General features: G+C 56.8%; 57 protein-coding genes (2 of these 57 running past the window's edge). 16 read left to right on the top strand and 41 right to left on the bottom strand.

The genetic code is table 11. The features are described 5' to 3' along the window. From glpD to C7H09_RS18415, 5 genes are all read right to left on the bottom strand, one after another. Positions 1-7: the beginning of a glycerol-3-phosphate dehydrogenase gene (gene glpD / locus C7H09_RS18435; RefSeq protein WP_420844203.1), read on the bottom strand. Its footprint begins 1,547 nt before the window's first position; only the first 7 of its 1,554 coding nucleotides appear in the window; it begins with the start codon at positions 5-7; its stop codon lies off the left edge, out of view. Positions 8-92: 85 nt separating this feature from the next. Next, positions 93-1,343, bottom strand: coding sequence for a substrate-binding protein (locus C7H09_RS18430; RefSeq protein WP_106765510.1), 1,251 nt, complete (start codon positions 1,341-1,343; stop codon positions 93-95). A 149-nt stretch (positions 1,344-1,492) separates the two neighbouring features. Continuing rightward, entirely contained in the window at positions 1,493-3,250 is a 1,758-nt protein-coding gene (locus C7H09_RS18425; protein WP_106765508.1) for a diguanylate cyclase domain-containing protein, read from the bottom strand. A 78-nt stretch (positions 3,251-3,328) separates the two neighbouring features. Beyond that, entirely contained in the window at positions 3,329-5,128 is a 1,800-nt protein-coding gene (locus tag C7H09_RS18420; RefSeq protein ID WP_106765505.1) for a PHA/PHB synthase family protein, read from the bottom strand. Positions 5,129-5,201: 73 nt separating this feature from the next. After that, on the bottom strand, positions 5,202-5,558 hold the full coding sequence (locus C7H09_RS18415) for a phasin family protein (protein ID WP_106765503.1): 357 nt from the start codon (positions 5,556-5,558) through the stop codon (positions 5,202-5,204). 389 nt (positions 5,559-5,947) lie between these two features. On the opposite strand from C7H09_RS18415, the gene C7H09_RS18410 reads away from it, so the two are divergent. Genes C7H09_RS18410 through C7H09_RS18395 form a run of 4 tightly spaced genes read left to right on the top strand, consistent with a single transcriptional unit; the run spans position 5,948 to position 10,529 of the window. Further along, positions 5,948-6,748, top strand: coding sequence for a C39 family peptidase (locus C7H09_RS18410; protein ID WP_106765501.1), 801 nt, complete (start codon positions 5,948-5,950; stop codon positions 6,746-6,748). Between the two features lie 56 nt (positions 6,749-6,804). Next, entirely contained in the window at positions 6,805-7,815 is a 1,011-nt protein-coding gene (locus C7H09_RS18405; protein ID WP_106765499.1) for a flagellar protein FilC, read from the top strand. A gap of 39 nt (positions 7,816-7,854) precedes the next feature. Further along, on the top strand, positions 7,855-9,480 hold the full coding sequence (locus C7H09_RS18400; RefSeq protein ID WP_106765497.1) for an OmpP1/FadL family transporter: 1,626 nt from the start codon (positions 7,855-7,857) through the stop codon (positions 9,478-9,480). A gap of 17 nt (positions 9,481-9,497) precedes the next feature. After that, positions 9,498-10,529 (top strand): MalM family protein, encoded by a 1,032-nt coding sequence (locus C7H09_RS18395; RefSeq protein ID WP_106765495.1) that lies wholly within the window; start codon positions 9,498-9,500, stop codon positions 10,527-10,529. On the opposite strand, the gene C7H09_RS18390 is transcribed toward C7H09_RS18395, so the two are convergent. After that, the gene (locus tag C7H09_RS18390; RefSeq protein ID WP_106765493.1) at positions 10,504-11,538 is read right to left on the bottom strand and encodes a polysaccharide deacetylase family protein; all 1,035 of its coding nucleotides are present in this window, start codon (positions 11,536-11,538) and stop codon (positions 10,504-10,506) included. The genes C7H09_RS18395 and C7H09_RS18390 overlap by 26 nt on opposite strands. A 34-nt stretch (positions 11,539-11,572) precedes the next feature. Next, on the bottom strand, positions 11,573-12,223 hold the full coding sequence (locus C7H09_RS18385) for a DNA-J related domain-containing protein (protein ID WP_106765491.1): 651 nt from the start codon (positions 12,221-12,223) through the stop codon (positions 11,573-11,575). 132 nt (positions 12,224-12,355) lie between these two features. Here C7H09_RS18385 and ttcA point away from each other — a divergent pair, with 132 nt between their 5' ends. After that, a complete protein-coding gene (gene ttcA, locus C7H09_RS18380) occupies positions 12,356-13,267 on the top strand; it encodes a tRNA 2-thiocytidine(32) synthetase TtcA (RefSeq protein WP_106765489.1) in 912 nt (303 codons plus the stop codon). Between the two features lie 43 nt (positions 13,268-13,310). Here the strand turns inward: ttcA and C7H09_RS18375 are convergent, their stop codons facing one another. From C7H09_RS18375 to ccoN, 9 genes are all read right to left on the bottom strand, one after another. Then, entirely contained in the window at positions 13,311-14,000 is a 690-nt protein-coding gene (locus C7H09_RS18375) for a sulfite exporter TauE/SafE family protein (RefSeq protein WP_106765487.1), read from the bottom strand. A gap of 5 nt (positions 14,001-14,005) precedes the next feature. Continuing rightward, on the bottom strand, positions 14,006-14,242 hold the full coding sequence (gene ccoS, locus C7H09_RS20365; RefSeq protein WP_240616652.1) for a cbb3-type cytochrome oxidase assembly protein CcoS: 237 nt from the start codon (positions 14,240-14,242) through the stop codon (positions 14,006-14,008). A gap of 9 nt (positions 14,243-14,251) precedes the next feature. Continuing rightward, positions 14,252-16,675, bottom strand: a complete 2,424-nt coding sequence (locus tag C7H09_RS18365) for a heavy metal translocating P-type ATPase (protein ID WP_106765484.1) — start codon at positions 16,673-16,675, stop codon at positions 14,252-14,254. Next, complete coding sequence (locus C7H09_RS18360; protein WP_106765536.1) at positions 16,672-17,187, bottom strand: FixH family protein; 516 nt, start codon at positions 17,185-17,187, stop codon at positions 16,672-16,674. Before C7H09_RS18360 ends, C7H09_RS18365 begins: the two co-directional genes overlap by 4 nt. A gap of 49 nt (positions 17,188-17,236) precedes the next feature. After that, a complete protein-coding gene (gene ccoG, locus C7H09_RS18355; protein ID WP_106765482.1) occupies positions 17,237-18,670 on the bottom strand; it encodes a cytochrome c oxidase accessory protein CcoG in 1,434 nt (477 codons plus the stop codon). Between the two features lie 131 nt (positions 18,671-18,801). Continuing rightward, positions 18,802-19,692 carry a cytochrome-c oxidase, cbb3-type subunit III gene (gene ccoP / locus C7H09_RS18350; RefSeq protein WP_106765480.1) on the bottom strand — a complete coding sequence of 297 codons (891 nt, stop codon included), beginning with the start codon at positions 19,690-19,692 and terminating at the stop codon, positions 18,802-18,804. Beyond that, positions 19,689-19,874, bottom strand: coding sequence for a cbb3-type cytochrome oxidase subunit 3 (locus C7H09_RS18345; RefSeq protein WP_106765477.1), 186 nt, complete (start codon positions 19,872-19,874; stop codon positions 19,689-19,691). Before C7H09_RS18345 ends, ccoP begins: the two co-directional genes overlap by 4 nt. A 4-nt stretch (positions 19,875-19,878) precedes the next feature. Further along, positions 19,879-20,487, bottom strand: a complete 609-nt coding sequence (gene ccoO / locus C7H09_RS18340) for a cytochrome-c oxidase, cbb3-type subunit II (protein ID WP_106765474.1) — start codon at positions 20,485-20,487, stop codon at positions 19,879-19,881. Between the two features lie 12 nt (positions 20,488-20,499). Continuing rightward, complete coding sequence (gene ccoN / locus C7H09_RS18335; RefSeq protein WP_106765472.1) at positions 20,500-21,930, bottom strand: cytochrome-c oxidase, cbb3-type subunit I; 1,431 nt, start codon at positions 21,928-21,930, stop codon at positions 20,500-20,502. A gap of 221 nt (positions 21,931-22,151) precedes the next feature. Between ccoN and C7H09_RS18325 the strand changes: the two genes are divergently transcribed. After that, positions 22,152-22,799 (top strand): alpha/beta fold hydrolase, encoded by a 648-nt coding sequence (locus C7H09_RS18325; RefSeq protein WP_106765468.1) that lies wholly within the window; start codon positions 22,152-22,154, stop codon positions 22,797-22,799. Here C7H09_RS18325 and C7H09_RS18320 read toward each other — a convergent pair. Continuing rightward, positions 22,777-24,642: a sensor domain-containing diguanylate cyclase gene (locus C7H09_RS18320; RefSeq protein WP_106765465.1), complete on the bottom strand. Its 1,866-nt coding sequence runs from the start codon at positions 24,640-24,642 to the stop codon at positions 22,777-22,779. The genes C7H09_RS18325 and C7H09_RS18320 overlap by 23 nt on opposite strands. A gap of 130 nt (positions 24,643-24,772) precedes the next feature. Between C7H09_RS18320 and rlmM the strand changes: the two genes are divergently transcribed. Next, positions 24,773-25,849 (top strand): 23S rRNA (cytidine(2498)-2'-O)-methyltransferase RlmM, encoded by a 1,077-nt coding sequence (gene rlmM, locus C7H09_RS18315; protein WP_106765462.1) that lies wholly within the window; start codon positions 24,773-24,775, stop codon positions 25,847-25,849. Between the two features lie 10 nt (positions 25,850-25,859). On the opposite strand, the gene C7H09_RS18310 is transcribed toward rlmM, so the two are convergent. Next, positions 25,860-26,153: an antibiotic biosynthesis monooxygenase family protein gene (locus C7H09_RS18310; protein WP_106765460.1), complete on the bottom strand. Its 294-nt coding sequence runs from the start codon at positions 26,151-26,153 to the stop codon at positions 25,860-25,862. An 82-nt stretch (positions 26,154-26,235) separates the two neighbouring features. Here C7H09_RS18310 and tusA point away from each other — a divergent pair, with 82 nt between their 5' ends. Further along, positions 26,236-26,478, top strand: a complete 243-nt coding sequence (gene tusA / locus C7H09_RS18305) for a sulfurtransferase TusA (protein ID WP_165794847.1) — start codon at positions 26,236-26,238, stop codon at positions 26,476-26,478. Positions 26,479-26,493: 15 nt separating this feature from the next. Here the strand turns inward: tusA and dsbD are convergent, their stop codons facing one another. Next, positions 26,494-28,371, bottom strand: coding sequence for a protein-disulfide reductase DsbD (gene dsbD / locus C7H09_RS18300; RefSeq protein ID WP_106765458.1), 1,878 nt, complete (start codon positions 28,369-28,371; stop codon positions 26,494-26,496). 120 nt (positions 28,372-28,491) lie between these two features. Between dsbD and C7H09_RS18295 the strand changes: the two genes are divergently transcribed. Genes C7H09_RS18295 through pdxB form a run of 3 tightly spaced genes read left to right on the top strand, consistent with a single transcriptional unit; the run spans position 28,492 to position 31,530 of the window. Continuing rightward, a complete protein-coding gene (locus C7H09_RS18295) occupies positions 28,492-29,082 on the top strand; it encodes an elongation factor P hydroxylase (protein ID WP_106765456.1) in 591 nt (196 codons plus the stop codon). Next, positions 29,079-30,353, top strand: coding sequence for a DEAD/DEAH box helicase (locus tag C7H09_RS18290; RefSeq protein ID WP_106765454.1), 1,275 nt, complete (start codon positions 29,079-29,081; stop codon positions 30,351-30,353). The genes C7H09_RS18295 and C7H09_RS18290 overlap by 4 nt, the downstream gene beginning before the upstream one ends. A gap of 22 nt (positions 30,354-30,375) precedes the next feature. Next, on the top strand, positions 30,376-31,530 hold the full coding sequence (gene pdxB / locus C7H09_RS18285; RefSeq protein ID WP_106765451.1) for a 4-phosphoerythronate dehydrogenase PdxB: 1,155 nt from the start codon (positions 30,376-30,378) through the stop codon (positions 31,528-31,530). Between the two features lie 76 nt (positions 31,531-31,606). Here the strand turns inward: pdxB and htpX are convergent, their stop codons facing one another. From htpX to C7H09_RS18270, 3 genes are all read right to left on the bottom strand, one after another. Next, positions 31,607-32,491, bottom strand: a complete 885-nt coding sequence (gene htpX, locus C7H09_RS18280) for a protease HtpX (RefSeq protein ID WP_206074360.1) — start codon at positions 32,489-32,491, stop codon at positions 31,607-31,609. Between the two features lie 96 nt (positions 32,492-32,587). Beyond that, the gene (locus C7H09_RS18275) at positions 32,588-33,043 is read right to left on the bottom strand and encodes a hypothetical protein (protein WP_106765447.1); all 456 of its coding nucleotides are present in this window, start codon (positions 33,041-33,043) and stop codon (positions 32,588-32,590) included. Positions 33,044-33,054: 11 nt separating this feature from the next. Next, a complete protein-coding gene (locus C7H09_RS18270; protein ID WP_106765445.1) occupies positions 33,055-34,269 on the bottom strand; it encodes a pyridoxal phosphate-dependent aminotransferase in 1,215 nt (404 codons plus the stop codon). A 218-nt stretch (positions 34,270-34,487) separates the two neighbouring features. Here C7H09_RS18270 and C7H09_RS18265 point away from each other — a divergent pair, with 218 nt between their 5' ends. Continuing rightward, positions 34,488-34,973 (top strand): glutathione peroxidase, encoded by a 486-nt coding sequence (locus C7H09_RS18265; RefSeq protein WP_106765442.1) that lies wholly within the window; start codon positions 34,488-34,490, stop codon positions 34,971-34,973. A gap of 9 nt (positions 34,974-34,982) precedes the next feature. Here the strand turns inward: C7H09_RS18265 and C7H09_RS18260 are convergent, their stop codons facing one another. After that, complete coding sequence (locus C7H09_RS18260; protein WP_106765440.1) at positions 34,983-36,989, bottom strand: ATP-binding protein; 2,007 nt, start codon at positions 36,987-36,989, stop codon at positions 34,983-34,985. A 47-nt stretch (positions 36,990-37,036) separates the two neighbouring features. Continuing rightward, the gene (locus C7H09_RS18255; protein ID WP_106765438.1) at positions 37,037-37,807 is read right to left on the bottom strand and encodes a hypothetical protein; all 771 of its coding nucleotides are present in this window, start codon (positions 37,805-37,807) and stop codon (positions 37,037-37,039) included. A 231-nt stretch (positions 37,808-38,038) separates the two neighbouring features. Here C7H09_RS18255 and C7H09_RS18250 point away from each other — a divergent pair, with 231 nt between their 5' ends. Further along, positions 38,039-39,049 carry a LysR family transcriptional regulator gene (locus C7H09_RS18250; protein ID WP_106765534.1) on the top strand — a complete coding sequence of 337 codons (1,011 nt, stop codon included), beginning with the start codon at positions 38,039-38,041 and terminating at the stop codon, positions 39,047-39,049. Here the strand turns inward: C7H09_RS18250 and C7H09_RS18245 are convergent. The 8 genes from C7H09_RS18245 to C7H09_RS20460 form a co-directional block, all read right to left on the bottom strand. Further along, on the bottom strand, positions 39,038-40,006 hold the full coding sequence (locus tag C7H09_RS18245; RefSeq protein ID WP_106765533.1) for a GNAT family N-acetyltransferase: 969 nt from the start codon (positions 40,004-40,006) through the stop codon (positions 39,038-39,040). The two genes, C7H09_RS18250 and C7H09_RS18245, sit on opposite strands and share 12 nt — an antisense overlap. Before the next feature lie 3 nt (positions 40,007-40,009). Next, positions 40,010-41,161, bottom strand: a complete 1,152-nt coding sequence (locus C7H09_RS18240; RefSeq protein ID WP_106765435.1) for a cupin domain-containing protein — start codon at positions 41,159-41,161, stop codon at positions 40,010-40,012. 14 nt (positions 41,162-41,175) lie between these two features. Beyond that, positions 41,176-42,543, bottom strand: a complete 1,368-nt coding sequence (gene purB, locus C7H09_RS18235; protein ID WP_106765433.1) for an adenylosuccinate lyase — start codon at positions 42,541-42,543, stop codon at positions 41,176-41,178. A 79-nt stretch (positions 42,544-42,622) separates the two neighbouring features. Then, a complete protein-coding gene (gene hflD, locus C7H09_RS18230) occupies positions 42,623-43,243 on the bottom strand; it encodes a high frequency lysogenization protein HflD (RefSeq protein WP_106765431.1) in 621 nt (206 codons plus the stop codon). Continuing rightward, on the bottom strand, positions 43,240-44,418 hold the full coding sequence (gene mnmA, locus C7H09_RS18225) for a tRNA 2-thiouridine(34) synthase MnmA (protein ID WP_420844201.1): 1,179 nt from the start codon (positions 44,416-44,418) through the stop codon (positions 43,240-43,242). Before mnmA ends, hflD begins: the two co-directional genes overlap by 4 nt. Positions 44,419-44,466: 48 nt before the next feature. Beyond that, complete coding sequence (locus C7H09_RS18220; RefSeq protein ID WP_106765427.1) at positions 44,467-44,916, bottom strand: NUDIX hydrolase; 450 nt, start codon at positions 44,914-44,916, stop codon at positions 44,467-44,469. Then, positions 44,913-45,521, bottom strand: a complete 609-nt coding sequence (locus tag C7H09_RS18215; RefSeq protein WP_106765424.1) for a pseudouridine synthase — start codon at positions 45,519-45,521, stop codon at positions 44,913-44,915. The genes C7H09_RS18220 and C7H09_RS18215 overlap by 4 nt, the downstream gene beginning before the upstream one ends. Before the next feature lie 144 nt (positions 45,522-45,665). Next, positions 45,666-45,971 carry a cold shock domain-containing protein gene (locus C7H09_RS20460; RefSeq protein ID WP_106765421.1) on the bottom strand — a complete coding sequence of 102 codons (306 nt, stop codon included), beginning with the start codon at positions 45,969-45,971 and terminating at the stop codon, positions 45,666-45,668. A 423-nt stretch (positions 45,972-46,394) separates the two neighbouring features. Here C7H09_RS20460 and clpS point away from each other — a divergent pair, with 423 nt between their 5' ends. Together clpS and clpA are read left to right on the top strand one after the other, a co-directional pair. Next, a complete protein-coding gene (gene clpS, locus C7H09_RS18205) occupies positions 46,395-46,754 on the top strand; it encodes an ATP-dependent Clp protease adapter ClpS (protein ID WP_106765419.1) in 360 nt (119 codons plus the stop codon). Between the two features lie 18 nt (positions 46,755-46,772). After that, positions 46,773-49,043 carry an ATP-dependent Clp protease ATP-binding subunit ClpA gene (gene clpA, locus C7H09_RS18200; RefSeq protein ID WP_106765417.1) on the top strand — a complete coding sequence of 757 codons (2,271 nt, stop codon included), beginning with the start codon at positions 46,773-46,775 and terminating at the stop codon, positions 49,041-49,043. Positions 49,044-49,092: 49 nt separating this feature from the next. Here clpA and infA read toward each other — a convergent pair whose 3' ends face one another. The 9 genes from infA to C7H09_RS18155 form a co-directional block, all read right to left on the bottom strand. Beyond that, on the bottom strand, positions 49,093-49,311 hold the full coding sequence (gene infA / locus C7H09_RS18195) for a translation initiation factor IF-1 (RefSeq protein ID WP_014421226.1): 219 nt from the start codon (positions 49,309-49,311) through the stop codon (positions 49,093-49,095). Positions 49,312-49,392: 81 nt separating this feature from the next. After that, positions 49,393-50,106 (bottom strand): arginyltransferase, encoded by a 714-nt coding sequence (locus C7H09_RS18190; protein ID WP_106765414.1) that lies wholly within the window; start codon positions 50,104-50,106, stop codon positions 49,393-49,395. Further along, positions 50,107-50,817, bottom strand: coding sequence for a leucyl/phenylalanyl-tRNA--protein transferase (gene aat / locus C7H09_RS18185; RefSeq protein ID WP_106765412.1), 711 nt, complete (start codon positions 50,815-50,817; stop codon positions 50,107-50,109). It abuts the gene before it with no gap. Between the two features lie 15 nt (positions 50,818-50,832). Next, entirely contained in the window at positions 50,833-51,786 is a 954-nt protein-coding gene (trxB, locus tag C7H09_RS18180) for a thioredoxin-disulfide reductase (protein WP_106765410.1), read from the bottom strand. A 62-nt stretch (positions 51,787-51,848) separates the two neighbouring features. Continuing rightward, entirely contained in the window at positions 51,849-52,760 is a 912-nt protein-coding gene (locus tag C7H09_RS18175; protein WP_106765407.1) for an AAA family ATPase, read from the bottom strand. Positions 52,761-52,767: 7 nt separating this feature from the next. Next, on the bottom strand, positions 52,768-53,688 hold the full coding sequence (locus C7H09_RS18170) for a carbon-nitrogen hydrolase (RefSeq protein ID WP_106765404.1): 921 nt from the start codon (positions 53,686-53,688) through the stop codon (positions 52,768-52,770). Continuing rightward, a complete protein-coding gene (locus tag C7H09_RS18165) occupies positions 53,685-54,737 on the bottom strand; it encodes an agmatine deiminase family protein (protein WP_106765402.1) in 1,053 nt (350 codons plus the stop codon). The genes C7H09_RS18170 and C7H09_RS18165 overlap by 4 nt, the downstream gene beginning before the upstream one ends. A 118-nt stretch (positions 54,738-54,855) precedes the next feature. Then, positions 54,856-55,173, bottom strand: coding sequence for a hypothetical protein (locus tag C7H09_RS18160; protein WP_106765399.1), 318 nt, complete (start codon positions 55,171-55,173; stop codon positions 54,856-54,858). A gap of 108 nt (positions 55,174-55,281) precedes the next feature. Further along, positions 55,282-55,875 carry a PilZ domain-containing protein gene (locus C7H09_RS18155; RefSeq protein ID WP_106765396.1) on the bottom strand — a complete coding sequence of 198 codons (594 nt, stop codon included), beginning with the start codon at positions 55,873-55,875 and terminating at the stop codon, positions 55,282-55,284. A gap of 94 nt (positions 55,876-55,969) precedes the next feature. Between C7H09_RS18155 and C7H09_RS18150 the strand changes: the two genes are divergently transcribed. Continuing rightward, on the top strand, positions 55,970-56,878 hold the 5' portion of the coding sequence (locus tag C7H09_RS18150) for a lipoprotein-releasing ABC transporter permease subunit (RefSeq protein WP_106765394.1). It continues 336 nt past the right edge of the window; 909 of the gene's 1,245 nt are visible here — the first part of the coding sequence; its start codon is at positions 55,970-55,972; its stop codon lies off the right edge, out of view.

Below are 56,878 nucleotides of genomic sequence, written 5' to 3'. Positions count from 1 at the left end.
TCGTCACGGGCCTGGCGCTCCTGATAACCGTCCATGTGTTCTGGGTATGGCTCAATTATCAGGAAAAGCCCGGTTGGGGTAAAGTGGCGGGTTTACAGACGGGCGGGTTTGCCCGCGGCTTCACGGCGCTGGTTCCACTCTTCCCGGGTTTGTGCCGCCTCGTCGCCAGCCAGAGAATCCAGGATTTCGAAAAAGTCGGATCCCAGCGGGTCTGCCAGTACCTGATCACGGGGTTTACTGCGAACGACATAAACTGTCTGCACGTTCTGGTGATCAAATTCACGCCAGTACTGTTCATCTTTCAGGAAGTTGTAGCGATGTCCTTCCAGAGCACGGATAACGTCTGCCGTGCGGGTGCTGCCAGCCCTTTCTACGGCGTCTTTGTATTGATAAACGATGCTGTAGGCGGATGCTGCCGAGGATGACGGGCGCATGTCGTACTGGCTGGAAAAGGCTTCAACAAAGGCCTGGCCGCGCTCGTAGCCATGTTCGTAGGGCAGGTTCCATACCCAGGGCGCGCCGCCGATGATGCCTTCCATAATGGCTGGCCCCACCTGTTTTGCCATGCCCAGTGTCAGGTTGGGCACGACAATCTGCATTGTTTTGGTCAGCCCCATATCGTGTGCTACGCGCAGGGCACGAACCATGTCGTCGCCAAACAGTACCAGCATCAGGACGTCTGCCTGGCTGTTCGCTGCCTGCTCAAGGGCACCTCTGAAGTCACTGATTAAAGCTCTGGGGAAGGGGGTTTTGACACCCGGGTGTTGTTCCGTATTCTCGGTTCCGGAGAATTTCCGCATCGACTCTTCAACCGAGTGGCCCCAGGTGTAGTCTGCGGTGATGTAGAAATAGTTTTGGTTATCGTGGTTATTGACCAGATACTGGCTGAGGGCTCTGGCAGCCATCCAGGCATTGTAGGGTTCCCGGAACATGTGTCGATGGCCTTCGCTGCCCGTGGTTTCATTCGCATAGGTCAGGGTACCGAAATAGATGCGGTCACGCTCTGCCGCTGCTTTGCCCGAGGCAATCGCAACGGAGCTGGAAACGCCGCCAAACACCATGGCAGCGTTTTCACGGTCGATCAGTTCTGAAGTATTTTTTGCACCGAGTTCGGGTTCACCACGGGTGTCACGGATAATCAGCTCAAGCGGTTTTCCGAGTACGCCGCCTGCCCGGTTGATTTCCTCCGTCGCGAGGAATGCTCCCAGCCTTTGTTGCAGGCCCTGATCTTTGTAGCGGCCGGTTTGTGGATAGTTCAGGCCAATCTTTAGTGTGTCAGCAGCCAGTAAAGAGCTGCCGGTAAGCAGCATCATCGCTGCCAGCAGGTAGTGTCTGATCGTCATCAGGTTTAGCCTCCGGGAAGTTGGAAACCGGTTTTATCGTGTGGTTTTTGTAGGTACCGGAAATTACGCAAGTTTCCCGAGGCAGATCGACAAGCGCAATAGGACAATGGTGCGGAATAGCGTGCTATTCCATTTGGAATTGATATATGTCAGTTCGTGATTTTGCCATCAATCACCGGGGCAGCCGCTATCTGCCGTGCGCCGGGATTGAACAGGTAGTAGCGGTTTCGCCCGTCTTGCTTGGCCTGATACATGGCAACATCGGCACCGTGAATAAGCTCCTGAACCGTCTGGCCATCGTCCGGGTAAAGGCTGATGCCGATGCTGGAGCCGAGGGTAATTCTGTGATCCTGAATCAGGTAGGGCGCCTGGTTGATGGCGACCAGCCGCTCCGCAACCTTCAGGACGTCCGACAGGCGTTCCATTTCCGGTAGCAACACAATAAATTCGTCACCACCCAAACGGGCGAGTGTATCGTCTTCCCGCAAACATTCTTTTACCCGATCCGCGAACTGCAGCAGCAGTTCATCGCCCGCAGAATGACCCAGCGAGTCGTTAACCTGCTTGAATCGGTCGAGGTCCATAAACATCACGGCCAGTCGCATCTCTGTGCGGTGAGCGTGGCGGATCGCATGCTCTAGCCGGTCTTCAAGCAACCGCCGGTTGGGCACCTTGGTCAGGGGGGCGTAATAGGCCAGTTGCCGGATCTGTTCTTCGTTTTTCCGGTTTTGGGTTATGTCGGTAAACAGCCCTGCGTAATGGGTGGTTTTGCCCTCATTATCGGTGATAGCGGTCACCGTCAGCAGTTCCAGATAGAGCTCTCCGGTTTTGCGTCTGTTCCAGATTTCTCCGCGCCAGTAGCCGTGGTGTTCAAGAGCCTGCCACATGCGGGTGTAGAACTCGGCGTCGTGTCGGCCGGATGACAGAATATCGGGCTTGTGACCGATGACTTCTTCGGCGGTGTAGCCGGTCAGCTGTGTGAAGGCGGGGTTCACAAATTCAATACGGGCCTTCCCGTCGGTCACCATGATGCCTTCGAGGGATGATTCGATCACCCGCTCTGCCAGTTGAAGGCTTCGGCGAGACCTGGCCAGTGCCTTGTCGCGCTGTTCCAGCGCATCCCGCAAATCGTTCAGATACATCTGCTCGGCGCCCGCGAGCATGTCATGAAAGCCAATCAGGCCGGTGACTTCTGCAGCATCATTTACTACCGCCAGATGCCTTATGCGCTTTTCTATCAGTAAATCCCGGGCGTGGATAAGCGGGTCATTTTCATTAACCGTTAGTAGCGGGCGGGTCGCCAGATCCGTCACCCGGGTATTTTCGGTGCTGCGAGCCACCAGGCGAACGATGTCTCTTTCTGTCAGTATGCCAAGGCCTTTGGCTGGGCACTGGACAACCACGGCATCGGCATGGTGCCGGTGCATTTGCCGGGCAACATCGCCCAGCGAGCGATCACCGGCAACGGAGAGCGGTGGCCTGGCAATGGCGGCACGGACTTCGCGCAAACGAAGGTAGGGCTCCAAACCCTGATTTCGGGCCAGATCAGTCTGGGACAGAATGCCGGTGGGCTGCCCGTTGCTGTCGGTAATCAGAAAGTGGCGTTTGCCGGTTTCACGGAGCCGGATGGCGGCTTCGCCTGCATCCAGTGTATCGGGCATGGACAATACCGGCGAGCTCATGACCGCGCTCACTGGTTGCCGGAACTGCCGGGGATCGGAAAAGTCGACGGCCAGTGCGTCGTGCTCTGTCCAGATGCCGATAATGTTTTGGTTTTCTGAAACCAGAATGCAGCTGACCTGATATTCAGCCATTCTGGCGGCCGCTTCGGCGACGGTAGTCTCGGGTATGCACTGAAGCAGCGGGCCAGTGTGCATGATTCGGGAAATCGGAAGCGGCTGGCCCATGGTGCTCCTGTCTCGGGAAGAAAAAAATAAAAGGTCGCGAACAGCATGATCGTTCGCGACCATTTTGATTGCAAGCGTTTAGCGGCCAGCCTCTCCGGCTTTCACCTTAACGTAACTTCCCGGTGCATCTTCGATGACCTCGAGTTTGCCGTCACCGGGTTGGCGGGCCGGGATCTGCTCGCCTTCATAACCGGCCAGCCATTGGCGCCAGTAAGGCCACCAGGAGCCCGGATGATGTTCGGCACTGTCGAGCCAGTCATCGGGATTGCTGGCCAGCTGGTCGTTTGTCCAAAAGCCGTACTTCTCTTTATAGGGCGGGTTGATGACTCCGGCAATATGGCCGGACCCGGACAACACAAAGCGTACGTCACCGCCGTATACCCTGGCGCCCTTGTAGGTAGCTTTCCATTTGGCAATGTGATCCTGCCGGGCCGAGAGGAAAAACGAGGGTGTTTTGATATTGCCCAGATCCATACTTTCACCGGCCAGGGTGAGTGCGTTGGGCTGCACCAGGCGGTTGTGCAGGTACATCTCCCGCAGGTAATAGCTGTGCATGCGCGCTGGCAGGTTGGTGCCGTCTGTGTTCCAGTACAGCAGATCGAATGCTTTGGGCTTCAGACCTTTCAGGTAGTTGTTGGTCCAGTAGGACCAGAACAGATCGTTTTCCCGTAACAGGTTAAACGTCAGCGCCATGGCGCGGCCGTCCAGATAGCCTTTTCGGTTCATGCTGCGCTCAAGCGCCCGCAGCGAGTGTTCGTTCACGAACACGCCAACCTGGCCGGGATCCGAGAAGTCGAGCAATGTGGTGAAGTAGGTGGTACTGACAATCGGGTTGCGTTTTTTCGCGGCAAGCCAGGCCATGGTGGTGCCCAGCAGAGTGCCGCCGATGCAATAACCGATGGCGTTGATTTTTTTCTCGCCAGTGGCCTCGGTAATGGCGTCGATTGCCGCCAGTGGCCCCAGAGTGATGTAGTCGTCCCAGCTGGTGTCCTTCTGGTCTGCGCCCGGGTTGCGCCAGGAAATGATAAACACGGTCTGACCCTGATCCACCAGCCAGCGGATAAAGGAGTTGCGCTCGGTCAGGTCCAGAATGTAGTACTTGTTGATCCATGGCGGCACGATCAGCACCGGGCGTTTGGCGACGGTTTCCGTGGTGGGTGAATACTGGATCAGCTGCATCAGTTCGTTCTGATACACCACCTTGCCGGGAGTGGTCGCCAGATTGCCTCCGATTTCAAAGGCAGAGCGGTCTGTCATCCCTACGTTGAACAGGTTGGGGTTCTGCCGAATATCCTCCGCAAGGTTGCGGGCGCCGTCCACAAAGTTCATACCCTTGCGTTCCCAGGTGATACGTAATACCTCGGGGTTGGTGAGCGGGTAGTTGGAGGGGGACAGGGCGCTGGTCAACTGCCGGGCGTAGAACAGCATCTGGTCGCGGGCCGGGCCGGGCAGGCTTTCCATTCCCTCAACCCAGTCCAGAAAGGCTTTGGAGTTGATCAGGTAGGCCTGCTGGAGTACGTCGAACGGTACATGCTTGCGCCAGTCATCTGCCATGAAGCGGCGATCGTCCGGCTCAGGGTTGGCGACCGGTTCTGGTTGTTTACCGGTCAGCCGGTTAAGGGTGTAACGAGCCAGGCCCATGTGTTTTTTTGCCAGATCCAGTTCGGCACTGGCAAAGCGCAGGGGGTGAAGAATCAAGTCTTCGGCCATGGTGCGATAGGCGTCGGACATTTCGCTGATGGTGGAGAGCTTTGTTTCATCCACCATGCCACTTTCGCCCAGCCAGCTTTCAAGCTGCTGTTGCCCCTGCTTGACGTTGTCGCCAAAGGTTTTCACCAGATTGCTGGCGGTTTTACTTACTCGATCCAGACCAAACATACTGTGCTCCTGCCGCTGGATAAAAAAACGGCCGGGACGGTGCTTCCGTTCCGGCCGATTTCTGCCATGTTGATCAGGCAGTGGCTTTGCTACTGCCGGCTTTGGCGGCCGGAGCCTTGGGCTGGGCCGGTTCAGCGACGTCTTGCTGGAAGATGCCCTGAACCTGGTCGCGGGCCTCGGCGAAGTACTCCTGCCACGCTTTCCAGTCGCTGGTGAATTGATCGTTCAGGGACTTCAGGGTATCGACCTGCTCTGAGGTCAACTGTTTAAAGCCATCGATGTCGCGGACTTCCGAGATTTTCTTGGCCTGATCCATCGCCAGATCAGCGTAACGGCGGAATGCGTCCATCTGCATTTCAGCGGCTTTGCTGAACTGGCCAAGCAGGGTTTCGTTCAGACGGCTGGCTTTGTCGATCAGTTCTTGATTCATTTGTAAGGCTCCTTTCCTTTGCATTCGTGTCATTTAAGTATGGAGGTTTTGGTGGAGGTGATCTTGACGGACGTCAAGCTTTACCCTCCCTTCTCGTTTTAATGTATATAGTATGACAAAAGATTGCGGGATACATCTATGGCCAGCCGAAAGTATGAGCTTGAAACCTTTAAGGCCGACCTGGCTGCGAACCGGGCCGTGCTCGAAACCACCACATTGGTAGCAAGGCACGTCGTTCCTGTTCGCGATGCGCGACCCACTCAGACGATCTTTCACGGCGCCAGATTTGAGGCACAGTTATCTTTAAGCCCTCCCTGATTTCGGTATCGTACGGTAACAACTTGTAACCCGATACGTTGTACCTCTAATAAAAACAGGGATCTTCACAGATGTTGCTGGTGCTCGCCGGATCACTTCTTACTTTCACCATCGTTCAGGAAGCAACGGAAGCTGACCCGTTCGAACCGGGTACGGTTGTTGTTGAACAACGCGTGGATGCCAGTGACATTGAGCTGCGCTGGGACACGCGTATCGAGCCTCTGGTCGAGCAGAAATTCCGCAACATTGTGCGTCAGGCCTACGACTACAGCTGTGGCAGTGCCGCGCTGACTACGGTGCTCAACTTCTACGTGGGCCGCTCCCTGACAGAGCGCCAGGTGATGGAGGGGCTCCTGCATTACGGAGAGAGTGAGCGAATTGTCCAGCGGAGGGCTTTCTCTATGCTGGATATGAAGCGTCTGGTGACTGCGCTCGGTTATCCCTCGGGCGGCTTCAAGGCTGAAATCGAGGATTTGATGGAGCTGGATCATCCTGCGATCGTTCCTATTGATCACGCTGGATTCAAGCACTTTGTTGTGCTGCGCACCATTCGCGATGGCCGTGTTTATCTGGCCGACCCCTCTGTCGGCAATATTTCCTTCACCGTCGCGCAGTTCCAGGAAAAGTGGGATGACAATGTCCTGTTCATCGTTTTTCCCGGCAGTGACAAGCCTCTCGATAACCTGGAACTGAAAGAGGAAGACCTGCGCTTTGTTGACGATCAGACCATGACATTGCTCGCACTCGAGCGCATTCCCCGCTTCCATGAGGCAACGGAGCGGCGCATCCAGAATTTGCTTGAACGGCAGAAGAATAATCCGGACGGCTCGGTAGAGAATACCCGCAAGCAGCTTCATTACCGTAGACACTAAATTTCCGGAGCTTGTTGCCCGGCCAGGAATACAACAAATAAAAGTAGGGAGTCAGGATGAATCGTTGGATTGTGCGAGGTTTTGTCCTTGTGTGTGTGGCCGGGGTGCTCCCGGGTACTGTCAGCGCCCAGGATGGCAGTGTGGATCAGGCGCGGGATGCATTGGCGCGTCAGGATGGTGATGAAGACTCCACCAAGCAGCTTGAGGAAGTCTTCCAGGCCGCAGAGAAGAATTACTCTCTGCAGCGCAAAGGCACTCATTCTCTGAGCTATTCCTTTGATTATTCCTACACCGGAGATCAGCGACTGGATCTGGCCATTACCGATGGCTCGGTACGCAACCTCGATGTGGTGCCCTCGGCAACACACAATTTCACCAATGCGTTTTCCTACGACTACGGGTTGCTGGATAACCTGACGGTGGGCACGCGCATCCCACTGGTGGTGAAGTATGACACCCAGGATGAACTCAACGTTTACGATTTCGGTGATGTATCACTGACAGCGCGCTGGCAGCCATTTGCCTACGTGCCGGGGAAGGTGTCGACGACGTTTTTCGGTACCCTGAGCAGCAAAACCGGCGTCAGCCCTTACGAAATCGATATCAACGAGCAATTGTCTACTGGTAGCGGCTATTACTCGGTTGGTGGCGGGCTGAGTATGTCGAAGGTGCTCGATCCTGTTGTGGTATTCGGCTCCGTGAGTGCCACCTATAATCTGGCGGTGGACGGCCTGGAGCAGGTGCGGGGAGCCCGCCTGCTGAAGGAAGTAGAGCCCGGTTTCGGCCTGTCCGGCTCTGCCGGATTTGCCTATTCGCTGTCCTACGACATTTCTCTCAGTATTTCGGCCCAGCTTAGCTATAGCGATGAGACGGTTCTGAGCTTCTCCAATGGTGAGCAGGCCGTCGCCCAAGATCAGATGACCGGGTTTCTCAGCCTGTCTCTGGGTACCCGCGTGAGTGATACCACCATCGTGAACACCAGCCTTGGTATGGGGCTGACCGAAGATGCTCCCGACTTTTCGCTGGGTGTCTCCCTGCCTATTAACTTCTCGGGGCTGAAAGAGTGACCGGGTTCGGAGATAACGCAGGGCAGGGGGAAGAACTTCATGGCACAAGTTAGTCGCAAACGTCAGCTGTTGGCAGCCTGTATCGCCGGAGCCCTTTCCGCAGGGGCGCAGGCGCAGATGACCCAGAACCTGACGTTGCATCCGAAAGCACTGGCACTGGGTAACGCGGTAACGGCAGACCCTCCCGGAATAATGTCGATCCATTACAACCCGGCAGGTTTGACCCGGCTGGACGGCCGTCAGCTGGAAGTCAGCCTGCTCAGTATCTATCTGGACATAGACGCGGACTTCAATGCCGATGATGACTATGAAATTTTTGGCATCAATGGTCTGGAAGAGGATCCCTTAACCGGTAAACAACGGGATCCGGTGGCGAATACCCACAGTCACACCAACAACGTTGCGCTCTTCGTGCCAGGCTATGGCATTTTACGGCTACCGCCGGGGCCGGCAGTGGCGCCTTCCGCCGGGATCAGCATCAACTCTCCGGGCTCCAAGCTCACCTTCGCCAATGCCTTTTACCTGCCCATGGCGGCGGGCTTCTATCGCGAAAAGAATGATCCCGGCCGCTATCAGCCCCAGGCTGCCGCATTGCAGCGCACCACCTATCTGTCGCCCACCGTTGGTTACGAGATTAATGACGAGTGGTCCGTGGGTGCCGGTATTCATCTTTCCCATTTTGGTTTTGCTGCTGACCAGTATATGCGTGCCCCGAACATGCTGATGGGTGTTGCGGAAGTTCTGCAGGATGCCTTCAACTGTGAAAGCGGCGACGAACCTCTGCAGCCCTGGCTTGCGTTATGCGGTGGAAACATCGGTCCATGGGATGATATTGGTGCCATGAGCCTGAAACTGCAGGAGACCATCTCCCCCACCTATGCGCTGGGCGTAATGTGGGAACCGACCGACTGGTTTGCCTGGGGGGCCAGTTACACCTCGGAAGCCGACATGAACCTCAAGGGTCAGTTCGAGATCCAGTATACCGACGACTGGTCGGGCTTCTGGCAGGGGCTGAACGGCTCGGTACTTGGTGCCATCACTTCGGCCATTCTGAGCTTGCCTTCCGGAGCGCCCAGAGAGGCCGGAAACGTGAGCATGGATCTGGTGTACCCCCAGCATTTCCAGACGGGTATCAGTGTGGATGTTCACCCGAGGCTGACTCTGAATGCGGATGTTGGCTGGACGGATTTTGCCCAGTGGGATGCTTTCAACTTCCGCTTCGACCGGAACCTGGAGTTTCTGAACGCTGCGCGGATTCTGTCTCCGGACAATGCGACCTCCAACACCCTCAAGTTGCCTCTTGGTTTCACCAGCCAGTGGAACTGGGCGTTTGGCATGGAGTTTCACGCCTCTTCGCGGCTGGACCTGAGAGCCGGAGTCGAGATCCGGGATTCGGTGATTCCTGACGACCAGCGCTCGATTATGGCGCCGTTCGGTGGTGCCAACCTGTACAGCATTGGTATGGGCTACCAGTGGGATAAAGATACGGAAATCGATATGAATCTGTCTTATCTGCACTCGGTGGAGACAATTCCGGCGGACACCAGCTGTAACGTAAACTGCGATAATATTACTAACATTATCTATAACCCCTACGCGAACCTGAACATCAAGACGTCGCTTCGGGTTGTTATGGCGGGCCTGAGTTTCCGCACCAAATTCTGATACAGCCGAGGTAGTGGATGGGCAGTCCTTTTAAATGCTGGACGGCACTGGTTGTTTGCGCGAGCCTTCTGGGCTGTCAGACCACACCATCCGGGCCGGAAGCCCGGGAAGGCTATTTTACCTGGGTAGATGAGCAAGGCCAGGTGCGTTATTCCCGAATCCCTGATAAAGACGCCCGGCAGGGGGGGGTAATGCCTGACAAAGCATCTTCGGCAGGCAGCATGTCCGGAAGCGGCAAGGGTGAGGCGGAATTTACCCCCGAAAACTATCCAGACGGCAACGAGTTGGCGGAACGCAGGTTTGTGCGGGAGGGGCAGCGACCACCTTATTTCACCTGGCGTGATGCGCAGGGCAATGTCCGGGTCAGCTACTACACTCCGGAACTCACGCCGGGTAACCTGGGTTCAGTCGAACCAGACACGGCTACACTGACGGAAGCCAGCGTTCACCTGCCCGGAGAACCCCCCGTTTCGGAGCCGGTATCCGGCTATGATCCCGATGCCTTCGAAGTGCTTGGCATAGAACCCTCAAGCACTTTTTTCGAACGCTTCTCCCAAACTTGCTGTGCTGATATTCCGCTGGGTGATGCCGTAGAGTGGCAAACGGGCCGGGAGTTTGGCGTGGCCGTGCATGCTGAGAGTGGCACAATCTATCCGTTCAGTACGGGCGGTTCAGCCTATCGAGTGGTGGCTCTGCCCGGAAAGCACGCAGGTACCGGCATGGTTATTCGGCTTCGCTCCTATGTGCGGGACGGAGTATTTGTGCCCAGCGTTGTTTTTCTGGATGACGACCGGAAGCCGGTGCGCATTGTCACCGACATGGTCATGACGTTTGAGCCTGAAACCTGGAGCCGCCGGGGCTACCTCGAGGCCCGGTTACCTGTATTCCCGGGGAGGGATGAACGCTGGATGGTACTGTTCTCCCGGAGCGAGGATTTACGCGCCCAGACCGTTATCGATGAAGAGGGAAGCCCCAGGGTTATCCGCCACCGTGCCGAGGGCGAAATCGGGTTGAAAGCTGATGCTAATCTTCCGGGGCCTGAAGATTGAGCCATTGCTGGGATAGCCAGTAATAACTGCCATTGCCCGCGGGATGGGTGCAGTTGTAGCGGAACCGGCGACTGTTGATAGCTTTCGGGGCCTGCACCGAGACTTCATCGCCGTTCACGGTTGCCCTGATTTGGCCGAGGCCGGAGGCAAAGCAACTCAACCTGTCTGTATTAATTTCCGGGCCATAAGCAAAAACAAGTACCGGAGGATTCTGCTCCACGATGCCATCGGGTAACTTGCCTGCATCGGTGGGGAAGGCTTTGCTCAGCAGTTTGTCTTTCAGGCTTCCCAATTGCCCATAGGTGTTGGCCATGGGAAAGCGCGGCAATCGGGTCGACGCCGAGTAGCGCCCAATGGCACCGGACTGTTGCCCGAACCCGTACCAGCCGCGTTGCCGAACTTTGTCTTCCAGAGCCTGATCAAACTCGCCGTAAGGGTAGGCAAACATCGGCTCGGCTACGCCCAGCTTTTGCTGCAAGAATTTTTGGGCAAGGTCGAGGCTACGGTCAGTACGCTGATGCCATGCCTGCTTTTTCTCGCCCGGTTTGCGGGCCAGGTGGCCGTGCCCGTTGCTGTGGTTGGCGATGGTTGCCAGGCGGCTGCCAGTCATCATCCGAAGCTGTTCCCAGGTCATGTAGCCGGGGCTTCCTATGGCCTCCGGGTTCACAAAAACGGTATAGGGCATTTGCTGCTGCTCGAGCAGCGGAGCCGCGTAGCTGTGCACCGACTCGTAGGCATCGTCAAAGGTAATGGCAATGGTGTTGGTGGCCGGGTCGCGGCCTGCCAGCGCTGCTTTGGTTCCCTGTCGCAGTGGCACGACCTCCAGTTGCAACTGCGTGATCATGTCGAGTTGCTGGCGGAACAGGGCCGGGGAGGTGCTTGTAGAGCCGGGTGTATCATCGGCTATGTGATGATACTGGAGCACCACAAGATCCGCCTCTGCGCTTTGCATCATTAGTGAAAGGCTGGCGAGCAGTGCGAGCAGGATGGGTGTTCTGATGCCTTGCATGGGTGAATCCTGTGTTCGGAGCGGGTAAGTCTGTTCAGGCGTAATGTTGTTTCAGTACCGAGAAGGCCAGGTTCAGTTGCTGGATATCGTTGGTGCAGCCACCCCGGTCCGGGTGGGCGCGCATGACCAGCCTGCGAAATCTCTGTTTCACCGTGATGAATTGCTCGGGCAGAGCCTCAAACCCGAACACCCGCGCTGCCGACTCGACACTCTCTGGCGCAGGCTTTCGGGCGCCGGTGCCAGCCCAGAAGCTGTTGAGCATGTCTTCAATGTCGGCGTTTGCCATGAAGTATTGCGTCAGATCCAGGTAGAAGTCCTTTAACGGGTCGGCACTATCCGGTAGCAAGGCTTCATTCTCGCTCCTGAGTGTTCGGATGGCGAGGCGCAAAGGCGATATGTCTAGGCCTTCACCCTCCCGGGCCATCTGATCCTGCAGCCTGTAGAGTGCGTGGAAAACAAGAAAGTGTACAGGGTAGAGCCGGGAGGGCTGGTGGAAATCGACCGGCCCTATCAACTGCCAGCGCTCGCCCTGGAGCACCCGGATGAGCTCCAGCTCAGATATGCCGACCGGGCCCGCCAGCCGCAGTTCGTGTTCAATAGCCACCTGGAGGTGCTGCACGTGTTGCGCCAGCCAGTGGTGTTCCTCCGGCGTCATGTCTGCCTCGCTTTTTTGAAAGGTTATCATCAGAATCCTGGTATTTGTGCCATCTGACAATCGCGTACTTTCGGATTACCGCATATCTGCAGTCCCGTTCTGTTACTGATGGATTGAGGCGCGTATAATCGCCGCACATTTTCCTTGCAAGCGTAGAACAGAATGTCTGAAGCCATCACCGCCCGTTCCGAACTCCAGCCGGTTTCCGATCAGGAGCGTCGCCAGAAGCTCGAGCTTAACAAATTGCAGAAGCGTCTGCGCCGTGAAGCGGGCCAGGCGATTGCCGATTTTTCGATGATCGAGGCCGGAGACAAGGTGATGTGCTGCTTGTCCGGTGGTAAGGACTCTTACGCCATGCTCGACATTCTGCTTAACCTTCAGAAGAGTGCGCCGGTGAGGTTCGAGATCATTGCGGTGAACCTGGATCAGAAGCAGCCGGGGTTTCCCGAGCATGTCCTGCCTGCCTATCTGGAGTCTCTGGGTATTGAATACCATATCATCGAAAAAGACACCTACAGCATTGTCAAAGAGAAGGTGCCGGAAGGCAAAACCACCTGTGGCCTTTGCTCCAGACTGCGACGCGGGATTCTCTACAACTTTGCCGAGGCCCATGGTGTGACCAAGATTGCCCTTGGGCACCACCGCGATGATCTGCTGGAGACCCTGTTTCTGAATATGTTCTACGGCGGCAAACTGAAATCCATGCCGCCGGTGCTGCACAGTGACGATGGCCGTAATACCGTCATCCGGCCGTTGGCCTATGCCCGCGAAAAGGACATAGCCCGTTACGCCTCGCTTCGTGGTTATCCGATCATTCCCTGTAACCTGTGCGGTTCTCAGGAGAACCTGCAGCGCCAGGTGATCAAGGAGATGTTCCAGACCTGGGACAAACAGCACCCTGGCCGCCTGGAGACCATGTTCCGCGCGATCTGTAACGTGGAACCCTCGCACTTGGCAGACCCCGAACTCTACGACTTCAAGGAAGGTAAGCGCCTGGGCGGCAAACGGCAGGCGGTGGTGCAGAGCGCAGAGCCGGCACAGGATTTCGGGCGTCTGGATGTGCTCAATATCTGATGCCCGTGAGTCTGCGGCTTTGCGGTAGGCAGGTTTCCGGATATTAGTGCTGGAGCAGCAACTGGAAGGGCAGCGTCCATAGCCCGAACAGGATCAACAGGGCACCGCTGAGTTTGCGAAAGCCCTGATGGCCTTTCAGGTCGCGTATCCAGGTTGCGGCATAGCCGGTAGCCAGCATCGAGGGCAGAGTGCCCAGCCCGAAGAAAGTCATGGTGAGTGCTGCACTGGTGACCGTTGGCTGCAGCGCTGCCCAGCCCAGAGTACTGTATACCAGCCCACAGGGCAGCCAGCCCCATAGCCCACCCAAAGCCAGAGCCTGGCCGACGTTGTTCACCGGTAGAAAGCGGCGTGTCAGTGGCGACAAAAACCGCCACGCCGGGGCACCAACCCGCTCGACAAACCGGATACCCTGCCACCACTGGCCCATTGATAAACCCATCATAATCAGCAGCAGACCGGCCAATGTCATCAGCGCCAGGCCGACTCCTTGCCATTGGTTGGCCGCTCGGGTACTGAGCAGGGCTATCAAGGTGGCTATCAGGGTATAACTGGCGATTCGCCCACCATTAAACGCCAGCAGCATCAGGCTCTGGCGAAACCTGAACCCCTTGCCAACCGGCAGTGCCATCGACAACGAAGCACTGATGCCGCCGCACATACCAAGACAGTGGGTGCTGCCAAGCAATCCGATGAGGAACGCACTGGGGTAGCTCAGGTAAAGTTCCGGTTGCACGGGTTTCAGCTCTCCGGCTTGTTGCTGTCTTCTTCAGTGCTGTTGTCCGGCTGTCGGGTGGAGGCCGGAGCCTTGTCATTTTTGTGGGTGGGGATCATGTCTTTGTCGTCATCATACAAGATGCGATGGGCTGGACCGTCCAGGTCATCATACTGACCGTTTTTCACCGCCCAGGAAAACAACAAAACGCCCAGAGCCACGAGAAGCAGCATCAGGGGCACAAGAATTATGACAATTTGCATAGCTGCCTCCTATCGGAGTGTGTGGTTCACGGTATCAGGGCGTTTACTCAGCCTCAATGCATTGAGCACCACCACCAGAGAACTGAGCGACATTCCGATGGCTGCCAGCCATGGTGCCACCAGCCCGGCGGCGGCCAGGGGCAAAGCGCTGACATTGTAACCGAAGGCCCAGATCATGTTTTGCCGGATAACCTTACGGGTCTGGTGGCTGGTTTCCAGCGCCCGCACCAGTTGCGCGAGTTGCCCGTTCAGCAACACGGCATCCGCCTGCAACTGCGTGAGGTCGGCGGCGGTACCCATGGCAACGGAAATACCCGCACCTGCCATCGAGGGCAGGTCGTTCAGCCCGTCGCCCACCATCATTACTTGATGGCCCTCGGCTCTGAGCTGCTCAAGCACCTGCAGCTTCTGCTCGGGTGAGGCTTCACCAATGGCTCGGTCGATCTTCAGAGCCTTTGCAACCTGCTGAACATGGCCTGAACGATCCCCGCTCAGCAACAACGCCTGGATACCGGCACGATGCAGGGCCTCTATGGTAAATGCTGCGTCATCACGGATCTGATCATCCAACTGGAATCGGGCAAGCCAGGCGCGGTCTGTCGCCAGCCAGATTTCCATGCCGCCGCTTTCGTCACTTTCCGGCGGAATCATTGAGGTCTGTTCCTGCACAAAGCTTTTATGGCCAATGTACACGGGGTGACCCTGATAGACTCCAGACAAGCCTCCGCCCAGATGGTTCACCACCTGGCTTACCGCAACCGATGGCTGGTCGTGAAACACCCGGGCAATCGGGTGTTCTGAATGCTTTTCGAGCCCGGCGGCAAGGCGCAGGCATTCATCAAGTGCCAGATGGCCGAAAGCGGTTTGTCCGGTGAGCGTGAGCTCCCCACGGGTCAGGGTGCCGGTTTTGTCGAATACCACTGTATCGATGCTGTTCATGGATTCCAGGGTGTGGCCCCGGGTTGGCAGAAAGCCGAGTTTCCTGAGCCGGACGGTGGCCGCGGTAATGGCAGTGGGTGTTGCCAGCGACAGCGCACAGGGACAGGTAACCACCAGTACCGAGAGCGTGATGTCGAAGGCGTTGTCTGCGCCTGCCAGCCACCAGCCGAGCCAGACAACGGGCGCAAGAATCAGTACCCGCCCGACAAACTTGCCGGCAATCCTGTCTGCCATACGGGCCACCGGTGGCTTTTCTGATTGCACCCGGTCAAGAACACGCATGATGCCGGACAGCCGGGTTTGTGCGCCGGACCGAATCACCAGGATATCGAGCGGGTTTTCACCATTCACACTACCGGCATGAACGGTATCGCCGGGCCGGCGGGTTTCCGGAAGATATTCGCCGGTCAGGGCAGCTTCGTTCAGAGTGGATTCGCCGGAAACAATTTCGCCATCAACCGGAAGGGTTTCACCCGGGCGAACTCTGACAATATTGCCCGGCTTAACGTCGTGAAGGGCAACGATTCTGGCTTCGCCCTGCTCAACCAGCGCCGCGACCGACGGCTGGAATCCGGCCAGCGCATTGCCGCTGAGCCCGGCCCGATAGCGGGCCTGAACTTCGATATAACGGCCCAGCAGCAGGAAAAAGGTGAACATGCACACGGACTCGAAATAGACTTCACCACCACCAAAAACCGTAATCCAGGCGCTGGCGCCGAAAGCCAGGCCGATGGCGATGGCAACCGGCACATCCATGGTCAGATGGCGGGACAGAATGTCTCTGCGGGCATTGGTAAAGAATGAGCGAGCACTGTAAAACACCACCGGTGTTGCTACCAGCAGGCTGAACCAACGGAAGAAGCTGACAAACTCCGGCGATAGGTCGCTGATCAGTTCGAAATACAGCGGAAACGCCAGCATCATGCTCTGGAACATGCCAATACCGGCCACGGCCAGGCGTATCAGCATGGAGCGGTGTTCGGCTTTCAGTGCCAGCTCGGCTTCATCGGCCTGATAGGGGCGGGCGCTGTAGCCGAGTTCGTGAATGGCAATGAGCAGGTCGCTCAGGCGAGCTTTATCCGAAGACCATACCAGCCTGGCTCGCTGGGTGGTGTGGTTTACGGTAAAGCTCTGAACTCCCGGCTGCTGCTTCATGTGGTTCTCGAGCAGCCATATGCAGGCGGCGCAGGTAATGCCACCGATAAGCAGTTGTGCCTCCTGACCAGCTTTGACGGGCGCCACAAAGGCCTGCTGAACCAGAGGGTGATCCAGTTCCCGGATTCGCTCAACTTCCGGGCGTGTCAGTTCACGTGGCGTCACCGCAGGCTCGGTGCGCAAATCGTAGAAGCCGGTCAGACCTTCCTGGTAGATGGTCTGGCAAACAGCTTTGCAGCCCTGGCAGCAAAAGTGGCGGTGCTCGCCCTCAAGCTCCAGGGTAATGGGCGGATGCCCCTCCGCGGGTTCTCCGCAGTGAAAGCAACTGACGCTGGTCAATCTTTCGATTCACTCCCGGCGCTCAGAATAACGGCCTGGGTGGCGGGCAGCCGGATTTCGCCTTTCACACGCCAGTCGTTTTCCGGGCTCTGCAGGTCGTAATACCAGCGGCCACTGAGGTCTTCCAGCAGACGGCCGGAATACTCCCCGTTGGCCAGGCGCTGGAACTGGATAACCCGGTCATTTTCCGAGAGTGTCGGGTGATACAGGTTCAGAATAACGTAGGGATAATCGGCCGCACCGTTACGGGTTGTCAGCGCGAGCTCTGCTTTGCGGCCTTCGAACGACAGCTCGCCCTCAATGCCCATCTCGGCGGCTTTATGATCCCGGGCGATGGCCATATTGATGCCGCGGCCTTCCTTGGAATAGTCATCGCTGACCATAGAGGTGTCCAGGCTGGCAGAAATGATCAGCATGGTTACGCCCCAGAGAATAGATGCCAGGGGGAAAATTGTCAGAAACCAGAACCAGGGCTGGCGATACCAGGGTGCAACAGGTGCCTTATCAGTCATTACATTCATATCTCGGGTCTATGGCTTGGGGCCAGCTGGCCCCGTGTACTTAACGGGGCCGCGGGCCAACAAAGCGGCTTTCAGTCTCCAGGCGGATGGCTTCGCCGCCGCCGGATTCCGCATGGAAGCGGATCTCGTTGTTGGTATCCTCCAACGATTCAGGCGGAACATCCACCACCGTTGGCAACGACAGGTTTTCTCCGCTGCTGACATTCACCGTAGTGGTGGTCAGAATCCGGATGTCATCCAACCCCTCCACAGAAAGCGTGAAGGTTTGCGGGACTTCCGACATGTTCTGAATCTTGACGGTGTACGAGTTCTCTACGCGGCCCTCACCGTTGAAGCTGAACAGGGCACCACGATCCCTGAGTACGTCCATCTTGGCAGGTACCCGGGTTGCGATCGTGAAAATAACGGCTCCGATCATCAGTGCCAGTACCGCACCGTAGCCAAACGTACGGGGGCGTAAGAGTTTGGAGGTTTTGCCTTCCAGCTCGTTTTCTGTGGTGTAGCGGATCAGCCCTTTGGGATAATCCATTTTCTCCATGACTTCGTCACAGGCATCGATACAGAGCGCACAACCGATGCACTCGTACTGCAGGCCGTCTCGAATATCGATACCGGTAGGGCAGACCTGAACACACTGCCCACAGTCAATGCAGTCACCCAAGCCAATTTCGCTGGGTTTTGCACTTTTCTTACGGCTGCCCCGGGGCTCGCCACGGTTGGGATCGTACGAAACGATGCGGGTGTTCGGATCAAACATGACCGACTGGAACCGGGCATAGGGGCACATGTACAGGCACACCTGCTCCCGCAGCCAGCCCGCGTTCAGGTAGGTGGCAACGGTGAAGAAACCTACCCAGAAATAGGCCCAGCCGTTGGCATTGAGCGTGAAAATGTCAGCGATCAGCTCACGGATAGGGTAGAAATAGCCAACGAAGGTGAGGCCGGTGGCCAAAGCCACAAACAACCACAAGGCATGCTTGATGGACTTCTTGGCCAGCTTGGCCGAAGAGTTGGGCGCCTTGTCGAGTTTGATTCGCTTGTTCCGGTTGCCCTCAACCTTCTCTTCGATCCACATGAAGATGAATGTCCAAACCGTTTGGGGGCAGGTGTATCCGCACCAGACCCGGCCAAACAAGGTCGTGATAAAGAACAGGCCGAAGGCACAGATGATCAGCATCCCGGACAGCAAAAAGAAGTCCTTCGGGAAGAAAGTCATGCCGTAGAGGTGGAATTCCCGGGCGGGCAAATCAAAATGAATCAGGGGCTGGCCGTCCAGTGTCAGCCAGACGAACAGAAAGTACATGCCCATCAGCAGGGTGAGGCTGACATTCCGGATCCGCTGGAAAAAGCCTTTGATTTCTTTTACGTAAATCTTTTGTCGACTCTCATACAAGTCGACAGTTTCTGACTTTTTCTTGTTATTGGAAGGGTCGGAGTTCGGGTCGACCTGATGGACCGGAATTTCTTTACTCATGGGTAACCTCCCGGGGAGTGATATATCTGGGAGCGGGCCTCAGTGGGTCTGCTGATCTTCTCAAGCCTGTACCCGCAACGCAGATACAGGGTTGAGAAGACCTGGCCAGGGCAAGCCTGGCCGGGTCTGACTCAGTTGGACAGGCTGTAGACGTAGGCGGCCAGAATCTGGATCTGGTCAGCGGTCAAACGACCTTCCTGCTTGGGCATCTGGTTCTGGCGACCGTTGACAACGGTCTCCTTGATCCACTCGTAGGTGGAGCCATAAAGCCAGACATTGTCAGTCAGGTTCGGTGCGCCCATGGCGGCCATACCGGTGCCGTCGGCACCGTGACACGCGGTACAGGCCTGGGCGAACACAGCGGCACCGGCTTCTGCAGCGGCAGCGTCTTTTTCGCGGCCACTGAAACTCAGTACGTAGTTCACCACCTGGTCTACCTGCTCGTTGCTCATGTTCGGCATAACGCCTTTGGCGGGCATATTGCCGTTGCGACCCTGTGCAATGCTGTGCAGGATCTGCTCAGGCTCGCCGCCCCACAACCAGTCGTCGTCGGTCAGGTTGGGGAAGCCCACCTGGCCACGAGCTGCAGTGCCATGGCATACCGAGCAGTTGTTGGCAAACAGCCGCTGGCCGATTTTCATCGCATCCTGATTCTGCGCCAGTTCGGGGATGGCCGTCTGGCCGTACTGGGCGTAGATTTCACCGTACTTCTCGTCGGCAGCCTCTACTTCCGCTTCCCACTGGTTAGCGGATGTCCAACCCAGCAGGCCTTTGTAATTGCCCAGGCCAGGGTAGAGTGCCAGGTAACCCAAGGCGAATACGCAGGTTGCTATGAACAAATAGAACCACCACTTGGGCAGAGGGTTATCGTATTCCTCAATGCCGTCAAAGGAATGCCCCATGGTCCGATCGGTCTCTGTGTCGCTGGTCTGGCTCTTACGAGTTGCCCAGAGCAGCCACCAGCATCCGAAGACGGTACCGAGCACGATCACGCTGATCCAGATGCTCCAAAAGGTACTCATTGTTTTTTCTCCATTTTTTCCTGTTCGAGAGTACGCTTTTCCACTTCCTCGTCATCGAAGGGAAGTTGAGCTGCCTCGTCGTTCGCCTTCTTCCGATGGGCGCTGTAGGCCCACCAGATGATGCCCAGGAATACTGCCATTACCAGCAGCGAGTGAATTCCACGTAACTCGTTGATATCCATCGGATCACCGTTTCTCTGAAATCACGGTACCCAGCTGTTGCAGGTACGCGACCAGAGCTTCGATTTCGAATTTGCCTTCAATCTCGCCGGCGGCACTGGCTACTTGCTCATCGGTGTAAGGTACACCCAGCGTTTGCAGTGTTTTCATCCGCGCCTCGATAGAGCCGTGGTCTACACGGTTTTCGAACAGCCAGGGGAAAGCAGGCATGTTGGATTCAGGAACCACGCTGCGGGGATCGTACAGGTGCTGGCGTTGCCAGGCATCTGAGTAACGACCGCCTACGCGGGCGAGGTCTGGTCCGGTACGCTTGGAGCCCCACAGGAAGGGACGGTCGTATACAAACTCACCGGCAACGGAGTAGTGGCCATAACGCTCGGTCTCGGCCCGGAAGGGACGGATCTGCTGGGTATGGCACACGTGACAGCCCTCGCGAATGTAGATGTCGCGGCCTTCCAACTCCAACGCCGACAGAGGCTCAAGGCCTTCTACCGGCTCGTTCACACTCTTCTGGAAGAACAGCGGCACAACTTCGGCCAGAAAGCCGCCACTGATGGTCAGGATGATCAGAACAATCATCAGGCCCAGGTTTTTTTCGACTATTTCGTGTCTCATCTGGTCTCTCCCTTACGCCGCCTGGATAGCTGCGTTGTCTTCTGCTGCAGCTTCCTTCTGGCGAACGGTCATGTAGACGTTGTAAGCCATGATGACCATACCGGCCAGGAAGAGCACGCCGCCCAGGAAGCGGACAAAGTAGCCCGGATAAGAAGCTTCAAGAGCTTCAACAAAGCTGTAGGTCAGGGTGCCGTCGGCGTTGACTGCGCGCCACATCAGGCCCTGCATAATGCCGTTGACCCACATGGCGGCGATGTAAAGCACAGTACCAACAGTGGCCAGCCAGAAGTGCACGTTAACCAGCGGAGTACTGAACATTTCCTTCATGCCCCAGAGCTTGGGAATCAGATGGTAAATTGCACCGATACTGATCATGGCAACCCAGCCCAGCGCGCCGGCATGAACGTGACCAATGGTCCAGTCTGTGTTGTGGGAAAGGGCGTTAACGGTCTTGATAGACATCATCGGGCCTTCAAAGGTGGACATGCCGTAGAACGACAGGGAAACCACCAGGAAGCGCAGGATCGGGTCTGTGCGCAGTTTGTGCCAGGCGCCAGACAGCGTCATCATACCGTTAATCATGCCGCCCCAGGACGGAGCCAGCAGAATCAGTGACATGACCATGCCAGCCGTCTGCGCCCAGTCTGGCAGTGCAGAGTAGTGCAGGTGGTGGCCACCGGCCCAAACGTAAGTGGCAATCAGCGCCCAGAAGTGAACAATGGACAGGCGGTAAGAGTAAACCGGACGGTTGGCCTGCTTGGGAACGAAGTAATACATCATACCCAGGAAGCCCGCAGTCAGGAAGAATCCAACCGCGTTGTGCCCGTACCACCACTGGATCATGGCGTCGGTAACACCGGCATAGGCGGAGTAGGACTTGAAGGCGGTGGCAGGCAGCGCCATGTTGTTACCGATATGCAGAACGGCAATGGTGAGGATAAACCCGCCATAGAACCAGTTGGCCACATAGATGTGCGGCGTGCTGCGCTTGGTGATGGTGCCAAAGAAGACCAGAGCGTAGGTTACCCACACAATCGCGATCGCGATGTCGATGGGCCATTCCAGCTCGGCGTATTCCTTGGAGGACGTCAGGCCCATTGGCAGAGTAATGGCAGCCGCCAGAATAATGGCTTGCCAGCCCCAGAAGGTGAACGCGGCCAGGCCGTCCGAAATCAGGCGAGCCTGACAGGTACGCTGTACAACGTAATAGGACGTTGCAAACAGGGCACTACCACCAAAACCGAATATTACGGCGTTGGTGTGCAGCGGCCGTAAACGGCCGAAATGGGTAAACGGCAGGTCGAGGTTGAGGGATGGCCACACCAGCTGTGCTGCAATCAACACACCCAGAGCCATACCTACAATACCCCACACCACTGTCATGATGGCGAACTGTCTCACCACCTTGTAGTTGTATGTCAGGTTTGTATTTGCTGTGCTCATAGCCTTACCAATGGGTTCAGAAAGGGGAATTATGCGGGCGCAAGTATGGAGAAACGGTCATTCCTTTGCAATGATCAAGATCAAGTAATGACATTCGTCAAATCCCCTGGAATAGGCCGGTTTGCCAGTAAGTTGCGGGGATTTCAGAAGGTATTTGAGGCATCCCTGAGCGGAATTGGTGCAGATGCTGTATACAAATTGACAACCAGAAGGATTGAAGAGTGACGCGTATTACCAGTGAAGGCTTCGGTAAAGGCTGTGAAAAGGTAATCATTCTCGCCCATGGCGCGGGTGCGCCGATGGATTCACCTTTTATGACGATGTTGGCGCAGTCTTTGGCAGGCGAAGGCATTGAGTCGCTGCGTTTCGAGTTTCCTTACATGGCACAGCGCCGCGCAGACGGGCGAAAAAGGCCACCCAATCGCCAGCCAGTGCTTCTGGACGCGTTTCGGGAGCAGGTGGCAGGCGTAAGGGCCGAGTTGGGTGACGGTTGTGAGGTCTGGATTGGCGGCAAATCCATGGGTGGGCGTATGGCATCGATACTGGCCAGCGAGTCGCCCGAGCTTGTTTCAGGTGTGGTTTGCTTCGGCTATCCGTTCCATCCACCGGGCAAGCCAGATAAATGGCGGACAGAGCACTTTGCTTCGCTCAGCCCGCCCACCGCGATTATTCAGGGCAGCCGGGATCCTTTCGGAAAGCAGCTAGAGGTTCAGGCGCGGGCACCACTGCCAGGTAATATTCGGCTCTGCTGGCTGGAGGGTGGTGATCATGACTTCAGACCTCTGGCCCGCCAACCACAAACCCAGCCGGATCTGATTGTTCAGGCAGCCCGTTATGCGGGGGAGTTTATGCTTCAGGCTTCCGGGTGAGTGCTTTGTCCCCGTCGCGCCAGATCATCACCTGGTCCCGGCCGGAGTGTTTGGCGTCATAAAGGGCGGCGTCGGCCCGATTGAAGAGTGCCTGGGCATCTTCATTCCGCCGGAGTTGCGCAATACCCGCGCTGAGTGTAGGGGCTACGTACTTGTGATCCGGTGTTGCGACGGGTGTTTGCCGAGTGGCCTGGAGTATTGCCTGGCATACAGTCAGAGCGCCTTGAGTGTCTGTATCTGGCAGTATCAGGGCGAACTCTTCGCCACCGAACCGGAAGGCGGCGTCTCTGGGGCGCTTAAGTTGCGTGCGCAGGGTGTCTGCAATCTGCCGCAGGCACTGGTCGCCAAAATCATGGCCCCAGGTGTCGTTAATGCGTTTGAAATGATCGGCGTCCAGTAAAGCAAGTGTAAGCGGCGCACCGGAGCGGCTTGCTTCACGGCAACGTTGTGAAAGCTGGTTGTCCATGTGGCGTCGGTTGAACAACCCGGTCAGCGCATCATTCAGGCTGAGCGCGGCCAGTTGGCGGTTAGCTTGCTCCAGCTCTTTCATGGCATGGCGCAATTGGGCCGTTCGCTCGTTCACCTTGAGCTCAAGGCCGGTGCGGGCCTCGTGTTCAACGTCGAAAAGCTTCTGGTTTAGCAGCCGCCAGCGTTGTACCAGTGCGTAGTTCAGCAAAATAACCTGGGTGCCGACCACGGCCTGCATCATCACTTCGCGGGCCTGGTAGTCCCCAAGATATCCGAACGCGGCCAGCGCGTACACCATGGCGCCGGTTACCATTACGCCCCAGGCAGAGAGATACCAGATGGCAGGCAGGTAGCCCTGGCGCCAGCGGACAAAGGCGATGATCTGCAAGGTGGCAATTACGATCAGCGTCAGCGCCGTATTCATGAGGATGGATTTGTTATAAGGGATCAGGAATGTCAGAACAAGAAAGCCCACAATGATGGTGACCAGGCTTTGCAGAGCTTTTTCGGCCAGTGTGCCCCTGGCTACTTCCAGAAATGACCAGCCGAATAGCGTCATGGCCAGGGCACACACCATCAAGGTGACGGGAATGGAGTAGTAGGCCAGCGTTGTGTTTTCCGGCCAGAAGTACTGGTTGGCAAATCCGCCCATAATGAACAGAAAGAGGCCCATGGACGCAATGTAGAATGCGTTGTAGAAATAGTAGCGGGTGTGGGAACTGGCGAACAGCAACAGATTGAAGACCGCCAGAATCGTCAGCGCACCGTAAAAGAGGCCGTGAATCAGGGTGAGCTGGTTACTGTCGGTAATGATTTCACTTGCTGTGTACAGGCTCAGGGGTACGTTCAGGGCGCCACTGCTGTGTACGCGCAGATAGATATCCAGGGTTTCGCCCGGATCCAGTGTGACGGGCAACAGGAAATAGCGGTAATCTATGGCCCGACTGGCAAAGGGACGTTGATCTCCGGTAAGCAGCGGTTTCTCTGTTGAGAGTTGGTTGTGTCGCTGCCAGAAGCGGACATCGTCCAGGAGTGGATAGTGGAGTTCGAGAAACCACTGGTGTGGCTCATCGCCCGTATTCCTGATGCTCAGCGTAATCCAATAGACGGCGCTGGTCTGGCTGAATACCAGATCCAGTCCGCGGGCAGGCTGCCAGGCCAGGGTTGCGGGCAGCGCCTCCGGGCTGTCTGCTGTGTGGGCCGGGCTATTGAGTGCAGCAGCGTAATAGCACAAATAATGGTTGATGTTGTTTCTGGCCGCTGGATCGCTGGCGTCGAGGGTTGGGCAGGGCGCAGCCGCCAGGCCCGGGCTGGAGAGTAGCAGGCTTGATATGACCATGATCCAGGCCAGTAGCGTCCTCTGATGCAGCATCATCCCTTGTCCATGCGGTATGAGTCGGAAAGTGTAGCCAAAGACCACAAATGTTGCCGTTAAACGGCTTCAATTTTTGATGTTGCCAGAGCGTCGGCTTTCTGGCGGCAGCAGCACTCTAAAAGGTTTTTTAATGCAACAGCTTATGTTGGTATGTCGGCCGGGCTTCGAGGCCGAGGCCGGGCAGGAACTGGTTGATCTGGCAGCGGCAAAGGGGGCCTTCGGCTACTTCCAGCCGGTTCGCAACGCGGGGCTGGTGAGGTTTACCCTGAGTAGCGAAGAGTCCGCCGAGCACCTGATGGCGAGGCTTCACCTTGACAATCTGGTGTTCACCCGTGACTGGCTGGTGTTGCTCGGTGATTGCTCTTTGCCAGCGAAAGATCGGGTGGGGGCAGTTGTCGACTTCCTGAAAGACGCCGACTGGGCTGGCTCATTCGCCGAGCGAGTGGAAATCCGGGTTCCGGAGACCAATGCAGACCGGGATCTGGGCAATTTTGCCAGGAAGTGGGCCGCGCCTCTTTCACGGACTCTCAAGCAGGCGGGGTTGCTGGTATCAGAGGGGGGGCTGCAGCCTCGGGCGCGCCTTGAAGTGTTCTTGCTGAATTTCGAAACGGCGGTTATTGGCTACAGCCTCACGGGCAACCGGGCGGCCTGGCTGTCTGGAATTCCGCGGCTGAAACAGCAGGCCTCTGCGCCCAGCCGCTCCGCACTGAAGCTGGAGGAAGCCTGGAAGGTCTTCATTCCCGCTGAATACTGGCTGGATTACCTGGGTGGAGGCAAGAAAGCCGCAGATCTCGGAGCTGCGCCGGGCGGCTGGACCTGGCAACTGGTGCAGCAGGGTATGATGGTGACGGCAGTCGATAACGGCCCGATGAATGCTGAGCTAATGGCCACCGGGCATGTGGAGCATGTTCAGGCCGATGGTTATACCTGGCAGCCCCGGCGAAGTATAGACTGGATGGTGTGCGATATTGTGGACAAGCCAAGGCGCACGGTGGATCTGGCGCTGGCATGGGTCACCGGTAAGCTGTGTCGCTATACCGTGTTCAACTTGAAGTTGCCGATGAAAAAGCGCTACGAAGAATGGCTGGTCTGCCGGGAGAGGTTGCTGGACGGGCTGGAAAAGGCGGAGCTGAACTGTCGGGTTCGGGCGCGCCACCTTTACCACGACCGTGAGGAAATCACCTGTTTTATCGAACGGTTGGATTAATAGCCCGCAGTTACGGCATCGCGCTTTGCTCAAGCACAGTGATCATTTCGTCACGATCCATCATAGGGGCCAGTTCCGCCATGAGTTCCTTGCGATCCGGCGAGTGGTACCAGCGATCCCAATCGGCTTCTGAGCGCCAGTTGGCCAGGGTGATCCGGTGGTTGGGATCGTGGCTGTCCACCAGGGTCTCACCGGAAATAAAACCGGGGGTGTTGACTGCCCGTTGCAGCACTTTCCTGGCCCGTTCTTCGTAGGCCGTTTCCAGTGTTTCGGCGATGTGGCGTTCGATTAATACCCTAATCATGTTACGTACCCTTTGTTTTCGTTGCTATAAACAATAATTTAGCAGTAAATAACAGAAAATCACGCTATTCAGGAGGTTGGAGTTGGCAATACAGAATCACGACGCAGAACTGGATGCCCGGGGCCTGTTTTGCCCGGAGCCGGTGATGATGCTTCACACCCGCATGAATGAAATCCCCGTGGGGCAGGTGTTGCGAGTGGTCGCAACAGATCCGTCAACCACCCGTGATGTGCCACGGTTTTGTCAGTTCCTTGGCCACGACCTGTTAAGCCAGGAAGAGGCGGACGGGCTCTTCGTCTACCTTATCCGCCGTTGTGAAGGGTGAGGGCAGGGCGCGCGGTCAGATGGCCCGTTTAATGCTTCGGAGGTGATCGAGGAACTGTTGCCTGTTCATCTCGCCAAGCACCCGCGCATCACCCAGCTCTCTGCCGCCTGGCTGATAGAACAGAATGGCGGGCGGCCCGAACAGCCCCAGCTCATCCAGAAGTGCTTGCTGCTCCGGCGTGTTGTCGGTCATGTCAATCTGTAACAGAGTAAAGGGTGCGAGCGCCTGAATCACCTGTGCATCGCTGAAGACATTCCGCTCCATAATCTTGCAGGAAATACACCAGTCAGCATAGAAATCCAGCATCACAGGCTGGCTGTTGCGGCGCGCTTCGGCCAGCATGGTACGGATTTGCTTCGGCTCTTCCACCCGCTGGAAACCGGCATGACTGGCCGGGCCCGGAGTGGCGGCAGATGATGCGGAGGCGGTAAACGGCGCCAGCGGACGAAGGGGGTCATCTGCGCCCGTCACGGCGCCAGCCAGCAGCGCGAGTCCGTAAGCAAAAAATACCAGGCCAAAGCCTTTGCGGGTACGTTGCCAGCCTGCTTTGGCGGCGTCAAAGGCGCCCAGCTGCACGCCGGTAATTGCCACCAGTAGCCCCCAGAGTGTCAGGCCCATCCACACCGGCACCAGCCGTTCCACCAGCCAGATGGCAACGGCCAGTAAAAGTACGCCGTAAAAATGCTTGATGGTCGACATCCAGTGCCCGGAGGACGGCAACAGCGAGCGGCCACCCACCGCGACCAGAATCAGCGGTACGCCCATGCCAAGACCCAGAGCCAGCAGAGAGAGCCCACCAATAACCGCATCCTGAGTGGTGGATATATACAGCAGGCTGCCTGCCAATGGCGCAGAAACGCAGGGTGAAACAATCAGTGCAGACAGAGCGCCGATACCGAAAATGCTGACAACGCGCGAGCCGGTAAGCTGATGGCTGGCGTTATTCAGCGGGTCGCGGATGAACCTGGGTAACTGGATTTCGAACAGGTCGAACATTGACAGTGCAAACACCGTAAACAGGGCCGCAAACACGCCGAGCACCCAGGGCGACTGCAGCTGCGCCTGCAGGTTGAAGCTGGCTCCGAGAAGGCCGGTGATGACCCCGGCGGCGGCGTAGGTGAGCGCCATTCCCAGAACATAGCTGCCGGATAGCAGCAAGGCGTGACCCGTTGTACGGGTGTTACGGCCGGATACCATCGACGAGATAATAGGCACCATGGGCAGCACGCAGGGGGTGAAGGTAAGCCCAAGCCCCAGCAGGAAGAACACGCCGACAATCATCCACACCGACTGGCTGGACAAAAAACCGGCCAGGCCGGTGGCGGTTGATGTGTTCGCGGCGGTGTTTTCAGTCGAACCGGATTTGCTGGTGCTGCTGGCGCTTGCCGGGTTGACGTTATCACCGCTGCCCGCGTAGTAGAGAAGATCCCTGGTCTGGGGCGGATAACAAAGCCCGGCTTCGGCGCAGCCCTGGTAGGTAACTTGCAGCTGGGCTTCCTTGACGCCGTCCGGCAGGCTGACCGGCACGCGAGCGGTGACCGGATCATAGAACACCGTGGTTTCACCGAAAAACTCATCGTTGGTCAGGGTGCCATCCAGGGAAAATTCGGGTTTGCCCGTGCGTGCGCCCTCAGTCAGGCTGGTGATCTGAATCCGCTCCAGATAAAGGTAATGCCCGGGTGCTATATCCCAGGATAAATCTACGCTACCGTTGCCGGTGGTGTAGTTGAAAGGCAGCGCCTGGTCGACCGGCAGAAACTCACTGTTACCGAAAGCGCTGCTCCCGGCTCCGAAGGCCTGAACCTGAGCTGATATAAGCAGGAAGGCCAGTGCGGCGAAAAGATGATTCAGGCGATCGTTAAAACTGAGCACTCTGGCCTTGGCTAACAACATGGATCCGGCGTTTCCTGCTTCTGTAGTAGATAAGTAATAGCATTGCAGCCAGTGGACACACGGGGTCAGATAAAGTTCCCACTGGTATTGGCTGCTTTAAAGTCGCACAATAGCGAACCAATGAATCACAACCCAGACGATCTTATCACGCTGTTCAATGGCCTATTCCTGGAATCACACCAGACCGTTCTGGTCAGGGGCGGGCACGAACCTGAATATCTGCCTGCCGCTGGCCCGGATGCTCCGGCGCAGGTGGTGTTTGCCCATGGCTATTTTGCCAGCGCCCTGCACGAAATTGCCCATTGGTGTATTGCCGGTGAGCAACGGCGCACACTGTATGATTACGGCTATTGGTATTGTCCCGATGGTCGAACACCGGAGCAGCAGTTTGCGTTCGAGCAGGTAGAGGTCAAGCCACAGGCGATCGAGTGCATGATGGCACTGGCGGCGGGCTTCAGGTTTAACATCAGTGTGGACAACCTGGCTGGCTCTGGTGCGGCCAACGAGACCTTATTCCGGCACAATCTGTGCCTGCAGGCCGACAGCTATCTGGCAAATGGCCTGCCAGCAAGAGCGCAAATATTTTTTGACGCATTGGTCCGGTTTTATGGCACCGGAAGCCGCATCCATGAAGACTGGACACGAACCAGAAAACGGCTCACCGGCATGCTACCGGATTTCGACCCATCAAGGATACCTGAAATTTTATGACTTCGGACATCAAACACACCGGCGATTTGCGCTTTGGTGACCTTCACCTGGACAAGCGATTGCTGGACGCCATCAGTAAGATCGGCTTCGAGTACTGCACGCCCATCCAGGCGGAAACACTACCCTGGACTCTGGCCTGTGAGGATCTTATTGGCCAGGCACAAACCGGCACAGGAAAAACGGCGGCCTTTCTGATCACCGCCATTCAGGCGTTGCTCGAAACACCGATTGCCGAAAAAGAACGTTTTGCTTCTGAGCCCCGGGTGCTGGCCCTGGCGCCCACCCGGGAGCTGGCGATGCAGATCGCCAAAGATGCCGAGCAGTTGTGCCACTACACTGGCCATAATGTGGTGACTGTGGTGGGTGGCATGAACTACGACAAGCAGCGAGAGCAGTTGCAGAACGACGTTGTCGACATTCTGGTGGCGACCCCCGGGCGGCTGATCGATTTTCTCGGATCCCAGGACGTTTTTCTGGATCAGCTGGACATTCTGATTCTCGATGAAGCAGACCGGATGCTCGATATGGGCTTCATCCCGGATGTAAAGCGGATTATTCGCAAATGCACACCGAAAGATGAGCGTCAGACTCTGCTGTTCAGTGCCACCTTCAATCAGGACGTGTTGAATCTGGCGTCCATGTGGACGCGTAATGCTGAATTTGTCGAGATCGAGCCGGAACAGAAGACCGCAGAGCGGGTTGAGCAGACCGTTTATCTGGTGGCGGACGACGAAAAATTGCCGGTGCTGGTGAACTACCTGAAGCGGCCGGAAGTGGAAAAGGCCATTGTCTTCGCCAATCGTCGGGATCAGTGCCGGGATCTTGAGGAAGATCTGAAGAACCAGGGGGTCAAAGCCGCCCTGATGTCGGGCGAGATCGCCCAGAACAAGCGCCTGAAAACACTGGATCAGTTCAAGAAGGGGCAGATCCAGGTGCTGGTGGCCACCGATGTCGCCGGGCGCGGTATTCACGTAAACGGCGTGACCCATGTATTCAACTACAACCTGCCGGACAACGCGGAAGACTATGTTCACCGCATTGGCCGCACAGGCCGGGCGGGTAAAACCGGGGTATCTGTCAGTTTTGCCGGTGAAGATGACGCCTTTGCACTGCCGGCGATTGAAACCTATATCAGCCAGAAGCTGAAGACCACCGTGCCGGACGAGAGCCTGGTGATAAAAATGGATAATCCGCCCATTACCCGCAAACGGGGTGGCCGTCGGCCGCAGGGCGGTGGTAACCGGGGCGGCAGTCGTCCCCGTCGTTATTGATAGTCAGCTGGAGATTAGCACTATGTTGATCGTTGCCGACGAGAACATTCCTCTCTTGGATTCGTTCTTCGGAGACATCGGTGAAATTCGTCGGGTGAATGGCCGTAATCTTGGGCCGGGAGATGTCCGGGACGCGGACATTCTTCTGGTGCGTTCAGTTTCCCGGGTGAATCAGTCGCTGCTTGAGGGGTCCCACGTCCGGTTTGTGGGCACAGCGACCATCGGTACCGATCACATCGATCTTGCTTACCTGAGAGACAAAGGTATCGGATTTGCCGCAGCCCCCGGTTCCAACGCGACCAGCGTGGCGGAGTACGTGCTTTCAGTGGTTTCGCTGTATGCTGAAAAATGCGGTCTCGAGGACTGGACCGGCCTGTCCGTGGGTGTGGTTGGTGCCGGTAATGTTGGAGGGGAACTGGCCCGGGTACTTGTTCGTCTTGGGTTCAAGGTCAAGCTTTGTGACCCGCCACGGCAAGATCGTGAGCCAGAGAACGCCGACGATTTTGTTGGCCTGGATGACATTCTGGGTTGCGACGTTATCACCTTGCACACGCCATTAACCCGGAGCGGTGCTCACCCTACGGAAAAAATGATTGCCCGGGAGGAACTGTCACGTCTGGGCGAACATCAACTGCTGATCAACTCCGGGCGTGGAGAAGTGATTGACGGCTCAGCGTTATTGGAGCGCTTGCAGCAGCCGTCTGCTCCGACGGTCGTGCTGGACGTCTGGGAAAACGAGCCGGGCATAGACCCGGCTCTGGTTGAGAAGGTTTGGCTGGCGACACCTCATATCGCGGGTTATAGCCTTGAGGGCAAGATGCAAGGCTCCGAGATGATCTACAAAGCCCTGTGCCTATTCCTTGGTTTGCCGGTGCGTAAGCAGGCGGGGCAGTTTCTGCCGCAGGCCGCGCTCAGCCAGTTGTGCTTTACCAGTAATGCAGGTCAGAACGAATCCGTGGAAGTGGCATTGAGGGCGTGTTACGACCCCCGTCGTGACGATGCGCGCCTGCGCCTGACCATGCGCGGCGACGACGCTCAGCGCGCCGAGGGATTCGACCGGCTGCGGAAGGAGTACCCGATCAGGCGAGAGTGTTCCAGCCTGAAGGTGCAGCTTAAGGGGTCGAGCAAGGCTATTCAGGACAGTTTCAAGGCTCTAGGTTTCAAGCTCCGTATGTAACCGGGGGTGGCCTTGAATAATGAAAAAAGGGCGCAATCGCGCCCTTTTTTCGTTGTTGATTATAGGCTCTGTAACGTCAGGCGGCAGCGTTCTTCAGTGCTGCGATCCGCTCATCCAGTGGCGGGTGAGTCATAAACAGGGCGGCCAATCCCTGCCGGGCGCCTCGGTTAATTCCGAAGGCCTGCAGGGTATCGGGCATCTGATCTGGCACTTCACTTTCCTGTTTCAGGCGGGCGAGAGCACTGATCATGGCCGATCTGCCAGCCAGTTGCGCACCGGCAATATCGGCACGGAACTCCCGGCGGCGGGAAAACCAGAAGACAATGGTGCTGGCTAAAATGCCAAGCACGACCTCGGCAATCATGCTGACCACGAAAAAGCCGATGCCGTGGCCGTCTTCATTTTTGAAGATGACCCGATCAACCAGGGAGCCGATAACGCGGGAAGCGAAAATTACGAAGGTGTTTACAACGCCCTGAATCAGAGCCAGCGTTACCATGTCGCCATTGGCCACATGGCCGATCTCATGGCCCAGTACCGCACGGATTTCATCTTTGCTGAAACGGCTCAGCAGCCCTTCACTTACCGCTACCAGCGAGTTGTTCCGATTCCATCCTGTGGCAAAGGCATTTGATTGTTGCGCCGGGAAAATGGCAACCTCCGGCATTCCGATTCCCGCATTTTTTGCCAGTTCCGCCACGGTCTCCACCAGCCAACGTTCGGCGGGGGTGCGGGGCGAATCGATAACCCGTGCCCGGGTGCTCCACTTTGCCATTGGCTTGGAAATCAGAAGTGAGACCAGCGAGCCTGCGAAACCGAACACTGCGGCAAAGGCCAGTAATGAGCCGTAGTTCATCCCCTGCTGGGCAAGATAGCTGTCGACACCCAGCAATCTCAGGGTGAAACTCGCGACCAGAACAACGGCCAGGTTGGTGGCGAGGAAAAGTAGAATGCGCATGATGTTTCCTGTTCAGACAAACGGATAGGTGGTGTGGCTCTATGACCGGTATATGTGGTTCAGGTTCAGTGCTTCAAGGGTCTAAACCGCATTTAATGATCAGCCTTCACTGAAGAACGCAGACTGCACCGCCAGCGCAATCTGGCTGGAGCGACCGCTTCTGATCGCCGCACGGAGCAGGTTTATCCGGGTAGAGCGATCCTGCAGGACTGAGGGCGGAAGGTCAGCATCAGAGCTGGCGGGCGCCAGCTGATCCACCAGTGCTCGAGGTGCGGTTGAACTCAACCGAACGAAGGCAGCTCTGGTAAGCACAACCTGATCCAGAGCCTCCTGTCGGATGGTATCAACATAGCGTAACAGGCCCTCTTCTGAGAGCCAGAGCAGTGCGCCGAAACAGGCCATGTGGCGCTTGCTGTGAAGCCCGAACTCATCGGGCTGATCTGGCCCGGAAATGTCTTCAACAAACAGGTTGATGCGCCGTGGAAAGGCGCCGTAGAGCTGCACCAGAGCCACCGCGACGTCTTTGTAGAATTCTTCAACGTGGATGTCGGCCATAGCTACTCTGATTACTGCCGGTAGTGTTCCAGGAAGTTGCCCAGCCTGCCCATGGCATCTTCCAGACTATCTTTGCGTGGCAGGAACACCACCCGCAGGTGTTGCTTATCGTCTATGTTAAAAGCCGACCCCTGAACCAGCAGGATTTTTTCCTGCAACAGCAGATCCAGAACCAGCTTTTCATCATTCACGATCGGGAACTGCTTCGGGTCCAGGCGCGGGAACAGGTACAGTGCCCCCATTGGCTTTACACAGCTGACGCCGGGGATGTCGTTGAGCATGCGCCAGGCGATTTCGCGCTGTTCATAGAGCCGGCCACCCGGGGTAACCAGGTCGTTAATCGACTGATAGCCACCGAGGGCTGTCTGAATCGCCAGCTGGGCTGGCACGTTGGCGCACAGCCGCATATTTGACAGCATGTCGATGCCTTCTATCAGATCCCTGGCGCGATGCTTCGCTCCGCTGATAATCATCCAGCCCGAACGATAGCCAGCTGCTCGATAATTTTTCGACAGGCCATTGTAGGTAAAGAACAGAACGTCGTCGGCCAGTGATGCAACGGAGGTATGCTGGGTGCCGTCGTAAAGAATCTTGTCGTAGATTTCGTCGGCCAGAACAATCAGGTTGTGCTGACGGGCGAGTTCAATCACCTGATGCAGCAGCTCCTCCGAATAGACGGCTCCGGTCGGATTGTTGGGGTTGATCAGTACAATGGCCCGGGTCCGGCGGGTAATCTTTTTGCGAATATCGTCGATATCCGGGAACCAGTTCTGTTGCTCGTCGCAGTGGTAGTGCACCGGCTTGCCGCTGGACAAGGTTACTGCGGCCGTCCACAGGGGGTAGTCCGGGGCCGGAATCAGCACTTCGTCTCCGGTATTGAGCAGCGCCTGCATGGACATCACGATCAGCTCACTGACACCGTTGCCCAGATAAATGTCGTCAATGTCGACTTTGGCAATGCCCCGTTGCTGGCAGTAGTGCATGACCGCCTTGCGGGCGGAGAACAGACCCTTGGATTCCACATAACCCTGGGCCAGGTGCATGTTATGGATGACGTCCTGCTGGATTTCTTCGGGAACATCCAGCTCGAAGGTTGCCGGGTTGCCGATGTTGAGTTTCAGAACCCGATGGCCTTCTTCTTCGAGCCGTCGCGCCTCGCGCAGAACCACGCCACGAATTTCATAGCACACGTTGTCGAGCTTGGCGGATTTGAAAAAGTTCTGCATGGGAGTTTGCGTCCTTCGCTAACATTCTGATGGAGGCCGGAAAAACCGGAACACCTATTCTAGCGGAGGGAGGCCGTGGGGCAACAGGGGCAAATGTGTGGAATTGTGGCGAAATGAGGCACTGCGGTGGCTGGTTCTCGCTTTCGGGACGTATCAGTTGATTGTGCAGAGGGTATTTTGCACCATTCGGCGAAGTTCACCCATTTAAAGGAAAGTTTATGTCATCCCCGACCATATACGACTTCACGGCAAAGGACATCAAAGGGCAGGAGGTGTCACTCGGAGATTATCGCGGCGAGGTGTTGCTGATCGTGAATACGGCGTCCAAATGCGGTTTTACCCCCCAGTTCGAGGGTTTGCAGGCGCTGCACCAGAAACTGTCCGGCAGTGGCCTTGCGATACTGGGCTTTCCCTGCAACCAGTTCATGAATCAGGATCCGGGGAACGACGACAGTATCAGCCAGTTCTGTTCACTGAACTACGGGGTGGAATTCCCCATGTTTGCCAAGGTGGATGTGAACGGTGATGGCGCACACCCCCTGTTTCAGTTTCTCAAGCGCGAAGCCCGGGGGGTGATGGGGTCGGAGAAAATCAAATGGAATTTCACCAAGTTTCTGGTTAACCGAGAAGGCCAGGTTGTCCGGCGTTATGCACCAACGGTGAAACCGGAAGACATCCGGGCCGATATCGAAGCTTTGCTCTGAGCCGGGAACCTACAGATCATCACTGCCCGGGGGCGGCGAATTTGGCTGGCCCCAGTGGTTGATCACCGCCCTCAACTCGTCACGGTTGTACGGCTTGGTAATGTAGTCATTCATACCGGATGCCAGGCAGTCTTCCCGATCCCCCTGCATAACGTTGGCGGTGACGGCTATGATCGGTATCTGCTGCCAGCGCGGGTTCCTGCGGATTATTCGGGTTGCCTCATAGCCGTCCATCACCGGCATCTGGCAGTCCATCAGCACCAGATCGTAGGTTTGACGTTGCAGTGCTTCGATGCCCTTTTTGCCGTTCTCGGCAAGGTCCACCCGGTGCCCGAGTTTCTTCAGCAGACTGCTGGCCACCAACTGGTTTACCTGGTTGTCCTCAACCAGCAGGATGTTCAGGCTAACCCCTTCTGTTGCCCCGGCCGGATTCTGTGGCGGGGGTGGCGTGAGCAACTGGTGCTCAGGTTGGTGCACGGGCAGCGGCAGGGTTACGGTAAAGTGGGTTCCCCTGCCTTCCTGTGAGTCGACGCGGATACGACCATGCATCCGATCCACCAGTTGCCGGCACAGGGTAAGTCCCAGGCCGGTGCCGCCGTAGAGCCGGGTGGTATCGGTATCGGCCTGGGCAAACGGAGAGAATATCCGCTGCAGGCCGGTTTTGGACATACCGATCCCCGTATCGATCACCTCCAGGGTCAGGGTGCCGCCAGACCAGCCTGCGCGGATTGTTACACTGCCGCTGTCAGTGAACTTGATGGCGTTGCTCAACAGGTTGTTCAGCACCTGGCGAATTCGTGTGGGGTCACCCAGAAAACTGCCAGGCATGTCTGGTGCAGTTTCATTGATCAGCGTGATCTGTTTCTTACGGGCCTGTTGCGCATGCAGCGTGCTGCACTCCTCGATCAGGCTGCGGGCGCTGAAGGGAATCGTCTCCAGGCTGAGCTTACCAGCTTCAACTTTGGAAATGTCCAGAATATCATTCAACAGGCTGAGCAGGCTCTGGCCCGCGGTCAAGGCGATTTCAAGTCGGTTCCGCTGGCTATCATCCTGTTCGCTGTCCAAAGCCAGGCCAAGCATGCCCAGAACGCCATTCAACGGAGTGCGGATCTCATGGCTCATGCTGGCGAGAAAGTTTGCCCGGGCCCGGGCGCGCCTTACCGCATCTTCTTTGGCCCGAACCAGAGCCCTGTTGCCCCTTTGCAGAGCCTCGTTTTTTTCCGAAATCTCCCGTGTACGATCTTCCACCTCCTGCTCCAGTTCACTGGAGTAATTTTTGATGGCGCTTTCTGCTTTTCGAAGCTGGATAACACTTTGTTCCATGTTGGCCAGGTGCTGGTTGACGATCCCCACCATGGTGCCGATTTCATCGCGCTCATGGTGTTCGGGCACCGGGAGCCGGACTGTTTCCGGAGAGCTGGCTTTCACCTGGCTCAGGGCATTGATCACGCTCATCATGGGCCGTGTAAGCACCAAGTAGAAGATAGCCAGCAGCGCGCCGGATAACGCCAGGCTCTTGAGCATGCCGATGATCAGTGTGTTGGTGGCCCGTGACAGAAACTGCAGGCCATAGTGATAGGTGTCGACGGTCAGCACCAGGTGCCCCAGCGGAAGATCCGCCAGTTGCGATACCCGGAGCTCCTGGCTGAAGACACGATTGGCCCCGAACAGCAAATCGCTGGCCCAGCGGTAGCGGGACTCGGGGCTGCTGCGGCTGGCCGCTGCCATGGTTTGTTTGTCGCTGTCGATAATGCGGGCATCGATGGTGGCCGGATGTTGCAACAGTCCGTCGAGCAGCTCCTCTGCAAGCCGTGTATCTATGTTGTAGGCAATCTGGGAGGCCGGGCTCTGGCTGATCATGATAAGAGCCCGGACTTCCTGTTCCATGGCGTCTCTGGCAACAAAATAGTCGAGCGTGATTTGCAGAAGATTCAGTACCAGGCCCAGCACCATGGCCACCAGAACGGTATCCCGGGTCAGGCGATAGGAGAGGCGTTGTCGGACTCGATTAAACACGATGACAGCGGGTTCCGCAGATGGCTCGTGATGATTGTCGGGATAGGTCAGTTATCGTAGTCAGCCTTTTTCTTCCAGGAATCATCATCTTCAAGAAAGTGATCCCATTCTTTGTCGAGCTTGGCAGAACTGTCTGCATCAATGGCCCCCTGAGCGCTCATGGCTTCGAGTTCTTTGATCCGGGTGCGGAAACTCTTGACGGCCTTCATTGCCAGGGGATTGTCCCGCGATTTCCCGATTTCAGTGCTGGCCAGATGATAGGCATGAATGGCTTTGCGTATTTCGTTCTGGCGGATGTAATCGCGGGCCTGAAATACGTGCAGGTCGGCATGGGTCTTGTGCACCAGAAACAGCACATACTTCAGGTTCTTTTTTGCAGTAGCGGCATCCACACGCCCGGCCTTATGCTGGCTTTCGATCAGCTTGAACAGGCTTTGCAGTAATGCTTTGGTGTCGTTAGCCTTTTCCGGAGAATCGATACGGGTTGCCCGGCGCTGGTCGGTCTTCCCCGCAACCTTCTGGCGGGTTTCCTGAACACTGGCTAACCAGTCCTTTACCGGCTTCTCGCTTTTCAATGCCATCAGCTCCTTGCAGGCATCTTCCATGCATTTGAGCAAAAATAGCTTCAGGTCGTCGGTCAGGTATTGGCCCGGAATATCAGTAAAAAGGCGGGAAGCCCGTTTGTAGGCGTCTTCCTGGCGGGTCATTCTACGAGCCCGCTCTATCCGTGCCTTTTCCCGCATCTGGCTGATGACAATGATGATGAGGGACGCGGCAACAATGCCTGCGAGCAGTAACACAATGGTGGTGGTGTCCATGATTCGGGCCAGGCTCCGGATAAAAGGTGACGGCTGGCGAGCCTTTGATTGCCTGCTACGGGCATGACGGCCTGCAGCAGGATAACAACCTGAAAGACTAGCAGAAAACCGGCTGCCCGTCTTTTATGTGAGAGTCTGAACAGACAAGCTATTCAATTGATGAATTTTGATTGGCTGGTATATTTAAGCGATGAATATCATAGTTTGGATCCGGCTTTGGAGGTGTGCCCCGTGAATTTGTCTCGGGTGGATTTGAATTTACTGGTTTACCTTGATGTATTGTTGCGGGAGCGCAACGTAACCAAGGCTGCCAGCCATCTTGGCATAACCCAGCCAGCCATGAGCAACGGATTACGCCGCTTGCGGGATATGTTCGGTGACCCGCTGCTGGTGCGCACCAGCGAGGGGATGACGGCGACAGAACGGGCGAGGGAGTTGCAGCCCCTGGTTCGGGGCATACTGGCTGATATCGAGCAGGCGGTACAGGAGAAAACGCCTTTTCTGGCCCACGAAAGCCAGCGGGTATTCCGGATCATGGCCAGTGATTACGCTGAATCCTGCCTGATGCCGCGAGTGTTACGGCGTATTCGGCAGGAAGCGCCCTCTATAACTCTCGACGTGCTGACGCCCAGTGATGTCAGTTTTCTGGACGTTGAGCAGGGGCGTCTTGATATGGCCATCAACCGCTTCGACAAGATCCCGCAGTCGTTTCATCAGAAAACCCTGTGGACCGAGTACTTCGCGTGCCTGATGAATGCCCGCAACCCTATTCTGAAGGTTCCGTTTACCCTTGATACCTACCTGGATGCCAGTCATATCTGGGTCAGTAAAACTGGCTTTGGCGTTGGTACCGGGGTAAACCCGAAGGATGTCCAGAGGCTGGGGTGGGTAGACGAGGCACTGGGCCGCATGGGCAGAAAACGGCAGATTTCCGTGTTTACCCGACACTACCAGGTGGCGATGCTGCTGGCCGGGCAGCACGATCTGATTGCGACCTTGCCGTCACGGGCGGCCTGGCTGCAGAAGGACAATGACAATCTGGTGGTTAAGGTGCCGCCGTTTGAAATCCCGCCATTCGAGCTGAAAATGGCCTGGAGCCCTCTGCTGCAGCACAATGCCGATCATCAGTGGCTACGAAAGCTGATTGCCGAGGTAGCGGAAGAGGTGGATGAAGAGTTTGCTCCTTTCGGAGCCCGGTTCGAGTCTCCCCAGGTGCTGCCGATGTCACGCTCAGAGCGGTAGTTCACGAAGTTCCAGAGAAGGGCGGGCAGCATCCCACATTTTCTGGAATGCTTCCGACAGGATTCTCACCCGCCCGTGAGCCGAGAAATCGGCAAAGCCCTCGGGCTTGTCGAAGCTATGGCGATACAGAACGCCCTGCCGATCTACCAGCAGGAAGGGCTGATCTTCGAAAGGGTAGTCCGGGTTGACCAGGCGCAACTCGACCCGGCTGGTAAGCCTTCGCATCAGCTCGACCAGTTGATGGCGCCGCTTGACCAGGGGTTTGTCGTCGTGGATCAGCAGGCGGACTTCGCTGATCCTGTGGCGGCGTGCCAGCGCCGAAACCAGTTCGCGCAGCCGGTGCCGGTCGTACAGGTCGTGGTCGAGAACCTGGTCATAGAGCCACAGGCGCTGACCGGCCTGGCCTACCAGTGAATCCATCAAATCCCGAAGCGAGCAGTCCTTGTCGAACAGCCAGGATTCGCTGTCTGCGCCGAGAATCAGCGGGTTAGCGTGATTGCGGCCCGCGCGATGGGCAAGGGCAGGTGCCAGACAGCGCATATCAAGGTGGGGAATGCCCGCGTCGTCGTAGGGTCGCGCAGACGCCGTATGAAATCCGCGGCGCTGATAGAAACCGATGGCATGTTCCTGGGCGGATAACCGGAGTTCCTGATAGCGCCCTGCAGCCTCCGACAACAGGTGGCACAATAACGCATCGCCGACACCCAGACCGCGGAATTCAGGCAGCACCGCCATTCGGCCTATGTAGCCGGTCTCCTCAAGAGCCGAGAACATTCGGGCGGTAGCAACCGGACGGTTATCGCGGTCAACCGCCAGATAATGATCTGCGATCTCGTCGGTTGCGTCCCACTCGAGATCTGGTGGTACCCGCTGTTCATCCACAAATACCCGTTGCCGGATATCCCGAATGGATCCCGGCGCGAGCTGCCAGCTGTATTGTCGGAATCTCAGTTCCATCATTTACTCGAAGTAGACTGAACCCTGATTGTAGAGATTGGTCAGCAACCCCAGCAAGGCCGGATCGGCGGCAAAATGCGATAGTGCCGTCATATCGATGCGGGATCTGGCACAGAGCAGGGTGGCAAGTGGCCTGGCATCACCTTTGAGCAGGTACTGCTCACCATCAACAAACAGGGCCGTTTCATCGTGCAGTTCGTGGTAAGCGAAGCGCGAGCCTTCATTCCAGCGCAGCTGTTCGCCGGCGTGGATGGCTGCCGCCAGATCTTCCGCCTCGGCTGGCTCTTCTGCGGGGACAACAATGTCCATACTTTTGGGTGAAGTGGCGAACTGACCGAACCAGAGTGCGAGATTGCGCCGATCCCCCAGCTGTTCGCAGATGACCGCGTCCAGCCGGTCAATAACATCGGGTGCGATGGTGCCGGGGTTATCCTGAATTTGCAGGTCGGGATCGTCCAGGTGCGCGGACGCCGCCTCTTTCTGGCTTAGAAAGTCAGTAAAGCTGGTGAGCACGTCATCCACCGTTGGCGAGCGGAATCCGACGGAAAGCGTAATGCAGTCATCTTCGGCGACACCATGGTGACCGACACCGGGAGGCAGGTAGAGCATATCGCCCGGAGCAAGTGTCACGGTTTCTTCGCCATCCCAGCTGCTCAGAATTCGCAGGGGCGTTCCTTCCACCCGGGGTGACGTGTGGTCGCAATGGCCGCCAAACGTCCAGCGGCGGTGGCCCTGAGCCTGAAGCAGGAACACATCATACATGTCATAGTGCGGGCCCACGCTGCCGCCTTTGGGGGCATAGCTGGCCATGATGTCATCCAGCCGCCAGTTGGGGATAAAGCGGAAATGGTCGAGAAGGTCGGCAATTTCCGGTACCCAGTGGTCGAGCCCCTGCACCAGCAGCGTCCAGTCCTGAGCCGGAAGTTCGCTGAAGCGTTCCGGGTTGAAGGGCCCATTGTGCAGTTGCCAGGGTTTGCCGGCGTCGTTCTCGATTACGATGCGGGATTCGACGGTTTCTTCGCAGGCAAGCCCTGCCAGCTCATCCTGGCTGACCGGGCACTGGAATCCGGGAAATGCCTGGCGGATGATCAGCGGTTTTTTCTGCCAGTAATCGCGCAGAAATTTGGTGGGTGTAATTCCGCCAAGCATGTCCATGGTGTTACTCCGAGTCAGATGGCACGCGCCTGTTCAACGGCGTTTCCAATGTAGTTGTCCGGGGTCAGGGCGCGTAGTTCTGCCTTGGCCTGCTCCGGAATATCCAGGGTTTCTACGAAATTCTTGATGACTTCTGGGGTCATGGCTTTGCCGCGGGTCAAGTCTTTGAGTTTTTCGTAGGGTTTTTCGATGTTATACCGGCGCATCACGGTCTGGATGGGCTCGGCCAGCACTTCCCAGGCCTGATTCAGGTCTTCATCAAGGCGGGCAGGGTTGATTTCCAGTTTGCCCAGGCCTTTGAGGGTGGCTTCGTAGGCAATCAGGCTGTGGGCGAAGCCAACGCCAAGGTTGCGCAGTACCGTGGAGTCAGTCAAATCGCGCTGCCAGCGTGAAATCGGCAGCTTGGCAGACAGATGACCGAAAATGGCGTTGGCGATGCCCAGGTTGCCCTCGGAGTTTTCGAAATCGATGGGGTTCACCTTGTGGGGCATGGTGGAGGAGCCCACTTCACCGGCCACGGTTTTCTGCTTGAAGTAACCCAGCGAGATATAGCCCCAGATGTCCCGATCCAGATCGATCAGGATGGTGTTGAAGCGGGCGATAGCATCGTACAGTTCGGCAATGTAATCGTGGGGCTCGATCTGTGTGGTGTAGGGATTCCAGTCCAGGCCCAGGCTCTCGATAAACGCTTTGGCATTGGCGGCCCAGTCGACCTGGGGGTAGGCAGACAGGTGGGCATTGTAATTGCCTACTGCGCCATTAATTTTTCCCAGAAGTTCTACGGCTCGGATTTGTTTCAGCTGGCGGCGCAGCCGGTAGACTACGTTGGCCAGTTCCTTGCCTACCGTCGTGGGAGAGGCTGTCTGGCCATGGGTGCGTGACAGCATGGGCTGTTCGGCGTGGGTCTTGGCCAGTTCGGCCAGCTTGTCGATGACCTTTTCCATGCCTGGCAGCAGGCCATGATCAAGACCTTCGCGCAACATCAGAGCGTGGGACAGGTTGTTGATGTCCTCGGAGGTGCAGGCAAAATGCACGAACTCGGTAACCGCGTGCAGTTCCGGAACCTCGGCGATCTTTTCTTTGATCAGATACTCAACTGCTTTGACATCGTGATTGGTGGTGCGTTCGATTTCCTTGATGCGCTCGGCATCGGCCAGACTGAACTCGCTGACCAGCTTGTCGAGAAAGTCATTGGCTTCGGCAGAGAAAGCTGGGACTTCGGTAATAGCCGGATGTGCCGCCAGAGACTGGAGCCAGCGGATTTCGACGGTTACCCGGTTACGGATCAGGCCGTATTCACTGAAGATACTGCGGAATACGCTGACTTTACTGCCGTAGCGGCCATCGACCGGAGAAATAGCGGTCAGGGCGGTGAGTTCCATCGAAAACCTCTCAGTTCATCAAAGAAAAATCGGATCGGAAAAGTGAAGACGCTAATGATACACCAGCCAGCGCGCTGAATCAGCGCAGCAATTCCCGGGCGTGGTTGATCACTTTCTTGCGGGCGAAAATAAGTTGTAAGCGGTTGCCGCCACTTTGCCGCCAGAGCACGGCGGAGCGGATGCCTGCCAGCAGCAGTGCCCGCACCTTGTCGGCGTTTTCGGTGCGCTGGAGAATCTGCGGGCTGCCACTGACCTGGATGCGCAGGCGAAAGGTACTGATGGTATCGGCATAGATGGATGCCAGATTGCTGATCAGATTGCCGTGGCTATAGCCGAAATGGCTGGCGGTATGCCGCGCCTGCTCTATGCGGCTGCCGATGACATCAAGCATGTCCGGGTTACGCTTGAGCTGGGATTCCAGTTGTATCAGGTTCAGAACGTAACGGATGATCTCCATGTCCTGGCTGCGACCGCGCTCGGCAAGCACGGTAGACAATACCCGCAGGCCTTCCCGAAGATCTGTCATTTCACCACCGTAAACATCAAGAGTGGTGGCCGCGTCTGTGGCAAACAGGGAGCGGATGCAGGTTTCAAAGTCTGCTTCGTTGCAAGAGCCCTGATGGGCAACCTGCCGGACTAGCGAGGCAGCCTGACACAGCCCTGCCAGTGCCAGTGTGCGGTCATGAAGGGTTTTGCTCATGCCTGGCTCCCTGCGGGGGGCTGGGCGGATAGCCTGGCTGGCGGTGCTTCGCTGTCTCGCCAGGTCTCTTCGATGACCCCGCCGCCGAGGCAAATGTCGCCCTGGTAAAACACCACTGATTGCCCCGGGGTAACCGCCCTTTGTGGATCGTCGAAGACGACTTTCACGCCGGACTCCAGCACGGTAACGTCGCAGTTCTGGTCGGGCTGACGGTAGCGCGTTTTCGCCTTGCAGCGGAACTGCTGTGAAGGCGGTGCGCCAGCCACCCAGTCGATGGGGCCAGACATCAGGCCCCGCGAGAACAGAAGTGGATGGTGTTTGCCCTGAACCGCAACCAGTACATTTCGTTGCAAATCCTTTTCAGCAACGTACCAGGGCTCATCGTTGAAGTCAGCGAGCCCGCCAATGCCCAGGCCCTGGCGCTGCCCGATGGTGTGATACATCAACCCCTGATGCTTGCCAATCACCTGGCCGTCGGGCGTTTCAATGTTACCGGGTTGTGCGGGCAGGTATTGCTTGAGAAAATCGGTGAATTTGCGTTCGCCGATAAAGCAGATACCGGTGGAATCTTTTTTGTCATGGGTGATGAAGCCCTGTGCTTCGGCAATTCTGCGCACTTCGGGCTTTTCCAGCTCGCCTACCGGGAACAGGGTGCGGGCGATACGTTCTCCGGATACCGCGTGCAGGAAGTAGCTTTGATCTTTATTGGGATCCAGCCCCTTCAACAGCTGAGCCCGGCCGCTGCCATCGCTCAGGGGGCGTTGCCGGGTGTAGTGGCCGGTCGCTATAAAGTCTGCACCCAGGGTCACGGCGTAGTCGAGAAATGCCCGGAATTTTACTTCCTTGTTGCACAGTATATCCGGGTTGGGGGTTCGCCCGGCCTGGTACTCTGAAAGGAAATGTTCGAAGACACGATCCCAGTATTCTGCGGCAAAGCTGGCGGTGTGCAGCTTGATGCCAATAGCGTCGGCAACCGCCTGTGCATCCGCCAGATCGGTCATTGCCGTACAGTATTCGGTGCCGTCGTCTTCGTCCCAGTTCTTCATGAACAGGCCCTCCACCTGATACCCCTGGTCTTTCAGGAGCCAGGCTGCCACAGAGGAGTCGACACCGCCGGACATGCCGACGATCACACGGGTGTGTTCGGGGGGGTTGCTTTCGGGCATTTGCGTCATTGAATCCGGTCACCGCTAAAAACGGCTGATGTTAACATTATCTCTGGACTACGTCTGTTCATCCACGATGACATCAAGAGGAAAACGGCGACCGTTTCGGTAATCCTCGATACAGCGCACCACCATCGGGCTTCGCAGCTGGTTGCCCAGTTCCCGGATCTCCGGAAGGCTCAGCCAGTGCGCCCGAATAATGCCGGTGTCCAGTTCATCGGTAACATGGCGCACGGCGTCGGCGGCGTAGCAGAAGCGGTGGTAAGTAGCGCCGTTGGCGGGGGCCTTGTAGGTGTAGAGGCCAAGAAAGTATGTTGGCTCAACTTCCCAGCCGGTTTCTTCGAGAGTTTCACGGCGAACAGCATCAATAACCGCTTCATTTTCCTCGATGTGACCGGCGGGTTGGTTGAATACGACTTTGCCCCCGCTGACTTCTTCAACCAGCAGAAAACGCCCTTGTACATCTTCCACGATGACAGCAACAGTCGCGTGCGGTTTCCAGGTCATGGCTGTTTGCGCCTCCAGCGCGTGCGGTTCTTTTCCTGTGCAGGAGTGTCCGGCATGTTGATGGAAATGGATCGGTAGTGCCCGGGTTCAAGGTTATCTATTGTCCAGTCGCCGATCTGATAGCGAATCAGCCGTAATGTGGGAAAGCCAACGGCAGCAGTCATTCGCCTGACCTGCCGGTTCCGGCCTTCGGTAATGGCCAAGGTAAGCCAGGACGTCGGGACTTTCTCACGATGGCGCACCGGCGGTATTCTGGGCCACACCGCCGGGGGCGCCATGGTGGCAGTCTTCGCAGGCCGGGTAAGGCCATCTTTGAGTTGAACGCCTCGCTCGAGCTGGCGGAGGGCGTCGCTGGTAATGCGGCCTTCAACCTGAACCCAGTAGGTTTTATGCATTTTGTTGGATGGTGAGGAAATCCGGTGTTGCAGAGGGCCGCTGTCGGTTAACAACAGAAGGCCTTCAGAATCGTAATCAAGCCTGCCTGCCGGGTAGACGCCCGGACGGTCAATCCATTCTGCGAGAGTGCGCCTGGGCGCCTTGGGCCGGTCATCGGTAAACTGGCTCAGTACATGAAACGGTTTGTTGAAAAGTATGAGCTCAGCCACGCACGAAATCCCCTTGCCCTGACGATACGGGGCACAAAGCCTACTAAAAAGGAATGCGTGAGAGAAGTTGCGGACAATCGATGGCAGCAGAAAAATCGGCCACTGGCTCTGCCAGCGGCAAACCGAAATGCGCCATCAAATGTTTCAGGCGTTTACGACACGATGCGAGTAGCCGCTGCTGTCGCCTGAATCATCCGGGTTCTGGCCAGAGTTCACGGACTGGCTGCCGGTGGATCTGGCGGGCACTTCATCCGGAACAATGTTGACCGCATGGGTGCCTTTGTCGCCGGGCTTCTTTTCGAAGGTGACTGTCTGGCCCGCTTTAAGGGTTTTATAGCCCTCCATCTGCACCGATGAAAAGTGGGCAAACAGATCGTCGCTGCAGCCGTCTTCGATGATAAAGCCATATCCTTTGGCGTTATTGAACCATTTGACTTTGCCCCGTGGCATGATGAACTCCCCTGTTCGTGTCGTGTGTCTGCTTCGGGAGGCCCTGACTCTTCCAGGCAGTTCGACGGGTGCCGTTTGAAGCGGCGAAGTCAATGACTTTCCCAGCTGAAGGAGGAAGGCGGGCTCTCCACTTATTGTTGGTCTAACGGGTATTCCTTGGCGCTGCTGGTTACAAGCGGCATCTTTTGCTTACACAATTTTACATTGCGCCTCAACTTTCGGTCAAAGTGGCGCCAGAGTCAAGTCCCGGGCGAGCCGGATTGAGTGGTTCTGCCAGGTCTGGAAGCGGTATCATGTTCGTATTGATACATGAGTCGCGGTTGTTGGCCGCTCCGGCTTGAATTCCGGAACCGGCGCAACCACAGTAAGTCATTGGAGTGGCGATAAAGCTCCCTACAGACCGAGTAACCGGCAAACAGAATCATGCAGACAATTGAAAATTCTCTACTAGTATTTAATCAGGGGGAAGATGATCAGCCCGGGCGTCATGAAGGCGTCAGTGTTGCGCCTGCCAAGCCAGCCCTGAAACGCCCGGCGAGGTTCCGGGTCTTGCTTCTGAACGACGATTACACACCGATGGATTTCGTGGTAGATGTGCTGATGAGGTTCTTCGGAATGAATGAAGAAAAGGCGACGCAGGTGATGCTGCTCGTCCATACGCAGGGAAAAGCCGTATGTGGGGTATATACCCGAGACATCGCGGAAACGAAGGCGGCGCAGGTGAATCAGTATTCTTCGGAGTGCGAACACCCGTTGCTTTGCGAGATAGAACGTGCGGACTGACAGACGTTGGGGTGTCCCATGCTGAGTAAAGATCTGGAAATTACGCTGAATACGGCCTTCAAAAATGCCCGGGATAAGCGTCATGAGTTCATGACGGTCGAGCATTTGCTGCTGGCCTTGCTTGATAACGAATCGGCGGTGGGCGTGCTGAAAGCCTGTGGAGCAGATCTCAAGCGCCTTGAAGAAGAACTTGTGGATTTTGTGGATTCCACCACGCCCCTGATCCCGGGCTCGGACAGTGATCGTGAGACCCAGCCAACACTGGGTTTTCAGCGGGTGCTGCAGCGGGCAGTGTTCCATGTGCAGTCGTCTGGTAAAAAAGAGGTAACCGGCGCGAACGTGTTAGTGGCGATCTTCAGCGAACAAGAGAGCCAAGCGGTGTACGTGCTGAAAAAGCAGAACATCGCGCGGATTGACGTGGTTAATTATGTCTCCCACGGCATCTCCCGGGTACAGGGGGCAGAAGATCAGGACGGTATTGATCATGCAGCCCACGAAGAATCGGGGGAAGAGGGCAGCCAGTCGCGGCCGCTGGAAAATTACGCCACTAACTTAAATGAACAAGCTCGCCAGGGCCGCATTGATCCACTTATCGGCCGTGAACACGAAGTGGAGCGGGTAGTGCAAATCCTGGTTCGCCGCCGCAAGAACAATCCGTTGCTGGTGGGTGAGGCCGGGGTTGGCAAAACTGCTATTGCGGAAGGTTTGGCCAAGCGTATTGTTGATGGCCAGGTGCCGAAGATCATTTCGGATGCGGTCGTTTACTCTCTGGATATGGGGGCATTGCTGGCGGGCACCAAATATCGCGGGGATTTTGAGAAGCGCTTGAAGGGGTTGCTGGCCGATCTCAAAAAGCAGGATCACGCGATTCTCTTTATTGATGAGATTCACACGATCATTGGCGCAGGCTCGGCCTCGGGGGGCGTTATGGACGCGTCCAACCTGCTTAAGCCCATGCTCAGCTCGGGTGAGTTGCGGTGTATCGGCTCCACCACCTACCAGGAATTCCGTGGGATTTTCGAGAAAGACAGCGCCCTGGCCCGTCGCTTTCAGAAGATCGATGTGAATGAGCCGAGTGTTGAAGATACTTACCTGATCCTCAAAGGGCTGAAGCCAAACTTCGAAAAGCACCATGACCTCAAGTACACCGACAAAGCTTTGCGTGTAGCGGCCGAGCTTGCAGACCGCTACATCACAGACCGGCACTTGCCGGACAAGGCGATCGATGTAATCGACGAAGCGGGTGCCCGGCAGAGGTTGATGACTGAGGACAAGCGCAAGAAGACCATTGATGTCTCGGAAATCGAAGATGTGGTGGCCAATATTGCCCGGATTCCGCCGAAGAACGTGTCTACCAGCGATAAGGATCTGCTGCGTAATCTGGAGCGGGATCTGAAAATGGTGGTGTTTGGCCAGGATCCGGCTATCGAGTCCCTCTCTACCGCCATCAAGCTGGCCAGGGCTGGCCTGAAAGCACCGGAGAAGCCGGAAGGTGCCTTCTTGTTTGCGGGGCCCACAGGGGTTGGTAAGACCGAGGTGACCAAGCAGCTGGCCAAAGTGCTGGGTATCGAACTGGTGCGCTTTGATATGTCTGAGTACATGGAGCGGCATACGGTATCACGCCTGATTGGTGCGCCGCCGGGCTATGTCGGCTACGACCAGGGCGGCCTGCTGACAGAAGCGGTGAACAAGCATCCGCACTGCGTACTGCTGCTTGATGAAATTGAGAAGGCGCATCCGGAGGTGTTCAACTTGCTGCTGCAAGTGATGGATCACGGCACCCTGACGGACAACAACGGCCGCAAAGCCGATTTCCGCCATGTGATTCTGGTGATGACCACCAACGCAGGGGCAGAAAGCATGGCCCGCCGTTCCATCGGCTTCAGCGAGCAGGATCACAGCAGCGATGGCATGGAGGTGATCACCAAAACCTTTACGCCGGAGTTCAGAAACCGTCTCGATGGCATCATACAATTTGCCGACTTGCAGAAAGAGACCATCACCCATGTGGTCGACAAGTTCCTCACCGAGCTGCAGGCGCAGCTTGACGAGAAACATGTGGTTCTGCACGTGGATGACGAAGCAAAAGCCTGGTTGGCAGAACGGGGTTACGATGTAACCATGGGTGCCCGGCCGATGGCCCGCCTGATACAGGACAAAATCAAGCGGCCGCTGGCGGAGCAGATCCTCTTCGGCAGCCTGTCAGAGCGGGGTGGAGATGTGCGCATTCACCTGAAGGACGGTGAACTGGTGTTCGAGTACGAGCACGAGCCCGCAGAAGCCATCTGAACAAAAAAGCCCCGCTACGGCGGGGCTTTTCAGATGTCGACTGTGTCGATTAACGGGCGCGGTACACGATTCGGCCTTTGCTCAGGTCGTAAGGCGTAAGCTCAACCTTGACCTTGTCGCCAGTCAGAATGCGGATGTAGTTCTTGCGCATCTTGCCGGAGATATGAGCGGTAACAACGTGCCCGTTAGAAAGCTCAACACGGAACATGGTGTTAGGAAGCGTATCGATAATTACGCCTTCCATTTCAATGACATCTGATTTCGCCATTCAGTAGAAACCTCGTTGGAAATTCGTTTCGGACATTTTAAATTGCGCAATTCTGCCTGAATTCTTGGCGTTTGGCAAAAATCACGGATCAGATAGCGGCACCCAGTGACTATCGCGCAGTGCTTCGATGGGTTGAAAGCGGGTTTTGTAGTTCATCTTCCGGCATGCTTTGATCCAGTATCCCAGATACAAATGTGGCAGTTCTCTGCGCCGGGCTTCTTCTATCTGCCAAAGTACCGCAAAGGTACCAAGGCTGCGGCTCTCAAGTTCCGGGTCAAAAAACGTATAGATGGCAGACAGGCCATCGTCCACCAAATCGATAGCGGCAATCCCTGCCAGTTCACCCTCAAGAGACATCTCCAGAAACCAGGAGTCTGTGGCGCCTTCTACCAGGAAGGTGGTGAACTGTTCCCTTGAGGGGGGGTACATATCACCATCTTTGTGCCGTTCTTCAATGTAGCGTGCGTACAGTTGGTAGTACTCTTCGCTGAAGGCAGCAGGCACCATGCGACAGGTAAGATCGGCATTCTTGCGCAAAACTCGGCGCTGGCTTCTGTCCGGGCGGAATTCGCCCGCTTGCAAGCGCACGGGAACACACGCATTGCAGTTTTCGCAGTGGGGGCGGTAATAATGGGAGCCGCTGCGCCGAAAGCCGAGAGCGGTCAGTTGGCTATAGAGTTTCTTGTCGATATGGGCCCGGGGGTCGACAAACATGGTTGTCGCTTCGCGATCGGGCAGATAGCTGCATTCGTGAGGGGGCGTGGCAAAAAATACGAGTGTTCTGAGGTTGCTCATTCAGCGCTCCCGCCCGGGCCATTGCCAGTTCAGGTGCCAGTCTTTCGGGCCCTGTTGTTGGATGCTTGTTCTGAGTATAGATAAAAACTCAGCCCGAGGAATGCAACGGGCACCCATAGAAATCAGGTGATCGCTTTCCACCTGGCAGTCCATGATCTGATAGCCCCACTGCTCCAGTTGCCGTGCCAGATGAACCATGAGCACCTTCGACGCGTTGGTTTCCAGCGAAAACATGGATTCGCCGAAAAAACAGCGGCCAATAGCCAGGCCGTACATACCGCCAGCCAGCTCGTGATTGCGGTTCCAGATCTCGATAGAGTGAGCAATGCCACGCTGATGGAGTTCGCTGTAGGCGGCAAGCATATCGGCGGTAATCCAGGTGCCCTCCGCCCGCGTGCTGCCGCATAACCGGATGACCCGCCCGAAACACTGGTCTGTCGTCAGGTAAAAACGCTGCTGGTTAAGGGTGCGCCGGAGGCTGCGGGAAATGTGGATTTCTCCCGGAAACAATACGCACCGGGGATCCGGCGACCACCAGAGTATAGGCTGATCGTCACTGAACCAGGGGAAAATCCCGTTGCGGTAGGCCAGCACCAGGCGTTCCGGTGACAAATCGCCGCCCAGAGCAAGCAGGCCGTCCGGTTCCTCCAGCGCCTCATGCGCCGGAGGAAACCACAGCTGATCCGGATCCAGCCAGGGTAGAGAGGCCATGGAGAAGGCGGAATATCAGCTCAGTTGATCCAGGTACTTCTCGGCGTCCAGGGCGGCCATGCAGCCAAAACCTGCTGAAGTGACCGCCTGGCGGTAAACGTGATCCGCCACGTCGCCAGCAGCAAACACGCCGGGAATGCTGGATTGCGTAGCCATGCCTTCGAGCCCTGAGCGAATGCGGATGTAGCCGTCGGTCATTTCCAGTTGCCCTTCAAACAGGCTGGTGTTGGGCTTGTGGCCAATGGCAATGAACACACCGGCAAGATCCAGTTCTTTGCTGCTGCCATCTTTGGTGCTTTTGATGCGCATGCCGGTAACGCCGGTGGCATCACCAAGTACTTCATCCAGAGTGTGATCCCAGACAATATTGACGTTCCCATTTTTCGCTTTTTCGAACAGCTTGTCCTGCAGGATTTTTTCGGCACGCAAGCTGTCTCTACGGTGCACCAGTGTGACTTCGTCGGCAATATTAGACAGGTAGAGTGCTTCTTCCACCGCGGTGTTGCCACCACCGATAACGGCAACTTTCTGTTTTTTGTAAAAGAAGCCGTCACAGGTTGCACATGCCGATACACCCTGGCCTTTGAATTTTTCTTCGGACTCCAGCCCCAGGTACATGGCAGACGCACCGGTGGCGATAATCAGCGCATCGCAGGTGTACTCGCCGCTGTCGCCCTTCAGGCGGAATGGCCGGTTGAGCAGATCAGCCTCGTTGATGGTATCGTAAACGATATCCGTTTCAAACCGTTCCGCGTGCTTTTGCATCCGTTGCATCAGTTCTGGCCCCTGGACACCATCGTTGTCTCCGGGCCAGTTGTCTACATCGGTTGTGGTGGTTAGCTGCCCGCCAACTTCGATACCGGTGATCAGCGTCGGGTTCAGGTTGGCTCGGGCAGCATAAACGGCAGCGGTATAACCTGCAGGGCCGGAGCCAAGGATGATCAGTCGGGAGTGTCGGGTTTCGCTCATGAGTGTCTCGCAGATGTTGATGGTGCGTGTATATCTAGCCTTGGTATGCGGGCAGACTTGAATTATTCAAGGACCGGGACGGTCGTCAGTAGTTGCCGGCAGCGCTCACGGGCTTTGCCGGACTCCCCCTGTTCCAGGCGATGTTCCGCAACCGATGGGAAAACGGCCTGTACATCATCTGGCAATACATGGTTTCGCCCTGCCATCAGGGCCCAGGCTTTGGCTGCTCTGAGCAGCCCCAGGCCAGCTCTGGGGGATAGGCCATACATCAGCCCCGGCATCCTGCGGCTTTGTTCGAGAAGCCTCTGGAGATAGTCCAGCAGGGCAGGGCTGGCCGATATCTGCCCGACAGCCTTTTGCAATCGGAGCAGCTTTTCCCCGGGAAGTATTGCCTCCAGCCGTTCGGTCAGGAATTTCCGGTCTTCACCTTCCAGAAGCTCCCGTTCGGCTTTCGGATCCGGATAGCCAAGCTTGAGGCGCATCAGAAACCGGTCGAGCTGTGATTCGGGCAGAGGAAAGGTACCGCCTTGTTCTACCGGGTTCTGGGTGGCAATGACAAAAAAAGGCGACGGCAGGGGGCGGGTTTCGCCTTCAATCGAAACCTGCTGTTCTTCCATGGCCTCAAGCAGGGCGCTCTGAGTGCGGGGCGATGCCCGATTGATTTCGTCCGCCAGTACTACCTGCGCAAAAATAGGGCCAGGATGGAAGACCAAGCCGCCAGCCTGCTTATCATACACCGAGTAGCCCAGTACATCGGCGGGCAGCAGGTCGTTGGTAAACTGAATACGCTGGTAGGTCAGGCCCATGATCTTTGCCAGGGCGTGAGACAGGGTGGTCTTACCCATGCCGGGGATGTCCTCAATCAGCAGGTGGCCCCGGGCCAGCAGGCCGCAGAGGGCAAGGCGAACCTGTTGTTCCTTGCCCAGCAAAATGCGATTGAGCGAACTGACAACGCCATCAATATCCTGTTTCATTCCAGCTTTAGTCCCGTACCCGTGTAAGAATGTCGCCGTATGCGTCTATTCGGCGGTCGCGAAAATAGGGCCAGATGCGACGGATGGATTCGGTGCGCGACCGGTCGATTACAGCAGACAGCACACACTCCTGCCGGTCATCGGCCCGGGCGAGAAATTCACCCTGAGGGCCGCAGATAAAACTGTTGCCCCAGAAGCGTATGCCATCGCTCTGGCCGCCGGGGTCGGGTTCTGTTCCTACCCGGTTTGGAGCAATAACCGGCAGGTTGTTGGCGACTGCGTGGCCCCGTTGAACCGTTACCCAGGCCTCTAGCTGGCGTGCCTGCTCATCTGCCTCGTCTGTGGTATCCCAGCCGATGGCCGTTGGGTAGATCAGCAATTCAGCGCCTGCCAGTGCCATCAGTCGGGCTGCTTCCGGGTACCATTGATCCCAGCACACCAGAACCCCGAGTTTTCCCACCGAAGTTTGAATCGGGGTAAACCCGCTTTCACCCCTGTTGAACCGGGCATCGCCCGGCGTGAAGTAAAACTTCTCGTAGAATCCGGGGTCGTCGGGAATGTGCATTTTCCGGTAGAGCCCCGCCAGGCTGCCGTCACTGTCAAAAACGACCGAGGTATTGTGGTATACCCCGTTCATACGTCGCTCAAAAACAGACCCAACAATAACAATGCCCAGCTCTTTGGCGAGCCCGGCCAGCCATGTACTGGTGGGGCCGGGTATGGGCTCAGCCAGGTCAAACACGGCAGTATCTTCAGTCTGGCAAAAATACAGAGTCGCATGGAGTTCCTGCAGAACCACCAGCCGGGAGCCTTCCGACGCAGCCTGGCGAATCAGCTGCTCTGACGTCGCCATGCTTATGGATTTGTTGTCAGAGCATTGTTGCTGGATGGCCGACACCCGCAGCAGCGGGTTTACTTTGTTGCTCATGGGGTTACCACTCCTGCAGGAACCTGCATGGTGACGCAGTGAAGGCTGCCATGCTGGTGAATCAGCGGGCGGCAGTTAATCGGTATGATTTCCCGCTCCGGGAATAGTTTGCCGAAAACGGAGATGGCCAGGCTGTCCTGGGGCACATCATAGACCGGCAACAAGACAGCATCGTTAATAATCAGGAAGTTGGCGTAAGTGGCTGGAAGCCGCTCGCCGTCCTGGTTGTGAATGGCGTCGGGCCAGGGCAATGGTGTCAGCTTGTAAGGCGACCCATCCGCTTGCCGGAACTCCTGCAGTTCCTCTTCCATGGCCGCCAGCGCGCTGTAGTGTTCGTCTGCAACGTCCGGGCAGGCAACATAGCAAATGTGGTCTTTGGCGCAAAAACGGGCCAGGGTGTCGATATGGCTGTCGGTGTCGTCACCGGCCAGATAACCATGATTCAGCCAGAGTATCCGCTCGGCACCCAGAAGGTCTGAAAGCTGACGCTCGATCGCCGTGCGATCCAGAGCGGGATTGCGCGATGGTGTTAGCAGGCATTCACTGGTGGTCAGCAGTGTTCCCGCGCCATCGGACTCAATCGAGCCTCCTTCCAGAACTAGATCCACGGCTTGCATCGGGTGGCTTCCGAACACTCCGGCGTTCGCCAGGTGGCGGCTGAGAGCATTGTCTTTTTCATAGGGAAATTTGCCGCCCCAGGCGTTAAAGCGAAAATCCAGCAGGGAAAAACCGTCGCCTTTGCACACTGTGATGGGGCCATGATCCCGGGTCCAGGTATCGTTGGCGGGAGCCGGCACCGTAAGCACGCGCCCGGGCAGGCCCTGTGCTTCGGCATGGACATTTAACTGCTGCCCGAGTTGTTGCAGGCGGGCAACAAACTCACAACTGATAATCAGGTGTTCAAAGCGCAAAACCGCCTTCGCAATAGCCTCGAATACCGGCTCCACGTCGTCCAGTATTCCGGCCCAGTCTGTTCCGGGGTGGGGCCAGGTCAGGATGACCGCACTCTGGGGTGCCCATTCTGCGGGTAGCGTTGTTCTGGAAGTCACTATTTGTTGGCTCACGTGTCACATGGGTTGCAAAGGCACACAGTCTATCCGACCCGGACAAAAGCTGCATGGCCCGGTGCGCTTCAGTACTGCACTGAATTACGGGGAGATGCTGGCATCAGTTCTTCGTTTTGTCCGCCACGGCATGAACCACGTGATGGTTTTCGAAGTAGACAGTAAAACCGTTGTACTGCCAGTGGCTGATCGGGGGGTGCCCAACCGGCCCACGGATATTGCGTGGCGCACCCCAGCGCGCCCGCACTGCGGTATCGCTCATGCCGCGGGCAGGAAGGTTTAGCTGATTGCGGTCAGCCTGATTGCCGATGGGCACGACCACTTGCCCGGCATGCTCCTGTGCGTGAGCAACAGGCAAAGCGCTGGCGGACAGGGTGGCGACCAGAATGGTGCCAGCCATCGTATTTTTTAGAACTCTCATAGAGGGGCTCCAACTCCGCTGGTTGACCGCATGCCTTACAGCTGCGGGTGGAATGAATAAAACGTAATATCGCGAAATTTCTGGCGAAAGTCAGCAAGTTTCCGCATTCTAGTCTTTTTGCCGCTGGCGGATTTGCCACCGCATCACATGCCGGGCAATCTGCTGTCGGTCGCCGTCGTCAAGGTCACTGAACAGGGCGTGAACCCTTGTGGTGCCTTGGGCGCCCGTGTTTGTGTCATGCACCTCTGCCATGGCCTGGGGCTGGTAGAGCTCAGGCGGCAGGGTCATGCGAATGGCCAGTCGATCACCGGGCTTGAACGAGGCGGTCGGGGAAGTAAAGGTAATGCCACCCTCGCTCAGGGTCACATCCTGCCAGTCCTCGGGTTGCAAGGGATTTTGCTCAAAGGCGATAATGCGCGCCAGCGCGTCAACCTTGCTATTGAGGGACTTGATCAGCCCGGTGAGGAGCCGGTCGCGCTCGGCCAGGCTCGCGAGGTGTCCGCGTATATCCTGGTCAAGCCGCCGGAGCTCGGCTCTCAGTGCGTCCGCTGGCGAGTCGCTGAACGGGTCGACGACAGGATTGTGGGTATCCGCCTGGTGAAGGCGACGTATTTCAAGCCCGATACGGTCTTCTATCCGGAAGAACTCCCGGCGTTCCAGATGACTGTCTCCGCGTGGCGGCGTTTTTCGCTGGCCTGGCATCCTGTCTCCGGACGGGTGATTTTATTGGTTAAAGAAGAGTTTAGCAGTTTCCAGATTAACCGACAGACCTCAAGGTAGCGACAGGCAGTTCTTCATGTTCAGACCCTTATCATTTTATGTTGGCCTCCGATACACGGCGGCCAAACGGCGAAATCACTTTATTTCATTTATTTCCCTGACCTCCATGATCGGGCTCATGTTGGGGGTGGCGGTTCTGATTATCGTGCTGTCGGTGATGAACGGCTTCGACCGGGAGCTCAAGCAGCGGATCCTCGGCATGGTGCCCCATGCCACCATTCAGGGCGCCAACGGGCCGCTTGATGACTGGCACTCGATCGACCGGCAAGTGGAGTCTTACCCGCGCGTGCTGGCAGCCGCACCGTTCATACAGGGTCAGGGCATGGTGACCGGTGGAGGCAACGTGCGCGGGGTGGTGCTCAACGGTGTGCTGCCGGAGCAGGAGGCCAGTGTTTCGATTATTAACAACCACTTCGTTGAAGGCGGACTGGACGACCTGAAGCCAGGAGAGTTCGGTATCGTGATCGGGCGTTTGATGGCGAACAGCCTTCGCCTGGGTGTTGGCGATAAGCTGACGGTGGTTCTGCCGGAGGCCTCGGTAACACCCGCCGGGGTTTTGCCCCGATTAAAGCGGTTTACGGTAAAAGGGATATTCAGTGTTGGCGCAGAGCTGGACGGTAATTACGCTCTGATTCACCTTGACGATGCTGCCCGCCTGATGAGAACGAACGGCAAGGCGGAGGGTATCCGCCTGTTGGTTGATGACCTGTTTGCGGCCCCCCGGGTAGTGGGAGATGTGGCCAGAGCTTTGGGCGGGCAGTATTACGTGTCTGACTGGACCCGTACCCACGGTAATCTGTTCCAGGCTATCCGGATGGAAAAAACCATGATCGGGCTGTTGCTCATGTTCATCGTGGCGGTGGCTGCGTTCAATATTGTGTCAACACTGGTGATGGTGGTAACCGACAAAACGGCCGATATCGCC

It is taken from the genome of Marinobacter fuscus (assembly GCF_003007675.1).
Lineage (GTDB): Bacteria > Pseudomonadota > Gammaproteobacteria > Pseudomonadales > Oleiphilaceae > Marinobacter > Marinobacter fuscus.
Note: the sequence above shows the minus strand (reverse complement) of the source record. Positions and strands in the feature narration are given on the sequence as shown.

Coding starts and splice junctions, on each gene's coding strand:
- C7H09_RS18430 (WP_106765510.1), bottom strand. CDS start 1,343: ATGACGATCAGACACTACCTGCTGGCAGCGATGATGCTGCTTACCGGC.
- C7H09_RS18425 (WP_106765508.1), bottom strand. CDS start 3,250: ATGGGCCAGCCGCTTCCGATTTCCCGAATCATGCACACTGGCCCGCTG.
- C7H09_RS18420 (WP_106765505.1), bottom strand. CDS start 5,128: ATGTTTGGTCTGGATCGAGTAAGTAAAACCGCCAGCAATCTGGTGAAA.
- C7H09_RS18415 (WP_106765503.1), bottom strand. CDS start 5,558: ATGAATCAAGAACTGATCGACAAAGCCAGCCGTCTGAACGAAACCCTG.
- C7H09_RS18410 (WP_106765501.1), top strand. CDS start 5,948: ATGTTGCTGGTGCTCGCCGGATCACTTCTTACTTTCACCATCGTTCAG.
- C7H09_RS18405 (WP_106765499.1), top strand. CDS start 6,805: ATGAATCGTTGGATTGTGCGAGGTTTTGTCCTTGTGTGTGTGGCCGGG.
- C7H09_RS18400 (WP_106765497.1), top strand. CDS start 7,855: ATGGCACAAGTTAGTCGCAAACGTCAGCTGTTGGCAGCCTGTATCGCC.
- C7H09_RS18395 (WP_106765495.1), top strand. CDS start 9,498: ATGGGCAGTCCTTTTAAATGCTGGACGGCACTGGTTGTTTGCGCGAGC.
- C7H09_RS18390 (WP_106765493.1), bottom strand. CDS start 11,538: ATGCAAGGCATCAGAACACCCATCCTGCTCGCACTGCTCGCCAGCCTT.
- C7H09_RS18385 (WP_106765491.1), bottom strand. CDS start 12,223: ATGATAACCTTTCAAAAAAGCGAGGCAGACATGACGCCGGAGGAACAC.
- ttcA (WP_106765489.1), top strand. CDS start 12,356: ATGTCTGAAGCCATCACCGCCCGTTCCGAACTCCAGCCGGTTTCCGAT.
- ccoS (WP_240616652.1), bottom strand. CDS start 14,242: ATGCAAATTGTCATAATTCTTGTGCCCCTGATGCTGCTTCTCGTGGCT.
- C7H09_RS18360 (WP_106765536.1), bottom strand. CDS start 17,187: ATGACTGATAAGGCACCTGTTGCACCCTGGTATCGCCAGCCCTGGTTC.
- ccoG (WP_106765482.1), bottom strand. CDS start 18,670: ATGAGTAAAGAAATTCCGGTCCATCAGGTCGACCCGAACTCCGACCCT.
- ccoP (WP_106765480.1), bottom strand. CDS start 19,692: ATGAGTACCTTTTGGAGCATCTGGATCAGCGTGATCGTGCTCGGTACC.
- C7H09_RS18345 (WP_106765477.1), bottom strand. CDS start 19,874: ATGGATATCAACGAGTTACGTGGAATTCACTCGCTGCTGGTAATGGCA.
- ccoO (WP_106765474.1), bottom strand. CDS start 20,487: ATGAGACACGAAATAGTCGAAAAAAACCTGGGCCTGATGATTGTTCTG.
- ccoN (WP_106765472.1), bottom strand. CDS start 21,930: ATGAGCACAGCAAATACAAACCTGACATACAACTACAAGGTGGTGAGA.
- C7H09_RS18320 (WP_106765465.1), bottom strand. CDS start 24,642: ATGATGCTGCATCAGAGGACGCTACTGGCCTGGATCATGGTCATATCA.
- rlmM (WP_106765462.1), top strand. CDS start 24,773: ATGCAACAGCTTATGTTGGTATGTCGGCCGGGCTTCGAGGCCGAGGCC.
- C7H09_RS18310 (WP_106765460.1), bottom strand. CDS start 26,153: ATGATTAGGGTATTAATCGAACGCCACATCGCCGAAACACTGGAAACG.
- dsbD (WP_106765458.1), bottom strand. CDS start 28,371: ATGTTGTTAGCCAAGGCCAGAGTGCTCAGTTTTAACGATCGCCTGAAT.
- C7H09_RS18295 (WP_106765456.1), top strand. CDS start 28,492: ATGAATCACAACCCAGACGATCTTATCACGCTGTTCAATGGCCTATTC.
- C7H09_RS18290 (WP_106765454.1), top strand. CDS start 29,079: ATGACTTCGGACATCAAACACACCGGCGATTTGCGCTTTGGTGACCTT.
- pdxB (WP_106765451.1), top strand. CDS start 30,376: ATGTTGATCGTTGCCGACGAGAACATTCCTCTCTTGGATTCGTTCTTC.
- C7H09_RS18275 (WP_106765447.1), bottom strand. CDS start 33,043: ATGGCCGACATCCACGTTGAAGAATTCTACAAAGACGTCGCGGTGGCT.
- C7H09_RS18270 (WP_106765445.1), bottom strand. CDS start 34,269: ATGCAGAACTTTTTCAAATCCGCCAAGCTCGACAACGTGTGCTATGAA.
- C7H09_RS18265 (WP_106765442.1), top strand. CDS start 34,488: ATGTCATCCCCGACCATATACGACTTCACGGCAAAGGACATCAAAGGG.
- C7H09_RS18255 (WP_106765438.1), bottom strand. CDS start 37,807: ATGGACACCACCACCATTGTGTTACTGCTCGCAGGCATTGTTGCCGCG.
- C7H09_RS18245 (WP_106765533.1), bottom strand. CDS start 40,006: ATGGAACTGAGATTCCGACAATACAGCTGGCAGCTCGCGCCGGGATCC.
- C7H09_RS18240 (WP_106765435.1), bottom strand. CDS start 41,161: ATGGACATGCTTGGCGGAATTACACCCACCAAATTTCTGCGCGATTAC.
- purB (WP_106765433.1), bottom strand. CDS start 42,543: ATGGAACTCACCGCCCTGACCGCTATTTCTCCGGTCGATGGCCGCTAC.
- hflD (WP_106765431.1), bottom strand. CDS start 43,243: ATGAGCAAAACCCTTCATGACCGCACACTGGCACTGGCAGGGCTGTGT.
- mnmA (WP_420844201.1), bottom strand. CDS start 44,418: ATGACGCAAATGCCCGAAAGCAACCCCCCCGAACACACCCGTGTGATC.
- C7H09_RS18220 (WP_106765427.1), bottom strand. CDS start 44,916: ATGACCTGGAAACCGCACGCGACTGTTGCTGTCATCGTGGAAGATGTA.
- C7H09_RS20460 (WP_106765421.1), bottom strand. CDS start 45,971: ATGCCACGGGGCAAAGTCAAATGGTTCAATAACGCCAAAGGATATGGC.
- clpS (WP_106765419.1), top strand. CDS start 46,395: ATGCAGACAATTGAAAATTCTCTACTAGTATTTAATCAGGGGGAAGAT.
- clpA (WP_106765417.1), top strand. CDS start 46,773: ATGCTGAGTAAAGATCTGGAAATTACGCTGAATACGGCCTTCAAAAAT.
- infA (WP_014421226.1), bottom strand. CDS start 49,311: ATGGCGAAATCAGATGTCATTGAAATGGAAGGCGTAATTATCGATACG.
- C7H09_RS18190 (WP_106765414.1), bottom strand. CDS start 50,106: ATGAGCAACCTCAGAACACTCGTATTTTTTGCCACGCCCCCTCACGAA.
- aat (WP_106765412.1), bottom strand. CDS start 50,817: ATGGCCTCTCTACCCTGGCTGGATCCGGATCAGCTGTGGTTTCCTCCG.
- trxB (WP_106765410.1), bottom strand. CDS start 51,786: ATGAGCGAAACCCGACACTCCCGACTGATCATCCTTGGCTCCGGCCCT.
- C7H09_RS18175 (WP_106765407.1), bottom strand. CDS start 52,760: ATGAAACAGGATATTGATGGCGTTGTCAGTTCGCTCAATCGCATTTTG.
- C7H09_RS18170 (WP_106765404.1), bottom strand. CDS start 53,688: ATGAGCAACAAAGTAAACCCGCTGCTGCGGGTGTCGGCCATCCAGCAA.
- C7H09_RS18160 (WP_106765399.1), bottom strand. CDS start 55,173: ATGAGAGTTCTAAAAAATACGATGGCTGGCACCATTCTGGTCGCCACC.
- C7H09_RS18155 (WP_106765396.1), bottom strand. CDS start 55,875: ATGCCAGGCCAGCGAAAAACGCCGCCACGCGGAGACAGTCATCTGGAA.